Here is a 47,559-nt window from a genome sequence, read left to right on the forward strand (position 1 = left end):
CGCCGCAATACGCGTCTACGACTTTTTCTTTTCCTGTCAGCTGAGCCGCTTGTTTCACTTCGTCATACAGCTTGACCGTCTGCTCCGGGTTGAGCTGGAAGAAGGCGCGGGCGCTCAGTTCAAATGACACGTCACCGAGCACTTCTTGAATGGCATGGCTTCCGGCCAACGCTTTTGTTTTGTCACCGAAAATGACGGATGTGCGCGCGCCGTTGACGTTTTGAATAATCGATTTCACTTCCGGCAGACGGTTCTGAATGGCTTTGACGATTTCGTCTTTATTCGGCAGTGTCTCTTTCGCGGTGACAAGCACGACCTGCACTTCGCCTGTTTCAAAACCGACTCTCGTCACGATGGTGCGGACATCGCCTTTTTTGGTCCGTTCGTTATAAACGGATACGTTGTGTTTTTCCAAAATACGGCGGACGATACCCGTTGTTTTGTTTGTCGCCGGATGCTGGACAATGCATTCCTTAATCGGAACGATTTTATGGGAATCCAGTCCGTATAAGCCGGCAATGATGCTGCCGCTTTGCGAGCGTCCGACTTGGAACTGGCTTTTGTTCCGGTAATTCCAAGGGTTGTCCATTCCGATCGTATCTTTAATGTTCATTTCTTCGACATTGAATCTCGTATGACGTTCCAGAGACTGAATGACGATGTCGCGTTTTTCGCGAAGCTGCTGGGTGTATGCCAGATGCTGAAGCTGACAGCCGCCGCACTGGTCGTAGACCGGGCATGGCGGCGTGACGCGGTGTTCAGACGGCTTGCGGATTTTTTTGACGCGTGCTTCTGAAAATTTCGGCTGCACATTTGTCGCTTCGGCAACGACTTCTTCACCGGGCAGAGCGCCGGGAACGAAGACAACTTTTTTCTTAAAATAGCCGACTCCCTCTCCGTTAATGCCGAGACGTTTGATGGTCAGCGGAAATGTCTGTCCGATTTTCAATTCGGCAGGCGCCTTTTTTTGATGTTGATTCACGTTTTTTTCTCTCCGTTTCTATATAAAGCCTTTCTCATGGGAAAACGGCTGATTTGAAATATCACATCTTTTCAGTATAACATGCAGCCGGCGGTTCCTTCATGTTTTTCACTGGAAGTTTCCAAAAATCCTCATCATTCAATACTTCTCCACAAGTACAAGGACGCATAGCTTAAATACGGCGCCCATTCGCTGCTTACCTGGAGCATCACGTCTTTTGACGGTTTATCCTCAAGGGCGAAGCGGCGTTTGACGGCGTTTTGCAGGCCGATGTCCGCCAAAGGAAACAGATTCGGGCGGCCGAGGCCGAACATGAGGACGTTTTGGACGGTCCACGGGCCGATGCCTCTGATGGCGATCAGCTTTTTCATAATGTCTTCATCCGATAAATGGGTAAGTTCCGCCAGATTGAGCGCTCCTTCTGCAATCATCCGTGAAATGTCAATCGCATATTCCGCTTTTCTCATGCTGAACTGGAGCTCCCGCAAGTCCTGATACTCAAGCCCCGCGATCGTTTTCGGCTCGGGATAGCACCAGACGCCGTCTTTTTGTTCACCGAAGGCATGGACGAACCGTTCCGTTAAAGTAAAAGCGAAGGACAGGTTGAGCTGCTGGTGGATGATGCATTTCATGAGACAGTTGTAGACGTCATATTCCAAGACGAGCGGGGTTCCCGCATGCTCCTCAAAAAGCGCCGACAGATTTGTTTTTGAGAAATGATCAAGCACAGGCTGAAGCGGCTGCTCCCACTGAAAAATGTGTTTGATCCGTTCAATCATCTCCTCGCGGTCCGTTTCTCCGCTGACGAGGAAGACCGGGTCTGCGGCGGTGCCTTCCGCTTGAACCGTGATGACGGACAGTTTGCCGTCCCGTGTTCTGAGCGGCACTTTGATTGATCTTGCATGAAGATCGACCGCATTCAGCGGATCGAGCGACAGCCTTTCAAGGACTTTATCAAAATGATACGGCGGTGTGACCGAAACCGTTTCCTTCCACATATGCTCCACCCCTTTTTGTCCAAGTATATCATGAAGCGGCCGGGCGGCAATTCGTATACTTTTCTTCATAACGCCGCATGATATAATGGCAGGCGGAGGGTTGTTTATGATACATATAACCGCAATCACAACACATAATGAGATATTAGATAATATCCCCCTATCACGTACAGAACAACCGGACATCGCATGGTACTGGATTGATTTTTTCGGCGCTGAGATGCATGAAACCGAGCTGCTGCGTGATTATTTTCACTTTCATCCGCTTGCGATCGAGGATTGCTTTCAGCATATGCAGCGGCCGAAAATCGACCATTATGACGGCTACCGTTTTTATGTGCTCCACGCTCTGAACCCGGACACACTGGAAATGGAAGAGGTGGACATTTTTCAGTCCGACCGTTTCATCGTCAGCTTCCATTTGCACGAATCGCCCGGCGTCTCAAAGGTGAGAGAACGGTTTTTCGCTTCTCCGGGATTAGCCAAAAAAGGGCCCGGGCACATCACTTATATGATTATGGATCAGCTTGTCGATGAATATTTCCCCGTGCTGTACAAAATTGAAGACCGGCTGAATGAAATTGAAGACAGCAGAACACATAAATCTTACGGCACTTTAATGAATGAAGTGTTTGAATTGCGGACTGATCTTTTGAACCTGAGGCGGACGATCATTCCGATGCGCGATTTAATGTACCGGATTTTGAGCCTTGACCATGTAAAAGAAAGCCGTGAAACGAAAGCGTATTTCAGCGATATTTATGACCACCTGTTAAAACTGGCTGAGCTGATCGAGTCAAACCGTGATATGACGTCAGATTTGCGGGACAGCTATGTGACGCTGAATTCAAACCGGATGAACGCCATTATGATGACATTAACCATCGTCTCGACCATTTTTATCCCGCTGACGTTCATCGCAGGGGTTTACGGCATGAATTTCGATAACATGCCTGAGCTTCATTGGAAATACGGGTATTTTATCGTTTTGGGCGTAATGGCCGTTCTTGTGGCCGCCATGCTGTTTTGGTTCGCCCGCAAAGGCTGGTTTAATATTTTCAAGTAAGAACGGCTGCCGGCTGTTCTTTTTTTTGAGAAAACATGATAGTCTGGAAAAAAACGTAAAGAGGTGTGCACCGTTACCATCCTTTCTCACAAAATCATTTCTTCTGTCCTCCTGGCTTTCAGTGTCATGTCCATTGCACCGCTGTATAACGGCCGTACGGTGTCTGATTACATCTTTGAGTTACTCGGCTTTTCCTCTTGGCCGGAAGATGGAGCCCACATCTCCGTCATCCCCGGGGTCGTGCTTTACTTTGCGGCGTTAATCTGGTGTGCCGCCGCGTTCAGGCGGACGCTTCCCGCGGCGGGGCTGTTTCTGATCTTTCTCAGTATGGGGGCCGCTTCCGGTATCAGTCCTGCCACCGAATATGCCGCTTTTTCCTTAAAACAGTTCGCGCCCGAAAAAGAGGCTGTCGAATATGTGAAGCACCGCAGCGAATGCAGTCATCTGGTTGAGCGAAAAAGAGCGGGCATGAGCTGCACGCTTTATATCAATCATTACGGAAAAGGGGAACAAACCATTTCTGTCACCCCGGATTTATCAGAAAACATAAAGGACGTCACATTCAAATCAAAAACATTCACTGTAAAACCCCGTACAAAAACAATCATCAAAACCCGATTTACCGGATTTTATAAGGGGAAATCCGCTTCAGACTCCGGATGGTCTTCAGAACCTGAACTGAAAGTGGCAATCCTGTACACAGCAGATTAACCATTTTGCATGTATAATGGTGGAAAACTTTTCATTGGAGGGACTGTCAAATGAAGATCGCCATCGTCGGACTCGGCAATATGGGCCGCCCCATCGCCGAAAATATTATGAAAGCCGGATACAGTCTGACTGTATATAACCGGACGAAAGAAAAAGCGGCTGACCTGCTGGATAAAGGGGCAGAATATGCCGAAACGCCCCGACAGGCAGCTGAACATGCGGACATCGTGCTGTCCATGCTGTCAGACGATGACGCCGTAATAGATGTAACGTTCGGAGCTTGCGGCATTATTGCCGGGTTATCTGAAAACGGCATTCATATTTCAATGAGCACGATCAGTACGGTGCTGTCAGAACAGCTTTCCGCCGCACATTCGGGCAGAGGACAGTCCTTTATTGCCGCTCCCGTCCTCGGCCGCCCCGATGCCGCCGAGAAGGCCGAGCTTCGCATCATCACAGCCGGACCGGCGGAAGCGAAGAAAAAGGCCGAACCGCTGCTTAACATCCTGAGTCAGCAAGTATTTGACACTGGTGAAGAAACAAAAACGGCCAATGCCGCGAAAATCAGCGTCAATTTCTTGCTGGTGTCCATGCTTGAGGCGTTATCTGAATCGTTCTTAATGATGGAGAAGTACGGGTTAGAGCAAAAACAATTTTTAGAAATCGCCGGCGCGCTCTTTGGCTCTCCCGTCTATCAAAATTACGGCACGATCATGGCTGAGGAGAAATTTGAGCCGGCCGGTTTCAAAATGTCTTTAGGGCTGAAGGATACCAATCTGGCGCTCGCCGCCGCAGAACACGTTTCCGCAAAACTCCCTCTTGCCGAACTGGCCAAGAGCCATTTTGAAAGCGGGATCGCACAAGGCTTCGGGGATCTGGATTGGGCCGCTTTGATTAAATGCCTGAAATAACAAAACACCTCTCCATTACCAGGAGAGGTGTTTTCTACAGGCACGGCAGCTTCATTTCTTTCTCAAACATCAGGTCATCAATGCTTTTAAACGTGTAGCCTTCTTTTTTCAAATCGGTAATCGCATCGTCCAGAGCTTCTGAATTGTCCTTTGAAACGGTGTGGAGAAGGTAGATCGCGCCGGGATGCGCCTGCTTTATCATGTGATCATAGGCGTATTGTTTCCCTTTTTGCTCGTTAACCTTCCAGTCGACAAATGCGACGGACCAGAAAACGGTTTGGTAGCCGAGGCGCTTCGTTTCTTTGAGGACATATTCGCTGAATACGCCGCGCGGCGGACGGAGATACAGGTTGTCCCGCTTTCCAGTAATGTTGTACACAGCTTCCGTGACAGAATCGAGTTCGTCTTGAATCTGATCGCCCGTTTTTGTCGTCAGATCAGGATGATGAAAAGAATGATTGCCGATGATATGGCCTTCCTTTGACATCCGTTTAATCAAATCAGGCTGCTCTTTCACAAAATGACCCGTGACAAAAAAAGTGCCCGTGACGTGATGTTTTTTTAACACATCAAGCACTTTCGGGGTGTACCCATTTTCATATCCGTTATCAAACGTTAAATAGATGGTCTTTTCTTTCGTATTGCCCAAATAAAAGGCATCATATTTTTTGACCAGATTGTCCAGCTGTCTGCCGGCATCCGGCGGCTGATGATTGACGCTGCGTTTAAAGCCCCAGTTTATCCGTTCATTCGGCACGGCTTCTGCGCTGTTGATGCCTCCCGCAAGTAAAACGGCCATGCAGCAAATTGAACAAAACCATTTCATGACCAGCACTCCTTCTGCATTTTTCCTTATTTTGCAGTAGGCTCTGCCCTTTTATACAGCCGCATTATGGAAAAAGAAAAACCCCGGCATCCGCCGGGGTTTATTCCCAATCCTTTTTAAAGCGTTCGTATTTTGCTTCCAGATCATCAAGCATGCCGATGAGCCGGTCTATATCTTCAACGTCCGTTGATTCAGGGTCTAATGAATCAATGACATTCATAAACATATCGAGTCTGTTCTTCAGGTAATCGAGCTGCTGATCTTTGCTGTTTACTGCATTCCCCATACTTCCACTCCATTCATTTTTTATAATGGTAGCGTATTTTTTGCCGTTTTTCAATGGTTCCGCTACTTGCGATCTTGGCAGATCAGGTCTAAAATTAACAGTTGGCAGACGTTAGTATGCCCCATTTATAAAGGAGTTAGATAGTCATGACACAAAACACAACACTGCGTCCGATCACACCGGAGTACGATCCTTGGGAAGCGTACATGGATGTCGACCAGTATGGAGATATGAAACTGACGAACGTTGAATTCACAACGACGACTTTGTGCAATATGAGATGCGAGCACTGCGCCGTCGGGTACACGCTCCAGCCGAAAGACCCGAATGCGCTGCCGATCGACCTTTTATTAAAGCGGCTTGATGAAATTCCTCTGTTACGCTCTATCAGCATTACGGGCGGCGAACCGATGCTTTCGCTGAAATCGGTAAAGGAATACGTCGTCCCGCTTTTAAAATATGCCCATGAACGCGGCGTGCGCACACAGATCAATTCAAACCTGACGCTTGATATCGGGCGCTACGAACGGATTATTCCCTATTTGGACGTTCTTCACATTTCTCACAATTGGGGAACGGTCGAGGACTTTGCCGACATCGGATTTGCGATGATGGAGAAGAAACCGACATTTGAACAGCGGGCGCGCTATTTTGACAAAATGATTGAAAACAGCCGCACGCTGGTCGAAGCAGGCGTAATGGTTTCAGCGGAAACGATGCTGAACAAACGGACGCTGCCGCATATTGAACATATTCACCGGCAGATTACGGAAGAAATGAAATGCCAGCGGCACGAAGTCCATCCGATGTATCCGAGTGATTTCGCCAGCGCGCTTGAATCACTCAGCCTGAAGGACATGAGACAGGCCATTCATCATCTGCTCGACATTCGCGATGAAGAGACATGGATGCTGTTCGGTACGCTCCCGTTTTACGCATGCAGCCCTGATGAAGAAGACCAGAAGCTCCTCCTCCGCCTGCGGGAAGCGAAAAACGTTACGGTGCGAAACGACCCTGACGGCCGCTCCCGCCTGAATGTCAACATTTTTGACGGAAATATCATTGTCACGGATTTCGGCGATACACCGCCGCTCGGCAATATTAAAACAGACAGCCTTCCCGAAGCATATGACAAGTGGAGACAGACGAAGCTGAGCAAAGAGCTGAACTGCCGCTGCACAAACGTCCGGTGCCTCGGCCCGAACGTCCTTGTCAAAAACAGTTATTATCAGGACACAGATTTTTCATTACGAAAAGCCAGAGGTTAACAAAAGATGGAAACGACATTTACGGACATTTTGAAAAGCAAAGTGGTTGAGATCATCATCGTCGCTCTCGTGCTTTACGCCGGTGTTTTTCTGATCAACCGCTTTGTCCAGGTGTTATTTAAACGCACGGATTTCTTGGAGGAACGGAAAGGGAAAACGATTGAAAGCCTCGTCCGATCCATCACCCAGTATACGGCGACGATCGGTTTTATCTTTTACGTCATTTCTTTATTCGTTCATGATTTCGGCCGAATTTTAGCCGGGGCGGGTGTTGCCGGTATCGTCATCGGTTTCGGCGCCCAGTCGTTAATCAAGGACATATTGGCCGGTGTCTTTTTAATATACGAACGCCAGCTTCATAAAGGCGATTACGTGACGATTAACAATCTGTTCAACGGCACAGTCGAAGAAATCGGACTCCGTTCCCTCCAGATCCGTGAGTGGACCGGCAAGCTGCTTACCATATCTAACGGTGAGGTCAGACAGCTTCAAAACTATAACATTGATTTTATGCGGATTACCGAGTCCGTCGTGATCAGTTACAAGGAAGATCCCGAGCGGGTCTATGCCGTCTTAGAAAAAGCCTGCGACATGCTCAATGATGAGCTTCGCGATTCACTGAAGCGGGATGAATTTCTCAATGCGACGGAGCCGTTTCAAGTGCATGGAATCATGAGCCTGAACAAATTGACAAGAGGCATAGAATTTACCGTCAAAGGCATGGTTCAAGACACAGAATACTTCTCGGCGAGCCTTGCGGTGAGACGCGTTCTTGCCCGGGAGCTGTACAACAACAATGTGCAATTGCTCGAGGAAATGTATCACACACAAAAAAGCTGATTCCCGAACCGGAATCAGCTTTTTTGATTTATCTCGGCTGCGCTGTCATTTGAAAACCGAATGTGACGTGATCCTGCACCGGAATCCAAGCCCCGATTCCTTGCGAAGTCACATTTTTGACGACAAGTTTCCGCTTGCTGCCTTTCAGCACCAAATACACTTCACCGTATGTTACTTTTCCTTTTTCATTAACGGCCGGAGCGTAGGCATGCAGGTAGCCGAGCCGCTGCGGAGAAATTTTGTAGGTTTGATCGCGTTTTGTGCCTGCGCCGATAACCGTTTCAAACGCGAGCGGCAGTTTTGTTTTCTTCATCGCTTTTTGCATCATCATGCTTTTTACGTCTTCTGCGTTCGGCACCTTCGCTGTGAGCCCGCCTTTGATTTTGTATTGCTGTTCTTGGGCGTATGAGATAACCGCGGTTTGCTGCCCGCCCCGGTTATCCGCTCTGTTCGTATTGATTTTTTTATATTCCCAGTTGGCGACCGTTTCGTTCGACTGATAGCCGAGCGCCCATTTCCCGAGAAATATTGTCGCCCGGTATCCGATGGCAAGCGGTGAACCGGAAACCGAGGATTCATTCAGCATCTTTATCAGATGCGGATTTTCGATGTTGATCTCTGATGTATCTAACAATTCCTTCGCCAGTTTGCTCGGCTGAAGCATCGGCTGGTCCTGTGAAGCATTCGGATACGTATTTTCCTTTGAAATGCTTACGACAGAGTTGGGAACTTTAAACGGTTTTTTTGCACCGGCAGACGGCGTTGCGAAAAAACTAAAGGATAACAGCAGAATCAGTGTGGCATGAAACAGCTTTCTCATCATATCACTCTTTCTATAGCATTTTCCTTTAGTCTTTTCCTCCGCAATCGTTGTTATCCGCATTTTTTACAGGTTAAAGCAGGAAAAAACCGATCGCCATAATGACATAAGCGGCAAGGAGCGTAGCCCCTTCAAACCAGTTCGAATCACCGTCATTTGAAATCATTGTCATCAAAAGGACGGATGAGATCATCGCGACAAGCTCGGGCAATGTGAATACAAGCGGCATATTGACCGGAAAAAAGATGGAACAGATCACAAGAACCGGAGCCACAAACATGGCGATCTGCAAAGTCGAGCCTACCGCGATTTCAACGGCGACATCCATCTTGTCTTTGTACGCCATAATAATCGCCGACGCATGCTCTGCGGCATTTCCGACGATTGCGACGATAATCACTCCGATAAACAGCTCGCTCCAGCCGAACTGTTCAGCCACCGCATGAAACGTATGGACAAGGTTTTCAGATATGTAGGCGACGATAATGGTTGAAATAAATAAGACGGCTGTCGCTCTTTTCCCCGACCACTCAGGCTGCTCCTCTTCTTCCTTTGCCTCCGGCTGATTCGGCTGATAAACACCGCGGTGGGTGACGAGCTTGAAATAAAGAGCTGCCACGTACAAAAGGATCATGATGATGCTGATGCCGACACTCAAATCAAGCTTGTTTTTTTCCCCCATATCCATGGAAAACACTTCGGGAATGACAAAAGCAACGATAATGGCAAAAATCAGCAGGCCTGAATTATGCCGTGCATCATGAATATTGAATTCCTGCCGCTTGTATTTCAAACCGCCGATAAAAAACGACAGTCCCGCGACGAGCAAAAGATTGCCGAGCACCGAACCGGTCAGTGAAGCAAGCACGATGCCCGTTAGCCCTTCTTTTAAGGCGAAAAGCGATATAATCAGCTCTACCGCATTGCCGAACGTGGCATTCAGCAGACCGCCGATCCGCGGTCCCGCGATAATGGCAAGAGATTCAGTCGCTCTCCCCATATAACTTGCAAGCGCAATAATCGTCAAGCAATAAATAATAAACAAAACCGCTGACGGCCAGTGCATCAGGCCGCCGATGACTGAAAGCGGCACTCCCGCCGCAGCCGTAAAGAAAAAAATCCGATTCATATCTGCCTGGCTCCTTTTTTCGAATGAGTCTTTTTATATCCTTCTCAAAAACTCCCTCAATTACACTTCCGCGGCAGCCCGAATTGGCATTTTCAGGTTGCCGGACGCGACAAATCCGTGTACGATCAAGAAAGATACTGACGAAGGAGAAAATACGCGATGTCACGACTGTACTTCTTTATTTTGGTTCTGCTTGTTTCCATCTCCGGATTTTCCCAAGGCATGCTTCTGCCGGTGATCTCCGTCATTTTTGAAACGAACGGGGAATCAGCCGCTATAAACGGACTTCACGCAACCGGCCTTTATATCGGCGTGCTTCTGGCGTCGCCGTTTATGGAGGCCCCGCTGCGCAAGCTCGGATTCAAACCTCTGATGGTCATGGGCGGATTTCTTGTTATCATCAGCTTATTCAGTTTTATTTGGCTTCAATCCATATGGTTATGGTTTTTTCTTCGGCTGCTTATCGGAATCGGGGATCATATGCTGCATTTTTCAACCCAAACGTGGGTGACGTCAAAGTCAACGCCCCGAAACAGAGGAAGAAACATTTCGCTGTACGGACTGTCCTTCGGGCTCGGATTCGCTGTCGGCCCGTTCATGGTCCCTCTTGTGAAAACAAGTCCGTCCCTTCCGTTTATCGTATCCGGCTGTATCAGTCTTGCCGCCTGGCTGTTTGTATTTGTCTTACGTAACGAGTACCCGGCGCAAGGTCCGGATGAAACATCCGGGGATAACAGCGCAAAACGGTTTTACCGCGCCCTTCTTTTCGGCTGGGTCGCTTTTCTCCCGGCTTTCGGGTACGGTTTTTTAGAAACAGCGCTGAACGGAAGCTTTCCCGTGTACGCCCTGCGCTTAGGCATATCCGTTGATGCCGTCGCGCTGATATTGCCCGCTTTTGCCATCGGAAGTATTGTATTCCAGTTCCCTCTCGGTTTATTAAGCGATCGATTCGGGAGAAAACGTGTCCTGCTCGTCATCTTATTAACGGGTGCCCTTTGCTTTTTGACGGCCGGAATGTTTCCCTCGCCTTCTGTCATCGGCTGCTGCTTTTTTACGGCGGGAATGGCGGTCGGCAGTATGTTTTCCCTCGGCATCAGCTATATGAGCGACCTGCTGCCGTCCCATCTGCTGCCGGCGGGCAATCTGCTCTGCGGCATTTCCTTCAGCCTCGGCAGCATGATCGGCCCGGTGGCGGGCGGCTGGTATATGCAGCGGTTTGAAAACGCCAATTTGTTTTACTTTATTACGGTGATTCTGGTCTGTATTTGGCTTGCGCTCGTCTTCGGGAAAACAAAGCACAGTCCCGCATCCGAATCCCATTCTTTTCCGGCCTCATAAAAAAGCCGCCTGATCTAAGTCAGGCGGCTTCTTTCTAGTGGTATCCGTTCTGCCCGTTAGCGCTTCCGCTTGTTTTATTCTTCGGGCCGTTTTTGGAGTTTTGTTTATTATGGCTTCCGCCTTTTTTCGTATGCTTGGTCATAATCGATTCCCCTCCGTTTTTCAGCTTGAACGTCTCCGTTCCTCTATAGCTTGCTCCCGCGGTACGGATTTTCATCAGGAAGCTTTTTACGTTTATGTAAAAGCGCGTTGATTTCTCCTCCTAAAATCAGCAGTGTTCCCGTAAGGTAAAACCAGATCATAAGGATGATAATTCCCCCGATGCTCCCGTATGTGGCGCTGTAGTTGGCAAAAGTGCCGACGTAAAATGAGAACAGCATACTGACGATAATCCAGCCGGCTGCCGCAAATACGGCTCCCGGCAGTACAAAACGGAGGGAAAGCCTTTTATTCGGCGCGAAAATGTAAAGCGCGGTAAACACGATTAAAAGGATAAGCGGACTGATACCCCAGCGGACAACCGACCACACCTGCAAAAACAGGCCGGAGGCGCCGATGAAATCTGCGGCCAGCATTCCGATTTCTCTGCCGAACACCGGCAGAAGCAATGCGATTAAAATCGTAACCACCATCGCGATGGTTAAAAAAATTGAGGTCAGGCGAATGATGATAAATGAGCGGTTTTCCTCGACTTCGTAGGCATGGTTAAATGCTCTGACAATCGCGTTCATACCATTCGAAGCCGACCAGATGACGGCGATAATCCCGAATGACAAAAGCCCGCCGCTGCGCTTGTTCAGCGTTTGCTCCGTTATGGATTTCACCATAGACATGGCGCTGTCGGGCGCGTATTGATCGACCGCCCCGAGCACGTCTTCTGCCGATATGGGAAGATAGGCGGTGAGCGTCAGCATGAAAATCATTAACGGAAACAATGACAGCAGGAAAAAATACGCCAGCTCCGCCGATTTACTTTGTCCTTCATGGAGAGAAAACCTTGCAAACAGCTCCTTTATAAAACTCATGACATCCCACCTCAATGATCGTTTTTCGAAAAATGCTCCTTCGTTTCTTTTAACAGGTCAATGACCTGCGGTGTCGTCTGCTTCAGCTTAGTGATCTGGCCGTTTAAAAAACTCAGATCATCCGATACGGTATTGGCGATGGTCTTCACTTGATCAAGTTTTGCAGATGCCTGCTGTTTCAGCACTTCAGGATGTTTTCGGTAGAATGCCGCACGCTGCCTGCACGCGTCCATGTTCCGGAAACATGCCTCTCTTGTCGGCTTATGTAATAAGGACAGTGCTCCGCCGGCGGCAGCGCCGATCAGAATCGCTTTTGCCATGATGCGTGTCTGCTTCATCGGTCAATCCCCCTTATAAATGATGGTCTTTCTTTATTGTCTCCAGCAAATGACGGCACCCGGACTCGACCAAAGCGTACACCTCGCTGAAATTCCCGGTATAATACGGATCGGGCACGTCCGCAAGGTCCGACTCCGGTACATAATCAAGCAGCCTTGCAATACGCGGCGCCGCTTTTTTATAACCGGCCATGCTGCGCAGATGTCCGATATTTTCTGCATCCATCGCAATGACGTAATCAAAATCGGTCAGATCAGACTCACGCACCTGCCTCGCCGTGATGCCGCTTACGCTGATCCCTTTCTTCTTTAGGATCTCCTTTGTCCCTTCATGCGGCGGATTTCCCGCATGCCAGGCGCCGATTCCCGCTGAATCAATGTTAATCTGCCCGTTCAGCCCGTTTTTCTTCACCATATCAGAAAATACCGCCTCTGCCATAGGCGACCGGCAAATATTTCCCAGACAGACAAACAGCACATGTATCATATCGATAACCTCCCTATTCTTTCCCCGCATTTTGAGAATCAAAAACCTTATCATCATCTTAGCAACTTTTCTGCTGCTGTGGAAATAAGCTTTTATTCTAAATGAATTCTGTTAGAATAAAGGGTACGAAAACGGTCATGAAAGGATGCATGAATTTGCCGAGCCAACAAACAGAAACGTTAAACAAAATGATTGAAGACATTTCGCAAAAGCTCAACATGCTCAATGTCGGCGTCATCAGAGCGGAAGATTTCAGTGATGAAAAAATAGAAGATCTTACATACCTTCATCAAATGGTCATGAAAAAAGCATCATTCAGCCCGAGTGAAATGCAGGCCATTGCCGAGGAGCTCGCCTCTCTCAGAAAATAAACCCGTGTCAGACCTGCCGAAAAACGGCGGGTCTTTTTTTGATTTAAAAAAGTAAAAAATAAAAGTTCATCGGTTTGACACATATAAAAAGAAGGAGTATAGTAACTGTGAACTTGGTAGAACGATATACTAAATGAGCGGGCCGCTTATCTTTTTTTATTTAGTAGAACGATATACTCGTTGTGATATCAGCGTTATTCAAGTTTTGTATCTGCAACCGTTTTATCAAACCAGTTTTCAAAGAAAGGCAGTGGTTCAATAAAGGGGAATGGTTCTGCGCTTTTGTTAATTTAAAAATTAATTTAATTCTTTATTAACCGCATTAGGGGATGTCATCATGAAAAACATATACACCAAAATGGCAGCGGGTCTTTATATTAATTATTTCCTGCTGGGCATGATCAATATTATTATCGCATCCAATATGGAGGCATTATCAAAACAGCTTCATACATCCGCAGCCGGGGTCAGCTATTTGGTCTCCGCCATCGGGATCGGGAAGCTGATTTCGCTTCTGTTTGCCGGGAAGCTTTCGGATACATTCGGGAGACGGCCGTTTATCGTGTCGGGCGCCTTTCTGTATCTGATTTTCCTAATCGGAATTCCGCTTTCGACAAACTATACGGCCGCGTTTATCTTCGCCATTTTCGCAGGGATCGCCAATTCCTTCTTGGATTCCGGGACATATCCGGCGCTTATTGAAGGATTTCCGAAAAACGCAAGCTCTGCAACCGTGTTAATCAAAGCGTTTGTATCCATCGGCGCGACGGTGCTTCCGTTTTTCATCGCGTTTATTGCGGACAGGCATTTGTTTTACGGCTGGACGTTTTTCGTACCGGGCATTATTTTCTTCCTGAACGGCTTTTTCCTGTTAAAAGTTCCGTTTCCGAATCATAAGCAAAAAGAAGACGGCGGCCGGACGGAAGCCTCTCCGTCTGATGACGCGTTCACATCACAGCCGTCGATATGGCGCGAAGGTCTTGCGATCATTCTGTTAGGCTTTTCATCTACGGCGCTGTTTATGCTCGTTCAAGTATGGCTTCCTAAGTTCGGGCAAACCGTTTTGGGCATGCCTGAGGTGCAGGCTGTCAAATTGCTGAGCTATTACAGCATCGGTGCGCTTGTGTCCGTATTATTGCTGGCCGTGCTGTTAAACAGAGTGATTCAGCCGATTACGGTAATGGTGCTGTACCCTGTGATCGCGGCAATCGCGCTGCTTGCTCTGATTTTCATTCATCAGCCGGCCGTATCAGTCATCAGCTCCTTTGTCATCGGACTTTCAACTGCGGGTATTCTGCAATTGGCGATGACGGTTATGGCTGTTTTATTCCCTAAAAATAAAGGTACGATCACATCTTTTGTTAATATAGCATCAAGCTTATCTTTTATTGTCATTCCGCTTGTAACGGGAGCGATCTCCAAAGCGGCCGGCCTGACGCCTGTTTTTCTGCTTGATATCGGAATTGCGGCCGTCAGCGCCCTTCTCGCATTGTTTATCGGAATCCGCTTTAAGCAAGTGATGAAAGCCTGACTATTTTTTAAGGGAGAGGATTTATCATGCAATCTATCACGATCAGAAACACGGTCATCGGCGAAGGGCTTCCGAAGATCATTGTGCCGCTGATGGCGGCCGGAGAGAAAGAACTGCTCGAAGAAATTGAAGCCGTCAACAGGCTTCGCCCGGATATCATTGAGTGGCGGGCGGATGTGTACGAGCACGTTGACAGCCTGGACGCCGTAAAAGGCATGCTTGAAAAGCTGCGGAAAGCCGCAGGCGCAACACCGCTGCTTTTCACATTCAGAACTCATAAAGAAGGCGGAAATAAAGTTATTGATGACCGCTTTTACATTGAATTGCTTAAAACCGCCATCGAAACAAAACACATTGACCTTGCAGACGTTGAGTTGTTTACGGGAGAAGCGGAAGTCAAATCAATTGTGAAAACCGCTGAAGACAACGGCGTATATGTCGTCATGTCCAATCATGATTTTCATCAGACACCGAAAAAAGAAGAAATCATTTCTCGGCTGCGGAACATGCAGGCGTACGGCGCGCACATTCCGAAAATCGCGGTGATGCCGCAAAGCACTGAAGATGTTTTCGTCTTATTGGATGCCACTCACACGATGAAAACACAATACGCAGACCGGCCGATCATCACGATGTCAATGGCGGGAACAGGTCTGATCAGCCGCCTGGCCGGCGAAGTCTTCGGTTCAGCGTGCACGTTCGGAGCGGGCAAAGAAGCATCAGCGCCCGGACAGATTCCCGTTGAAGAATTGCGCAGCGTACTCAGCATTTTAAATAAACATATGTAATCAGCGTTTTTCTGCCCTCAAAGCGGGTTGAAAAACAAATGAATGGACTAACGGAGGAATACATCATGAAGAAAGATTTAGGACGGATTAACGGAAAAACTCAGCTTATCGGATTATTCGCAACACCGATCGGACACTCTTTATCTCCGGCGATGCACAACCTGGCGTTTAAAAAATTAGGATTGAACTACGCTTACCTCGCGTTTGAAGTCGGCAATGAACAGCTGGAAGATGTGGTAACGGGAATGCGCGCCTTAAACGTCAGAGGCTTCAATGTCTCGATGCCGAACAAGATGAACATTCTCCCTTACCTCGATGAACTCGCGGATTCAGCGAAATTCACCGGCGCGGTGAATACAGTCGTTAATGAAAACGGCAGACTGATCGGACACTCCACTGACGGTATGGGATACGTCCGCAACTTAAAAGAACACGGCATCGATATCACGGGCAAAAAAATGACGCTGATCGGTTCCGGCGGGGCTGCCACTCCGATAGCGATTCAATCCGCATTGGAAGGCCTCGGAGAAATCTCTATTTTCGCCCGCAATGACGCGTTTTTCGAAAAAGCGGAAGAAAACGTCCGCATCATCAATGAAGAAATGAAGGGATCTTCTTGCAAAGCGAAAGTCTTCCCGCTCGAAGATCAAGATGCGCTGCGTGCTGAAATCGCTTCAAGCGATATTTTCACAAACGGAACAGGTGTCGGCATGAAACCGCTTGAAGGCTTGAGCGTCATTGAAGATACATCCATGCTCCGTCCGGATTTGATTGTGACAGACGTCGTTTACAACCCCGTTACGTCGAAATTGCTTGAACAAGCTCAAGCGGCCGGCTGCAACACCATTAACGGCCTCGGCATGATGCTTTGGCAGGGCGCCATGGCGTTTGAATATTGGACAGGCCGTGAAATGCCGGTTCAGTATATTAAAGAGCAAATGTTTGAATAACCTATTGTGACAGAAGCGCCGAAGGACAATCCGTCTTCCGGCGCTTTATCATTTTCTCCCCCTCTCTCTTTCTTCTCATGCGCCAAAACGCTTATAATGGATGTAACGAATAAAAACCAAGTGAGGAATGCGACGTATGAAACAGCAAAAAAAACGCCGGGTGACATTGCAGCAGGTCGCTGAACATGCCGGCGTCTCAACATCCACCGCTTCATTAATCGTCCGCAATAATCCGCGAATTTCCGAAGCGACCCGTGAGAAAGTGCTGCAATCCATGCGGGAGCTGGGGTACGTATATGATCGGGTCGCCGCGAATTTACGATCACAGACGTCCACAACGGTAGGATTGATTATTACTGACATTTCCAATACGTTTTTCTCAGAGTTTCTGATCGGCGTTCAGAATACGCTTGAGGAAGTCGGATTAACGGTGCTGTTAGGCACGACATTTGATTCCGTCGCCAAGCAGGAGCAGCTGATCTCGACCATGCTGGAGCACAGGGTCGGCGGATTGATTTTGTGTCCGGTTTCAGGTACGGCTGAGGAAACCCTTTCCCGCCTTGAGCAGCTTGACATTCCGGTCGTGCTCGCCGTCAGGGAGATTGCCGATGCCGACTGTGATTTTGTCGGAGCAGATTATGAGGAAGGCACCTATAAGGCAGTGCGTCATTTCATTGAGAAAGGCCATCAGGAGATTGCGTTTCTGGGCGGCGTGAAGCACTCATCAACATGGACGAAGCGCATGAAAGGGTTTAAAAAAGCGCTCCGTGAAGCGGATCTGGAAGTAAAAAATGACTATGTCATTGACAGCGCGCCGACCCGCGAAGCAGGCTGTGAAGCCGTGACGGAGCTCCTCCGCCGGTCTGAGCGCCCGACCGCGATTTTCTGCTTCAGTGATTTGGTCGCGTTCGGCGTCATGCAAGGGATCAGAAAAGCCGGGCTCATTCCGGGCCAAGATATTGACATTGTCGGCTTTGATAACGTGCCGGAAGCTGAAATTTCTTATCCCCCGCTTACAACCGTTTCTTCCTTTCCGCGGCAGTCGGGAAAAGAAGCGGCTCAATTGCTGCATCATAAAATCACCAGTTCCCAGCACAAAAAACAACGCATTATTCTGGCGCCTGAGCTGGTTATCCGGGAATCTTCACAAAAAAAGCGGAACGCCTGATACGGCGCTCCGCTTTTATATTACGCAAGCAGTTTTAATGATTCGCGGTTGAATGCCGGTATGTCATCCGGTGTGCGGCTTGTGACCAGCTGGTTCTGGCAGACAACGACTTCTTCATCCACCACATTTGCGCCCGCGTTTTCCATGTCGATTCGGATTGATGTAAACCCTGTCGCTTTGCGCCCGTCCAATGCTTTCGCGTTGATGAGAAGCTGAGGTCCGTGGCAGATGGCGAACACCGGTTTTTTATCATCCATGAACGCTTTGGCAAATTGGACGAAACGGTCATCCGCACGCAGCATGTCAGGCGAGAATCCGCCCGGGATCAGCAATGCGTCAAAGTCTTTCGGATTCACATCATCGATGGACGCATCCACTTTCACTTCCGCTTCCCCTTGTTTGCCTTTGACTGTTTTTCCTTTTTCCTGTTCAATTACGGTTAATTCATGACCTGCATCTTTAAAAGCTTTCGCAGGTTCAGTATACTCGACATCCTCAAAATAATCCGTTAATACAACTGCAATTTTTTTACCCATAGTTACTACCTCCTGCTTGATGAAGTCTACATAAATCCATGTACCCCAGCCACACTAACATCAAACATAGGTAACGCGTTTGCCGCTCATCCGTTTTACATAGGTCATTATCCTCATTTTTCATCTTTTTACAAGAATCATCATGAAATCTATATGAACTTTCACAAAATATTCTTACAATGGTACTGCATGACAAAATTTGTTGAAAGGTGGAGAACAGGTGAGAATACAGAAAAGACGATGCAGCGTCAATATGACACTCCGTATTCTGCTGCCCCTAGTTATGATACTTAGTCTAATCCTCCCAACATCACCCATTAAAGCAGAAGAAAACAAATCCTCCAGTGTGAATCTCAGCATTTTAGCCACAACTGACGTTCACGCTAACATGATGGACTACGATTACTACAGCGACAAACCGACAACGGAATTCGGGCTGGCCCGAACGGCTCAGCTTATTGAGAAGCACAGGCGCGAAAACCCGAATACGCTGCTTGTCGATAACGGAGACCTGATTCAGGGGAATCCCCTCGGAGAATACGCCGTAAAATATGAGAAAAATGATATTATTTCAGGCGCAAAGACCCATCCGATCATTGAAGTGATGAACAGTCTGCATTATGACGCAGGAACACTCGGCAATCATGAATTTAATTATGGGCTTGAATTTCTGGACGGGACAATCAAAGGCGCTGATTATCCGATCGTTAACGCCAATGTGAAAACATTAAGCGGCGAAAACCGTTATACGCCTTATGTCATAAAAGACAAAACCGTCACGGATGAAAACGGCGGCAAGCATCAGATAAAAGTCGGCTACATCGGCTTTGTTCCTCCCCAAATCATGACGTGGGATAAGAAAAATCTCGAAGGCCGCGTTCAGGTCGAAGACATTGTGGAATCCGCAAAGAAAACCGTTCCGAAAATGAAAGCTGAAGGAGCCGATATCGTCATCGCCCTCGCCCACAGCGGCATCGAAAAAAAAGCGCAGTCTTCCGGAGCGGAAAACGCCGTTTTTGACCTGGCAACGAAAGTCAGCGGAATTGATGCGATCGTATCCGGCCATCAGCACGGGCTTTTCCCTGATGCCGAATACAAAGGCGCTGATCAATTTGACGTCGATAAAGGCACGATTAACGGCATCCCCGTTGTCATGTCAAGCAGCTGGGGCAAATATGCGGGCGTCATCGACCTCCGGCTTGAAAAAACAGACAGCGCGTGGCATGTGGAAGATGCAAAAGGCAGCATCGAGCCGATTGCCGGCAATGTGACGTCGGAAAACGAAACCGTCGTCAATACCGTCAAAAAAGCGCACGAAGGCACATTGAAATACATCAGAGAACCCGTCGGCCAGACAAAAGCCGATATCAACAGTTTCTTCGCCCAAGTCAAAGATGATCCGTCCATTCAAATCGTAACGGATGCGCAAAAATGGTACGCCGAAAATAAGATGAAGGATACGGAATACAAAGATCTGCCTATCCTCTCGGCGGGCGCCCCGTTTAAAGCCGGCGGGCGGAACGGCTCAAACTACTATACAAACATTTCCGCTGGCGACCTCGCCATCAAAAATATCGGCGATTTGTACCTGTATGACAACACGGTTCAGATCGTCAAGCTGAACGGAAGCGAAGTGAAGGACTGGCTCGAAATGTCCGCAGGGCAATTTAATCAGATCGATCAGGCAAAAGGCGGCAGCCAAGCGCTTTTAAATGACGCCTACCGCTCATACAATTTTGATGTCATTGACGGTGTCACCTATCAGGTCGATGTCACAAAACCGGCGAAATACAACGAAAACGGAACAGTCATTCATCCCGATGCAAGCCGGATCGTCAACCTTTCTTATCAAGGAAAGCCCGTCAGCGCCAAGCAGGAATTTCTGATCGTCACAAATAATTACCGCGCTTCAGGCGGCGGAGGATTCCCTCACTTAAGCAATGATAAAATCGTATACTCTTCTGCCGATGAGAACAGGCAGGTCTTAATGGATTACATCATCCAGCAGAAAACGATTAATCCGCAGGCTGATCATAACTGGTCCATCCTTCCGGTCAAAGGGGCAAACATGACATTTGAATCTTCCTTGGCCGCAAAGCCGTTTGCCGACCGCGCAGATGACGTCGCCTATATCGGTGAATCACAAAACGCGGGCTACGGACAGTACAAGCTCCAATTCAAAGATGATGAACCGGGCACAGATCCGCCGAAAGATGACGCATGGAAACTCACCGTTATGCATACAAACGACACGCACGCCCACCTTGATAACGCGGCGAGGCGGATGACGAAAATCAAAGAAATCAGAAGCGAAACCGACCGCAGCATTTTGCTGGATGCGGGAGACGTTTTCTCAGGCGATCTCTATTTCACAAAGTGGCAGGGGCTGGCTGATTTAAAATTGATGAACAGCATGGGTTACGACGCAATGACTTTCGGAAATCATGAGTTTGATAAAGGCCCGGGTGCTCTCGCCAGCTTCCTGAGCGGGAACGGAAGCGCGGCTGACCCGTCCGGAAAATACAATTTTCAAGCGCCTGACTTTCCGCTCGTCAGCTCAAATGTCGATGTGTCCAAAGAGTCAAAACTCAGACCATTCATGAAAAAAGCAGACACATTTACGGCAGGGAAAAAGAAAAAAGCAGGCATCTATCCATACATTCTGCTTGATGTAAACGGAGAAAAAGTCGCCGTATTCGGCTTAACGACAGAAGATACGTCCGTCACATCAAGCCCGGGATATAGCATTGTCTTTCATGATGCCTTCCAATCCGCACAAGATACAGTAAAAGAAATACAGAATAATGAACATGTCAATAAAATTATCGCCCTGACCCATATCGGGCATCAGCGTGATCTCGATCTTGCCAAAAAGGTAAAAGGCATCGACTTGATCGTCGGCGGACATACGCATACGCTTGTAGATAAAATGGAAGTTGTCAAAAACGAAGAGCCGACCATCGTCGCCCAGGCAAAAGAATATGGCGAATATTTAGGCCGTGTCGATGTCGCATTTGACAAAAACGGCATCGTCCTGCCGGAACAATCCTCTCTTCAGGCGCTGCCAGTGAACGAGCAGACGAAAGAAGACCCGGATCTGAAAAAAGAGCTTGATCCGTTTAAAAAAGAGCTCGTCTCCGTCAAAAATGAAAAAGTCGGCTCAACAAAGGTCGCACTTGACGGCCAGCGCGAGCATGTCCGCTCCAAAGAAACCAATCTCGGAAACTTCATCGCGGACGGTATGCTGCAAAAAGCGAAGGAAGCGGCCGGCGCCCAAATCGCGATCACAAACGGGGGCGGCATCCGCGCGGGCATTGATAAAGGAGACATCACACTCGGCGATGTGCTGAATGTGATGCCGTTCGGCAACACGCTTTACGTCGCGGATTTAACCGGAAAACAGATCAAACAAGCCTTGGAGCAAGGGTTAAGCGGAATTGAGGCTCAAGGCGGCGCCTTCCCTCAAGTTGCCGGTTTAACATACACGTTTACACTGAATAAAAAGCCGGGACACCGCGTTCTTCAAGCTGCGGCCGTACAGGATGACGGCAGCGTAAAGCCGATTTCTGATAAGAAGACATACAGAGTCGCCACCAGTAACTTTGTCGGTGAAGGCGGAGACGGATATTCCGTCTTTAACGAAGCGTCCCATAAAGAAGACCTTGGCTTTGTCGACTATGAGGTCTTCACCGAGCAGCTTGAAAAAGCGGGAAAAGCGGTGGAACCGAAAGTTGACGGCCGCGCGCAGGAAGTGTATCTGCCGACGAAACAAAAAAACGGTTCGTGGACGCTTGAAGATGACAGCGCATTTGCCGTTTATGCCAAAAACGCCAACACGCCGATCGTGTATTACGATAAGAATGACGGCGCCAAAAAGCCGATTGATCTCAGCGTGACCAAAAAACAAATCGGCCTGTTAAAGGACAGAACATCGGATTCTTCCCTTACGATCCTGCATGACAAGTTCAGCATGAAAATGCCGATGGCAAACGCTGCTTCAGCTGATACACGATTCGGCGTGACGCCGAAAGGAAAAGTAAGCGGGGCGCTTTCAAATGTATACGACTTTACAATGAAGCAGAAAAACAAAGACATCAAAACATTCAAAGCGCCGGTAAAGCTCACCCTGCGCATTGAGAATACGAAAAAGGCGAAACAGCCGGGCATTTACCATGTAGACCGGAAAAAGAACGTCTATACAAAAACAGACAACGGTTCGGTTTCACACGATCTCGTCACGGGCTATACAAATCATTTCAGTGAATACACCATATTAAACGCAAACACGAAGAGCGCGCCGCCGACAAGCGGAGACCACGGCTCCGGAAAGCAGCCAAGCGGACAAAAACCGTCATCCGGCCCTGCACAGGACGGAGTATCGCCGGGCGGCCTGCTTCCTGATACGGCCACAACGATGTATTCCATCCTTCTTGCCGGGTTTCTCATCAGCGCGCTCGGAACGGCACTGTATCTGCATCAAAGAAGAAAAGCAAAAAAAGTGAACGAAGCATAAAAAGACCGCTTTTATCGGGCGGTTCATCCAAAAGCTCTCCTGATCTGATTTCAGGGGAGCTTTTTCTCTCGGTCCCCCTCTGAGTCGACAGCCGTACGGCCGAGTGATAAAATATGAACGTTATTCGCGAAAGACATACATCCGCATCGTTTAACACTTCACGGCAGGGCCTCTCTTTCATACGGCGCCGCCTGTTTGGAGGACTTTTTTTGAAGATAACAGGACACAAACGAAACCGCATGTCTTACAAGAAAAAGCTGTTTTACGTGATAACAGCGCTCTGTTTTATCAGCTCGCTCATTTTCGTCACTCACAACGCTTCTTTTTATGAGCGGCCGATTGCCAAAGTGACGAAAACAACATTGGAACATCAGTCTGACGTACAGGACATGCATAAAAACAAAGATAAGATTTTCAATCAGACGATCACTGCCAGACTTGAAAACGGCAGTCAGAAAGGACAGCTCATTCATTTGTCCAATCAGTATTCATCATCCGGAGCGAATGATCAGAAATATTCGATTGGCGATGAAGTATTCGTTTCTATTGATAAAGGGAAACCATCAAACAAGGATATATCGGGAAGCATTATAGATAAAAAACGGGATAAGCAGCTTTTGCTGATCGCTTGGGTTTTCATCTTCACCTTGCTTATCGTCGGCAAAAAACAAGGCTTCTTTTCGATCGTCAGCCTGATGTTTAACGCCGTTTTACTGTCGTTTGCATTAGATTTGTACAGGAAGCATCCTAATATAGGGTTAATTTTCATCTGCGGTATCTGTATTCTCATCTTTACTGTCATCTCATTGCTGCTTGTCAGCGGTTTTCACGCGAAAACATATGCAGCCATTGCCGCGACGCTCGCAGGCACTTTCGTTTCCCTGCTGATTACGTATCTGGTGATGCTGGCAACCGGTGAGAAAGGTCTCAGATATGAGGAAATGCAGTATTTAACCCGCCCTTATCACACGGTGTTCATGGCCGGGGTATTTATCGGATCACTGGGAGCGGTCATGGATGTAGCCATTACCATGACGTCATCTGTCTTCAGATTATATGAAGAAAACAAGGGAATCTCATTACAAGCTCTCAGACGTTCCGGGATGGAGATCGGAAAAGACATCATGGGGGCGATGACCAACATTCTGTTTTTTGCTTATATAAGCGGCTCTATTCCGATGATGCTGTTGTATTTGAAAAATGATTCCCCGATAGGATTCACTCTTTCTATGAACATTTCCTTGGAAATAGCCAGAGCATTGGCCGGAGGGATCGGAATCGTATTAGCCATACCCGCCAGTCTGTATGCTTCTATCTTTTTTATTAAACGAAAGAAGGCAAGCTCATGAATGTCATCGTAATTCTCGCGGCGATTTTATTTCTATTGATGGTCATCATCGGCGGAAAAAAAGGAGCGAGGTCTTTTATTGCGCTATTTTTAAATTTCGGCGTTCTCTTTCTCACCATCATTTTAATGACAGACCCGCACATCAATCCGATTGTTTTAACATTGCTCTCTTCCGCCGTGATTTGCAGCATTACTCTTTTTTATATTAATGGAGGAAACGTCAAAACCGTAACCGCCTTTATTTCTGCAATGCTGACGATTGTACTGCTGCTGTTTTTTATTATGTCTGTAACAAAACATACTTCGATTCAGGGATTCGGTGAAGAAGAATTGGGTGATATCGGCATATTCACACTGTTTGTCGGGGTGGATTTTGTGAAGGTTACCGCAGCCATGATCATCATGGGCACGATAGGGGCGATTACCGATGTCGCGATTTCCATTACTTCACCCATGCGGGAAATTTACAGTCATAATCCGTCCATGAGCAGAAAAGATCTGTACACATTCGGATTAAGCATCGGGAGAGATATTTTAGGAACGAATACGAATACGTTATTCTTTGCTTTTTTCGGCAGCTATTTGGCTTTAATTATCTGGTTTAAAGACTTATCATACTCAGCTGAAAAAATAGTGAACTCAAAAGTATTCAGTGCGGAAGCCGTCACCATTCTTTGTGCCGGAATCGGGATCGGCATCATCATTCCCGTTACATCCTGGATCACCGCCTGTTTTTTAGCAAAACCGAATAAACGTTAAAAGCTGCCGGGACACGCCCGGCAGCCTTTTTTATCTTATACCCACTTTACAACGTCTTTTGAGGCAGATCTTGTTTTCGGGCGCGGTTCTCTGACACGGTAGCCGAATGCGGCCATAACAGAGATGTCGAAACTTCCGTTTTCCAGAAGCCCTTCTTCTTCAAGAATCCGGTGAATTTCTTTGTAGTTGAAGCCTTCTACAGGGCAGGAGTCGATTCCGATCTGCGCAGCGGCTGTCATCATATTGCCGAGAGCGATGTATGTCTGTTTGGATGCCCAGTCAAACAGCGCGCGATCTGATTCAATCAGATTGAAATCATTTTTCTGGAAATCTTCCGTTTTGCTGATATAGCCTTCATACATATCTTCCGGCATTTTTTTGACTTCCCGCAAGTGGTTTTTGACATAGTCGGCGTCAAAACGGATATCCTTTGCCGTCCGGGCAAGCAGAAGTACGAAATGGCTTGCGGTCGGCAGCTGCTTTTGCGCGCCCCATGTGAACTCGCGGAGTTTTTCACGAAGCTCCGGATTTTGAACGACGACAAATTTCCAAGGCTCCAAACCGAGTGAGCTTGGGGATAATCTTCCCGTTTCTAAAATGAATTCAAAATCGCTTTCTGAAATTTTTTTCTCAGGATCAAATTCCTTTGTGGCGTGTCTGAATTGATACGCTTCGATGATCTGCTGTTTTTTATCTGACATTCATGATCTCTCCTTTTCAATCGTTATGTACTATTGTAGCCATTATTTTTGAAAGTACCAGTACGCACATTTTTGTTGGATAGTATTCATTTTGATACTGACAAAAAAACGGGCTGCCGCGGCAGTCCGTTTTTATTTTTCTCTTCTCGCAAAGTCGACGAAACGGAATTTATCGAGCCTGTGCCGGCTTTCCGTGTACTGAAAGAGGCTGGTATCCTCCAAAAAGACGCGGTTTTTCACGACCGCCATATGACTGAATCCGCCGAGATCCAAATACTTCCGGTCCTCTTCCCCCGCCGGCTCCACGACAATTTCCTTTTGCGCGTAGCTGATGGACAGGCCGAGCTCTCCTTCAAGATACTCATAGATCGAATCTTCACAAATCGCCTTCGTCAATAGAGGCACATGTTTTTTCACAAAGTAATCCTTGTCCAAAATAATATGTTCTCCGTCAATTCGTCTTGATCTGACGACTTCCCACACCTTTTCATCCGCTTCTGTACCAAGCTCTTTTGCGGCTTCTGAGGGAGGCAGGATCAGCCCGAGACGGTGAACCGTCGTTCTCGTCTCTTTTCCGAGCGTTTCCGAAAGCTCTTTGAAGCTGATCAGGCCTGAGACGGGAAAACGCATTTTTTCTCTGTCTAATATGACGGAGCCTTTGCCTTTGATTTTCTGGATGTAGCCGTTTTGCGCGAGCATATTGAGCGCTTTGCGGACGGTTTCTCGTGATGTGCCGTATTGATCGCACAAATCATTTTCAGACGGAAGAACGTCTTCAGCCTGCCGCTGGCCGCTTTCGATCTGCCGCACCATATCTTTATAGATTGTGATGTATTTATTCACTTTCATTTGACCACCCAGATTAGTGTATCACGCTTTTGTCAGATGATAAACGATCGATTCATACGGACGGAGCGTCAATCGTTCCGGCCGCCCTTCCCTCGGTTCATCATTCGTCAGCAGCACCGTAAACCGCCAGCCGTCCGTGTCTTTAAGCGGAACCGTAAAGTCCGCTTCTTTCCCGTAGAAGTTGTTGATGCACAGCAGTTTTTCATCCTTGCCGTGTCTGACGTACGCCAGAACCGCCGGGTCGTCTTCAGCAAGCAGCTCAAACGTTCCTTCCGTCACGATGTCATATTCCTTTCTGAGCATGATGAGCTTCTGATAATGATAGAAAATTGAATCCGGGTCCCGCAAAGCCGCTTCCGCGTTAACGTCCCGATAATCATCCGCCGCCGGAATCCAAGGCGTTCCCGTCGTGAAACCGCCGTGCGGCCCGCTGTTCCACTGAATGGGGGTTCTTGCATTGTCTCTTGATTTCTCTTTTAAAATGGCGATAATGTCTTTTTCGGGCACGCCTTCTTCCTTCATCTTTTTGTAAATGTTCAATGATTCGACATCGCGGTATGAGCCGATGTCATCGAACTTCGGATTGCCCATGCCGATCTCTTCACCTTGATAAATGTAAGGCGTGCCCTGCATCATATGAATGGCCGCCGCCAGCATTTTGGCTGATTTCGTCCGGTATACGCCGTCGTCTCCGTATCTGGATACGGCCCGCGGCTGGTCATGGTTGCACCAGAATAATGCGTTCCAGCCTCCGCCTTTTTGCATCTCCGTCTGCCAAAACGCTAAAATCCGTTTCAGCTTCAGAAAATCAAACGGAGCGAGCGCCCATTTTTCACCATTCGGATAATCCACTTTTAAATGGTGAAAGTTAAAAGTCATATCGAGTTCTTTATTCTCAGGGTTTGTGTACCGGATGCAGTGGTCAGCCGTTGTCGAGGACATTTCACCGACCGTCATGCTGTCATATTTCGAAAACACTTCCCGGTTCATCTCATGGAGAAATTCGTGCACGCGCGGCCCGTCCGTATAATAAGGGCGCCCGTCACGCCCATCCTCGGCATCAGGAAACGATTGGTCTTTAGAAATGAGGTTGATCACATCCAGCCGGAAACCGTCGATCCCTTTCCGGAACCAAAAATGCATCATGTCGTAAACCTCTTTTCTCATCTCTTCATTTTCCCAGTTCAAATCGGCCTGCGACACATCAAATAAATGCAGATAGTGCTGGCCTGACGCCGGGTCGAGCTCCCAAGCGGAACCGCCGAATTTTGATTCCCAGTTGTTCGGCGCCCGGCCGTCTTCCTTTCCGTCTTTCCAAATGTAAAAATCCCGATACGGACTGTCGGGTGACGAGACCGCTTCTTTGAACCACCGATGCTCGACTGATGTATGGTTGACGACAAGATCCATAACGACCTTGATTCCTCTTTTGTGCGCTTCATCGAGAAGGCGTTCAAAATCCTCCATCGTTCCGTACTCTTCATAAACGGTGCAGTAATCGCGAATGTCATAACCGTTGTCATTCTGCGGCGAATCGTAAATCGGCGTAAGCCAAATGACATCAATCAAAAGCTTCTGCAAATAATCAAGCTTCTCGATAATACCGTTCAGATCACCGATCCCGTTTCCCGTCGTATCATTAAAGCTCTTCGGATAAATTTGATATACCGCTGCCTTTTTCCACCATGGTGTGCTGTCTGTTTTCATTTTTCTTCACCGCCTGTAATGTTTTGAATTGAAAGGGAAAAGGGACAGCCTGATAGAAGGCGCCCCGCAGGTTTTCTATTTTTGCCGTTTCAGCCGCGCATACCCGTATGTTCCCGCAAACGGGAGAATCAGCACGATCAGCATTCCGATCGCAAACGGACCCCAGTACCGGCTCATAATGGAGAAGATCCCCGGCACGCCGCCGACTCCGACCGAGCTTGCGAGAACGCCTTTGACGGAGATGAACATCCCCGCGATTCCCGAACTGATCATGGCGATCACAAACGGAAATTTGTAACGCAGATTCACGCCGAAAATCGCCGGCTCGGTAATGCCCAAATATGCGGAAATGCCGGCCGTCAGTGAAAGCCCCCGCTGTTTTTTATCTTTTGTAATCAGCATCATGGCCAAAGCCGCAGATCCTTGAGCGATATTTGACAATGCGAGCATCGGCCATAAAAATGTGCCGCCGAGCTTTGATCCGATTAATTGAAGATCGACCGCGAGAAACGTATGATGCATCCCCGTGATGACAAGCGCCGAATACAGCCCTCCGTACAGCAGGCCTCCGATGGCGGAGAATTGTCCGAAAACGGCAATCAATCCCGCCGTCAGCGCGTTACCGATCGCAAAGGTAATCGGACCGATGATGACAAAGGATAGAAAACCGATGACCAAAAGCGTCACCGGCGCGACGACCAACAGCTGAATGCCCTCCGGCGTCCGTTTCGTCAAAAAGAGCTCAAGCCTGGCAAGTAAATAAGACGCCAGCAGGATCGGGAGCACCTGACCTTGATATCCGACTTTCTGCACCTCAAGGCCGAACAGGTTCCACACCGGAATATCGCCGCTCTGCTCGGCAGCCCCGTAGCCCCATGCGTTTAACAGATCAGGATGCACCAGCATCAGCCCGAGCACGATACCCAAGAGCGGGCTTCCTCCGAACCGCTTCACTGCTGACCAGCCGATTAAAGCCGGCAGAAAAGCGAAGGCCGTCCCCGCGATCAGATTAATCATATTGGCGAGATCCGCCCATTGCGGATACACTTGGACAATCGATTTGGCGCTGTAGAAAATGCCTTCCGCCGTTAATATATTGTTCAGACCCATTAACAGCCCGGCCGTGACGATCGCCGGCAAGATCGGAATAAAGATGTCCGCAAGCGTTTTCACAGCACGCTGTAAAGGATTCATGTTTTGCGCCGCCGCCTTCTTCACGTCATCCTTGGACGCTTCACCCATCCCCGTTTCCTTCACTAATTCCGCATATACTTTGTTGACCGTCCCCTGCCCGATCACGACTTGAAACTGCCCGTTTACCGCAAAAGATCCTTTGACAATGTCTATTGCATCAAGCATTTTTTGGTTTACTTTGGTTTCATCTATTAATGCAAACCGCAAACGCGTCACACAATGAGTCGCCGCCTCAATATTTTCGATTCCGCCGACAGCTTCAGCGATCTGCCGCGCAGCCCGGTTAAACTCACCCATGCCATCCCCTCCGTAACCGTTTTCATTTTGTCTTGCAAACTTGTATATACATGTTTATGACTCTATTGTAATGATGTATATACATGTCGTCAATCTATTTTTATAGCGCTTTCATCACAAATATACTGCGAAAGACCCTGAAACAAAAAAAGCCCCGCCGGAACCGGGCCTTGACTTCTTGTTTATCGGGAACATGTCCGGGCGGAATTCACAACAGGAGCACAAAAAGCATACAGTACTGTACAACTAAGTTAAAGAGGTGTGAAGAGATGCCATCCACTGTTATCAACCTGTACTATTTGAAGATTAACAGTATTTCTGGCAACGGATCTATTACGATTGGGGAAGCGGCATACAACAGTCCCACCACAAATAACAAATCACAAGGACTGAACTCTTCATTCGGCGATACGTCACCTATAGAATCGATGATGGAGAACTTGTTAAATGATCCTGATGTCAACGACCAGACAGCCATCGGAACCGCAGATACCGCAAATATTACGCCGGTGCCGCCCATTATAGATTAAAGGGGTTTTTATGAATGCCTTACCAAATTAACGTCGTCAATATAAAAGTAAACGGAGCAACGCAAAACGGAAACGTCGATATCGGTCAGACCGTGCAAAACAGCCACACCGCCAACAGCAAATTTGTCGGCGCGAACTTTTCTTTAGGGGATTTTTCGCCGGCCGCCGGATGTTTGAATTCGGGCCATCTTGACCCTGACGTGAGCGATCAGGATCAGATCGCCAACCCGTCAATGCCGATCGCAAATCAAATATAGGGAGGTTCTGCCGAAGTGGATATCGAAAAAATGAGAAAGTGGCTTGAGATTACGAACGAGCACAAGCCCAGCGACTTTTGGACCAATGTCCTGAAACGGAAATCTCCCGAAGATTTTTTCTCCTTACAAAAAAACACCCTGACTTATGATATTTATCAGGATGAACAGCATACATTTGTCATTGTGGAAATGCCCGGCGTTTACGAAGAAGAATTGACATTGAGGCTGCTGTCAAGAACACGGCTGCATATCAGAGGAAACATCACACCCCTTTTTCCAAAGAACATGGGCGTCTGCCAAAACCGGTATTACGGGGAAATCGATGAGACGATTGAGCTTCCTGAACCGGCTGAGCCCCACCTGTTACAGGCGCAGTGCGTAAACGGCCTGCTCCACATTTCCTACCCGCGCCTTATGGAGCACATTCCTTTTCAGAAAAAAATCTAAAGAGCCGGCTTACGGGCGGCCCAGCCGTCTGTACACTTTCTCCTTATAATGAGAAGATGCGGGTTTTGAGAACATGGCTTTCTCCTCCGTCAGTTTGTCGAGTCTGACTTGTTTTTCCGTCCGTTTGTTCCGCAGGTGATCCCGCTCCTGTTCATTGCGGCACTTGGCGATCAAATAATCGAGCGTCATCAGCTCTTTCTTCAGCGCGCCCTCATCCTCGGCGATCCCGGCGTTTTTTAATATGCGGTAGCCCATTCTGAGCGACTCCGGAAGATGTGCGGCATCGTCTTTCGGCAGGGGCTTTCCCATTCCGTTGATGCCGGCGAACTCTCCATCCTTAATGGCGCGCTTGATTTTATCTTCAGCCACGATATGGGCGATATCCATCACTGTTCACCTCCTTTTTTCAATAGAACCGGGTATGATTAAAGGGAAACACAAAGCCCAGTTTGTGCCATTTATATGTTTTAAAGCTGTCATTCAACAGATCAACCCCCGTTGCGACAGCGTTTTTCGCCCTTTTTCCGATGAGCCTTTTCCACCTTTTCTATTTGCTGGTTTCATGGTATATTGATTACGTTCGTTTTTTCTATCGTTCCGTGTAAACCGTGATCGGAAAAAAGGAGTGTAACAATGAAAACATTTATAAAAGAAAGAGGACTTGCCTTCTTCTTGATAGCGGTCGTGTTATTGTGGGTGAAAACATATGTCGCTTATATTTTAAACTTTAACCTCGGCATAGACAACACGATCCAGAAAATATTGCTTTTTGTGAATCCGCTGAGCTCCAGCTTGTTCTTTCTTGGACTTGGGCTTCTTTTCAAGAAAAAATTACAGCAGACAGCCATTATTGTGATTCATTTTTTATTGTCTTTTTTGCTTTTTGCAAACATCGTCTATTATAGATTCTTTAATGATTTCATTACCATCCCGGTCATGATGCAGGCAAAGACAAACGGCGGCCAGCTCGGAGACAGCGCGTTCTCGTTAATGAGATGGACAGACGCCTTCTACTTCCTGGATACCGTCATTTTGATTATTTTGGCCCTTAAGATGAGAAAACCGGCTGAAAAACCGGCGAAGAAATCATTCAGAATCGTTTTGGCTTCCGCCGTGCTTATGTTCCTGATCAACCTCGCCGTCGCGGAATCCGACCGTCCCGAGCTTTTGACACGCTCATTTGACCGAAACTATCTGGTGAAATACTTGGGCACGTACAACTTTACGATTTACGATGCTGTGCAGAATGTGAAGTCAAACAGCCAGCGCGCGCTTGCCGATTCAAGCGATGTAACGGATGTGGAAAACTATATGAAGGCCAACTATGACGTGCCGAATAACGTCTACTTCGGAAAAGCCGAAGGAAAAAACGTCATCTACGTCTCATTAGAGTCTCTGCAATCCTTTATCATTGACTATAAAATTAACGGCAAGGAAGTGACGCCGTTTTTAAATAAGCTGGCGCACGATAATCAAACATTCTACTTTGATAACTTTTTCCACCAAACGGGACAAGGTAAAACATCTGATGCGGAATTTATGATGGAGAACTCTCTGTACCCGCTTTCGCAAGGTTCGGTTTTCGTCAATAAAGCGCAAAACACGCTGCAGTCCGTTCCTGCGATCTTAAAAGGCAAAAAGTACACGTCTGCCGCTTTCCACGGAAATACGCAGACTTTCTGGAACCGTAACGAAATGTACAAAGCGGAAGGCATCGATAAGTTTTTCGATTCCGCTTATTATGACATGAGCGAAGAAAACACGAAAAACTACGGCATGAAAGACAAACCGTATTTCAAAGAATCCATGCCGCTCTTAAAGAGCCTGCCGCAGCCGTTCTATACGAAGTTCATTACGCTGTCCAACCACTTCCCGTTCGGAATGGATAAAGAAGACACGGACTTCCCGGCGGGAGACTTTGGCGATTCAGTCGTCAATAACTACTTCCAGTCCGCGAACTATCTGGATGAATCAATTGAACAGTTCTTTCATGACCTGAAAAAAGACGGCCTGTACGATAAGTCGATTATCGTGATGTACGGAGACCACTACGGCATCTCCGAAAACCATAATAAAGCGATGGCGAAAGTGCTCGGCAAAGATGAGATCACTGAATACGACAATGCCCAGCTTCAGCGGGTGCCGCTCTTTATCCACGCTCCCGGCGTGAAAGGCGGCCGCAATCACAAATTTGCCGGTGAAGTCGATGTCGCGCCGACCGTTCTTCATCTGCTCGGCGTCGATACGAAAGATTATCTCATGTCAGGTTCAGATATCTTATCGAAAGAGCACAGAGAAGTCATTCCGTTCCGTAACGGAGACTTCATCTCACCGAACTATACGAAAGTGTCCGGCAAGTATTACGATACGAAAACCGGAAGACTTTTAGATGATTCAGAAGTCGACAAAAAAGAAGACTCTCTCGTCAAGACTGAGCTTGAAATGTCTGATAAGATCATCAACGGCGATCTGCTTCGTTTCTATCAGCCGAAAGGCTTTAAGAAAGTGGACCCTTCACAATTTGATTATACGAAGCGTGAAGATTCCTCAGCAGATGATCAAAAAGAATAAACAAAAGCCAGATCATATCAATGATCTGGCTTTTTTATGTTCAGCTCCCGGCGGCGGCCATAGAGCGCTTTTGCAGGCTGTCGGAAAGAACTGAATAAGCGACGACTTTCTTTTTCTGCTGTTTGACGACATCTACATGATCTTCGTAGCTGTATACAAACACCGTCACATCTTTTTTTCCTTTTCTCGTCTTAATGACAAGCGGATCGGCTCCGTTTTGCGGATGAAGATAACGCTCTTCATCCCCTGGGTATATATAATGCCGTTCGATAAACACGGCTTCGTTAAAATCATCAATCACCCGGCGTTTGTCTTCGCCTTCCAGACGTTTTCCGCCGAGGGAAACGGCAGCGGACGCGTCACTGAGCTTTGAATGGGTTTCAAACTTGCGGAGGATCCATTCCACCGCTCCGGTAGGAAGGCATGTCAGCACAATCTTAATCAGGCTTATGACAACAATTGAAACAACTGCAATCCATGTCACCTTACATCATCTCCATACTTGTTCTACCTGAATCTTAACATAGAAGAAAACGTTGTTTTTTGTACATTATGTGAAACTTGATATATGTTCAAAAAAAATCCGGATCACCTAGGTGATCCGGATTTTTCAAGTTTGCTTCTGGTCGTCACGGCGGACGGCTTCTCTCAGCTCTTCCGCGACAAATTCGACGTTCGGCCCGATAATGACCTGCGCCGTTTTATTCCCCGTTTTGATAACCCCTTTTGCTCCCGCTTTTTTAAGCGCCGCTTCATTAATGAGAGACGTATCCTGCACGGTCAGCCTGAGGCGGGTCGCACAGTGATCAATCGTTTCAAGGTTTTGCCTGCCGCCGAGCCCCTTGAGCATGGCATGTTCTTCGACGGAACCGGCCGTATCTTCACTAAGCACTTCTTCCTCTTCCTCATCATCTTCCCGTCCCGGCGTTTTCAAGTTTAACGTTTTGATGAGCATATAGAAGACGACAAAATAGATCACCGCATAACAAAGCCCGACAACGAGCAGCAAAAGCGGTTTTTCGGCAATGCCGTAGCTGAGGAGATAATCGATCGCCCCCGCCGAGAATGAAAAACCTGACCTGATTCCGAGAACATTCACGATAAATAAAGAGAACCCGGTTAATATAGCATGAACCCCGTACAAAAGCGGTGATAAAAACATAAATGCAAATTCAATCGGCTCTGTAATTCCGGTAATAAATGCCGTCAGCGCGAGACCGATCATCATTCCGGCCGTCGCTTTGCGCTTACTTGGCTTAGCCGCGGCAATCATTGCCAGACATGCGGCCGGAAGCCCGAACATCATAATCGGGAAGAATCCCGTCATATAAGTTCCCGCCGTCGGATCCTTCGCAAAGAAGCGGGCCAGATCTCCCGTTTTTCCGTGAAAATCGCCAAACTGGAACCAAAAAATATTATTCAGCACATGATGAAGACCGAACGGAATCAAAAGCCGGTTAAAAATCCCGTAAATCCCGGCGCCGATTCCGCCAAGCCCGATCATCCATTCTCCGAAAGACGTAATCACCGACTGAATCGGCGGCCACACAAATCCGAAGATCCCCGCCAAAATAATGGTAATCAGCGCCGTTACAATCGGAACGAGCCTGCGCCCGCTGAAAAACCCGAGATATTCGGGCAGCTTCGTATCCTTAAAGCGATTATACGTGTATCCCGCAATTAACCCCGCGATAATCCCTCCGAAAACGGCCATATTATTTGTCGAATTGATTGATTTTACAGCAGCGTCCAGCATGATATAAGAAATTGCTCCCGACAGAGCGGCGGCCCCGTTGCTGTCTTTCGAAATCCCGATCGCAATTCCGATCGCGAAAATCAGCGGCAGATGATCAAATACCGCGGTCCCCGCCGCGTAAATGAACGGAATATTTAATAAGTCCTCTCTGCCGATGGCCAAAATAATACCAACGGCGGGCAGAACGGCAATCGGAAGCATAAATGATTTTCCGAGTTTTTGCAAAAATTGAAGCATTTTACCCATCCCCCTTCTTTTTTCTTAAATATACCACATAAGTTATCTAGTGATCTATACCAATTTTCCTTCATTTATTCACATAAGGCTTGTTGGTTTTCTATTTATAAACCAGTTGTGGTAAGCTTGAATCAGATGATTAAAAATAGAAAGCGGGAATGACAATGATTGTAACGAACGATCAAGAATTAGAAGGCCTTAAAAAAATCGGCAGAATCGTCGCGCTGGCGCGTGAAGAAATGAAGAAAAAAGCCGAGCCCGGCATGAGCACGAAAGATCTTGACCTGATCGGAAAGGCTGTGCTTGACGAGCACGGAGCCGCTTCCGCTCCGGAGAAGGAATACGATTTCCCGGGCGTGACATGCATCAGCGTAAATGACGAAGTCGCTCACGGCATTCCGAGCGCCTCTAAAATCTTAAAAGCCGGAGATCTTGTAAATATCGATATTTCGGCGGAGTTCGGCGGTTTTTATTCCGATACGGGAATTTCATTTGTACTCGGAGAAGGCGATGAACGTCTGCAAAAGCTTTGTAATTGCGCAGCATCCGCATTTCAGAAAGGATTGGATCAGGCAAAAGCCGGCAAACGCCAGAACCAGATCGGCAGAGCCGTCTACCACGAAGCCCGCTCCAACGGATTTACCGTCATTAAAACGCTGACGGGCCACGGGATCGGCAGAAACCTCCACGAAGCGCCGAACCACATCATGAATTACTACGATCCGTTTGATAACGCGCTGTTTAAAAACGGAACCGTGATCGCGCTTGAGCCGTTTATTTCCACGAAAGCGGAAACGATTGTTGAAGCGGGAGACGGCTGGACGTTTAAAACGCCGGATAAAAGCCTTGTCGCCCAAGTGGAACACACCATCGTGATCACAAAAGATAAACCGATTATTTTAACTGCATTGTAATGTTTCATCTCCCTTCCAAACAGGTATACAACAACTAACCCGAAGGAGGGAGACGCATGAAAAAAGATAAAGAAAAAATCAAAATCGAAAACGAAATACACGCCATGCACGGCGTAACGAAACAGCAGATTTTAGAGGATTTCGAGGAATTTAAGGCGTACCTTCATCAGAAAATTTCCGCCGGAAAAAAACTGGGTCTGGATGACAGCAAAATCATCAAAAGCGCCGCCATCCTCGGGGACTATCTCGCCAAACACGAGGAGCCCCGCAATGCGGAAGAAAAACTCTTACAAGAACTGTGGGACATTGCGGATGACAATGAAAAACAGCATTTGGCCCAGCTTCTCGTCAAACTTGCCGGACACTGATACAGTGCCCGGCTTTTTTATGCTCCGTTATAAGAGTTGTGCTACACTGGACATATGTCTGTGAAAGGAGCCATTTTTCAACATGTGGTTTATTATCTTCGGGTTTATTTTCTTTATTGAAAGCATCATTCTCACCGTTTACGGAGTGAAGAAAAAGAAGGGGATGCTGATTTATTTCGGCGTCGTTTTCGGAATCATGACACTCGGAACGGTGCTGTTAAAATTAACCGGCCATTAAGCATGAAAAGACCGCCCTTTACATATATATGTAAGAAAGCTTTACATCTCTGAATCGAAAGTCTCAGTTTTTGCGTTATCCCTTTTCAGCGTCTTTTTATAGATGTTACAATGCCAAAAGTTTGGCAAAAACTGAAGAAACCTCCCCAGCGGGAGAACGGAGAAAGGAGTTTTCTGACATGCATTATGGCAGTAAAGGCTGGTATGTAGAAGAGTTAAAGAAAAAAGGAATTACCCACTATGAAGGAAGAAAGCTTCAAAGCTTCAAAAAGTACTTCCTTGCCAATCTGCTGGAAACAAAAAAACAAGCATAACGTAAATCAGCCGTGCTGTCAGTGCAGCACGGCTTTTTTTCTATACATTAGTGAGCCTGTCTCTTTTTTTAAGGAAGGACTCCCTCCAGCTTTCTGACAGCGCTTCTTCCCGCAGTATTTCTTCAATCGCTGACAGATTGCCGGAATCACGATATTTCACTTCATTCGCATACCAGACGGAAATGCTTTCTTTTCCTCTCGACAGACGCTTGAGGACGGGACGCGGATCGACATATCCTTCTTCAAGCACCCTGAAATAAAAGCCGGTAAATCCCGTCTGCTGTACACGGAGCACCATATCTTTGATGCCATATTTGAGCGCGAGTTTGACGCAGGGCTGGCGCGGCTGGCTTACTTGAACGACGGCTTCCCCCAGTTGAAAGACGTCTCCGATCCACACGTCTTGTTCGGCAAGTCCTTTGACCGTTACATTCTCCCCGAACGCGGCGGCGGGAAGTTTTCTTGCGAGCGTTGTTTCCCAATATGAATAATGCTCGGCGGGATACACGCACACCGCTTTATCGGGACCTCCGTGATGCTTCAGATCAGCCTGCCCGTCCCCGTCAAAATGGGTTTTATACAGCATGACGGGAGAATCTGCGGGCCGCTTTATGATGCCGGAATTGATTTGTCTGCCGGCAAATTCATGAATTGCGGGCTTTCCGAGATTGATAGATAAGACAGAATAGTCTTGCGTCACCTCGTTCACATCCTTTGCGAAATCTCATATCTTTCCTTTATCATAGTAAGAAAAAGGTGGTTTTTCCATGCTTCAATATCATATGATTGCAGACGGCCGGGTTCAGGGCGTAGGTTTTCGCTACTTCGTCCAGATGGAAGCCGACAGACATAAGGTAGCCGGCTGGGTAAAAAACCGTGATGACGGCCGGGTGGAAATCCTTGCCGAAGGTCCTGAAGAGTCGTTAAAACAATTTGCCGAAGCAGTCAGAAAAGGCAGCCCCTTCTCAAATGTCACAGGCGTAACCATCGAAGAATCACACCGTCTGAAAGGGTACCGCACTTTTACCATCAGTTACTGATAAGGCTTGTCCTGATAATAATAATTCGGCTTCACAATCGTATTGTCATATGATTTATGGAAAATGTGGGTGGAAGCCGGCGAGATCGGCGGAATCAGCCAGGTCCAGTCGCCCGTCAGCTTTCTGCCCGCGTCTTGTTCCTGTTCTTCAAAGCGTTTAAATTGATTCGCCGCCGTATGGTGATCGACAATGCTGACACCGTGTTTTTTGTATGAATAGAGCACTGCTTTATTCAGTTCCACCAGCACCTGATCTTTCCACAGGTCGGTATTCAGGCTGGCGGAAATCCCCATGACCGCAGCGGCTTTTTTGAGCATATCATACCGTTTTTCGTCAGCAAGGTTCCTTGCGCCGATTTCGGTTCCCATATACCATCCGTTAAAAGGCGCCGCGTTGTACGACAGCCCGCCGATTTCAAGCCTCATATCGGCGATAATCGGAACCCCGTACCATCTGAGATTTAAATCGGCAAACTCTTCAATATCCGGATGGGTGATCGGCACTTCTTTCACGAGCGTCTGAGGCAGGTCATACCAGACCGGCTGCCCGTCCCCTTTCATCCGGAAAAGCAGCGGCAGAATATCAAAATCGGTCCGCTTCCCGCGCCAGCCGAGTTTTTCGCAGACAGCCGTCAGCTCATATGATGCCGGATCACCGACTCTTCCTTTTTCAGTCTCATATCCCGCATAGCGGATGAGCTGGTGATTCCAGATCTCCACTTGTTTTTCCCCATTCTTCTCAGGAGGGAAAATCGTAATCGTCGGTTTAATTTTTCCGCCGTTCGTGGCGATTTCAATATGTTCAAATAATGCGTCGCGCACCTCTTCTTTCGTTTTCACACCGCGCCGGTCAATGACGTTCAGCGATTGCCAGAACAGACGCCCGATACAGCGGTTGCTGTTGCGCCACGCCATTTTCGCCCCGTGTTCAAGCTCTTCCGCCGTATGGACGTAACTCCCCGTCCGATCTATCTCATCTTTTATCGCGTGTAGTCGCTCGTTGATTTGCGATTCCATTCCGAGTTCCTGATAGCAGACATCAATAAAATCCTTCGCCTCATCCCAAAGTATTTCCGTATGTTTCAAAAAACTCTCTCCTTCAATTTACATCTGTTTCCCATTGTATCGTTTTTAGGTGTGAACACAATGGTTTTTTTGTATCATACTGGAAACTGCAAAGAAAAAACACCTGTGATGTTCGCAGGTGTTTTACAAAACGGAATGCAGTTTTTCAGCCAGTGTAAGCAAATCCTCACGGTAGTTTTTTCCCGTCATCGGAATTCCGTGACCCGTCAAAAGCGCTTCCGGCTCCAGTTCGGCCAATTTCTCAACGGATGCGGCCGCCGTCTGCGTATCCGCTGTAAAATAAGCGGGCGGCCCGTGAAGCTCTTGCTTTTGAATGACAACGTCCGCAAGCGATTCCTGTTCAACAGTGATCACGGCATCACCGGCAAGCAGAACGCGGTCTTTATCCCGGAATAATGAAATATGGCCGGGGGTGTGACCGGGCGTATGCACCCATTTCCATTCTTCAAGAAACGGAACGGTACCGTCTGAAGGCAGTGCCTGAACGGACGGAATGCGGATCGTATGGCGCGGAAACAGCGGTGACAGCTTTGCGACAAGCCCTTTTTTCGCATCGGGCCTGGCAGGCGGATAATCCGCTTTCCCCGTGACGTACGGGAGCTCCTTTTCATGAATGTAAACCGGCACATCCCAAAGCTCAAGCAGCTCTTCAATCGCACCGACATGATCAAAATGACCGTGTGTCAAAATGACCGCCTTCAGCTGATACCCCTCTTTGAATCGGCGTTTCATTTCTTCTGTTATCATCTCCGCCGATTGAGGCATTCCCGCGTCAACCAGAATGATTTCCCGCGGAGCTGAGGGATTTTCGATAAAGTAAACATTCGCAATCTGCACGGTCAGTCCGTAAACGCCGTCCGCCGCTTTAAAACCGGCGCCGCTTCTCACTGAAAAAAGCGGCATAAACGGATCACTCATCATGGCACCTCCTCTGATGCCTTTAGTGTGCGACGAACCGGGTGTTTTATGTTAAAAAATCGTGATTGCGCCGATGATGAGCGCAAAGGCCGTCATGACGATAACGGCAAGAACCGCCCATTTCATCGCAAATTTCTGGTGTTCATCAATGGTGACCCCGGCAAGCCCGACTAATAAATGCGTCGACGGCACGAGCGGGCTTAACATATGAATCGGCTGGCCGATAATCGAAGCGCGGGCGATTTCCACCTTATCTACACCGTACGCCACGGCGGTCTCGGATAAAATGGGCAGCACGCCGTAAAAATAGGCGTCATTAGGCATCAGAAACGTAAAGATACCGCTCGTTAAGGCAACAATCGCCGGAATAAAACCTCCCATCTGTTCCGGAATAAGCGATACGAGGGAAATGGCCATTTCATCAACCATCTTCGTCCCCGTTAAAATTCCGGTAAACACGCCTGCGGCAAAAATCATCGAACCGATCGCAAGCACATTGCTCGAATGGGCTGAAATACGCTCCCTTTGATCGTTAAGCTTCGGATAGTTGACAATCAGCGCGATACAAAACGCAATGATGAACAGCACGGTTAAATTCACTTTTCCTGACACTAAAAATCCCACTAAAGAAAGCGTTAACAGTAAATTGAACCACCACAGTTTCGGCCGCCTCCATTCATCTTCCGCAGCCGCAGCCGTTTCATTTGTATGGGACGGCTGCTTTAATTCGATCACCCCGAGCCGTTTCCTTTCCATCCTTCCGAGTACATAAGCGACCACAATCATACATACCATGCCGCTGGCAATGACAGGCAGCATCGGCCCCGTCAGCTCTGCCGGGTCAACGCCGAGCGCACTCGCCGCACGCGGCGTCGCGCCGCCCCATGGTATCGTGTTCATGATACCCATGCCGACACCGGCGATTCCCGCTAAAATAATCGGACGGATTCCGAGCATGATATACAAAGGCAGCATTGCGCTTGTCGTAATCATATACGTCGTCGAGCCGTCTCCGTCCAGTGCGACAAGCATGGTCAAAACGGCTGTTCCGACTACAATTTTGAGCGGGTCGCCTTTAACCAGCTTTAAAATACGCGACACCATCGGATCAAATAAACCGGTATCAATCATAATGCCGAAATAAAGAATCGCAAACATAATCATGACTGCAATCGGCGCCACCTGTTCAATCCCGGAAATCATCATCTCGCCGACCCGGTTAAAAGAAAACCCGGCAAACAGCGCAAACACGATCGGCGTTAATACGAGCGCCGTTAACACTGAAAGCCGTTTTGTCATAATCAGCACCATAAAAACAAGCATCATAAGAAAGCCTAAGATTGCTAACACAGTATGTCCCCCTTATTATGAATACGCTTACATTTTAAAGGCCCGATCCCCTTTATCCGCCTTTTTGCTATCTTATGAGAATTGGATATTGAAGTAAATATTTTGGATTTTAAAGATTTTTAATTTTTTATAACCTTTTCGTTCATTTTGTTCATTTATAAATAAAAAGCCTCCCGCAAATATGCGGAAGGCTTATTTTTCGCTGCTCATCATCTCTTTATAAAACTCGGTCTGCTCTTCTAAAAAGCGTTTTGCGCCGCTGCTGTTTTTATAAAAGCTCTCCCAATCCCGTTTTTTCAACATTTGCTTCCACTCCGCGGATGAGGTAATCTGTTTCAAAGCCTGATCCCAATAGGCGATCTCGCCTTCGGTCATGTCTTTCGGCCCCATGATGCCTCTCCAGTGCGCAAAGACAAACGGCACCCCCTGCTCTTTCCATGTCGGCACATCGCTGAAGCCGGAGAGCCTTTTGTCCGACGTAACGGCCGCCAATGTGATTTTCCCTTTCCGATAGGCGTCTCTCGCTTCTGAAATGGTCATTGAGGCGGCGTCTATCTCGTGGCTGATAAGAGCTTCAATGACTTCATTGCTGCTCCCGTATTGAAAAAAGCGGATATCAAACGGAGAAATTCCGGCCATTTCCGCCGCTCTCGCAAAGGAGAGCTGGTCATCATTTCCGAGGCCGGGCGCAAATCCGATTTTTATGCCGCCCGGATGTGCTTTAATATCGCCGAGCAGCCGCTTTCCGCTTTTTATCTTTGAATCCTTCGGAAGAGCGACGGTCTGCCACTCTTTTGCGATAATGGCCAAAGGCGTAAAATCAGCTGCCTTCAGCCGGCTTTGTCCCAAAATTTCATTGCTTAACAGCAGGCTTGAATTCATACTGATGACATCCGTTTTTCGTTCGTTTACATATTTCCAGCCGCTGTCTCCGCCTCCGCCGGGTTTATAGACGATCTTTACGGGCCGGCCTAATATTTGCTTCCGCTCTATTACCGATTGCAAAGCTTTTGCCGTTACGTCCCAGCCCCCTTGAGGCGCTGCCGAGACGACAATTTCAACCGGCCCTTCGGCTGAACGGATGCCCGCCATCTGCCGTCCGTCAAAAGAAACCAGCGCCGCCAGCATGACAAGAAGCACTCCCAACCGCTTCATTTCTCCCATCCCTTATTCATGTGCTAAATAATATTTCCGTTCCGGCCTGCCGATAATGCCGTACTCTAATTCAGCGAGCGCTTCTTCCTGAGAAACGAGAAACTCGGCGTAGCGCCGCGCCGTTGTTCTGGAGGCGCCCATTTTTTCGCCCAGTTCTTCAGCCGTCATCCCTTTTTGGGCTGCCCTGAGCGCGTTTTTGATTTTTTGAAGTGTAATCGAATTAATCCCGGTCGGCAGATCATTGAGCTGTTTTTGTTCTTTCTGACCGCTTCCGAAAAACATGTCGATAACGGACTGGCTCAGCTCCGGCTGTGAGTGCAGCCATTCTCTTTTTTCACGGTACTGCAAAAGCACTTCTGTAAATTTATGTGCCGACACCGGCTTTATGACATAGTGGGAAACGCCTGATCTGAGCGCTTCCTGCAGCAGTCTTGTTTCGGCAGAAGCCGTAATAATGATGATATCAACGGAAGGAAAACGGCCGCGGATAAGCGGGAGCAGATCTGTTCCCAGCTCATCCGGCATATAAATATCCAAAAGCAGCAGATCAGGCTGCCGTTTCTCAAGCAGCGATATGGTGTCTTTGGCATTGATTGCTTTACCGATGACATTGAATCCATCAAGATGTTCGATAAATTTTTCGTGAATTTGCGCTATTCGAAAGTCGTCCTCTGCAATCGCGATGTTAATCACACCGATTCCCCCTTTGGCGTTTCTTTCGGTATAAACACCGTAAATACGGCTCCGCCGCTCTTTTGCTGCGAAATCTCTATCGATCCCTGTAATTCACTGACGGCTTCTTTCAGATTGGCTAAGCCGTATCCTCTCCTTGTCCCCTTTGAAGAGTAGCCCTTTTCAAATATGGTTTCTGTTTTTTCCTGAGGCACGCCATCCCCTGAGTCCGCCACTTCGATGACGATATCCCTGCCGATATCAGTCATAAAAAAGGCGACCTCTTTTTTCTCTTTTTCGGCGACGGCTTCGAAAGCGTTATCAATAAGATTTCCGATGATCGTAATGAGCTGGGATGAACCCACATGCTCCGGCAGCGATTCTAAAAAGCTGTTTTCATCTATTGAAAGCTTCACTTTCTTCTCAGACGCCTTTCCCATTTTTCCTAATAGTATGGCCTGAACCCGCTGTGAATGAATGTTTTGAAAGAGGATTTCGTGCTGTTCATTCTGGATGGCGTACTCTTCTTTTATCAGTTCAATGGCTTCATTATATTCTCCCAGCTCTAACAGACCGAGTATCGCGTAAAGCTTATTCGAGAATTCATGCGTTTGCGCCCGGAGATCCTCCGAGTATTTTTTCATTTCAGTCAGCTTGTTAATCAGTTTCTTGAGCTCTGTTTTCTCCCGGAAGCTGATCACCGCTCCGTATACTTGTCCGGTCTGCTTCATTTCTTTCACGTTTAAGATAAATACTTTATTTCCGGCACGCACCTCCACGTTCGGCGGTAATTCTCCCCCTGCCAACACCGGCATGAGATTTGCGCCCGGCATGATTTCTTTTATATGCCTTCCGATCATCGGTTCCGGCAGATTCAGCATATCAGCCGCAGATAAATTCATCATGGTTACCGCGCCTTCTTTGTTTACGGCGATAATCCCTTCTTTAATCGCAAGGAGCATCGCATTGCGCTCCCTGTACAGCGCTGCAATTTCATGCGGTTCAAGGCCGAGTGTATCTTTACGGATGCTTTTTGCGAGCGCCGCCGCTCCCCCGATGCCGATAAGAAACACCAAACATGCAAAATAGCCTAAATGCCGCAGATGCGCTTTCATATCTTTTTCTATCTCATCTTGTAAAAACTCGACTGTCACCGTTCCGACGACTTCGTTATGATTTTTTTCCTCCAAAATAACCGGGGCGCTCCCCCGGACAGCCTTCATTCCGTCGGAAACCGGTGACCCGCCGAACATGATGGTTTTATTTTGCAGATTTTGATTTTCTTTCGGAATACTGCTTCGGGCCGAATGAAATGCAACATGCCCTTTTTGATCAGTGATGTAGACGGCGTGCGCGCCTGCCTGTTCTTTCATTTGTTCAATGACATCTAACTTTGTAAAAGCCTCTTGATCCGCAAGCCGGAACGCCTCTTTTACAGGAGGCATGTATGAAATGGTTTTTGCCGTTTGCACCGCCAGCTGTTCAGCCTGCTTCTGCCCTTCCTTTAATTGCTGAAAGGCAAATATAACCGTGAGCGTTCCGATGACAAGTATTAATAAAGCCGTAATTAATCCGGCGATTTTCATTTGCAGAGAGACATAAAACCGCTTCGCTTCCAACACAGCACCAGCCGTCCTTTCCTCCTAAAATCATACCATTTTTTAAATCTTTATTTCTCATTTTTGAGAATTTTCGTGATCTTTTTCTCTTGTCATTTCTGCAGTATGGTATAATTTCCCTCAAGAGAGATAAGAAGGATAACTTTTTATAATCGCTGCGCAAAAAAAGACTGACAGAAGCCAGTCTCGGGATGTTTAACAACGGACGTATATTCAGTTGAAAAAGTGTTTCTCTATGATGGCCGAGATACATTTGAATGACCGGAAATATCAATTAATTTTCCTTTGACGGCCAGGCGTCCTTCGGTTCTTACCGCCTTGTCGCATGTGATTAATGTAATCTCTTTATCTTTTGTCTCCTGAATTGCGTTTGCTTCTATTTCTGAAATCATGGTTTTTGATGTTACAGAATAAATATAGTCTTTTCTAAAGTCGGTCATCACGATTTGCGCGCCTTTTTTTATGTGTAAAAGAGGGCCGAACAATAGGTTCTCCTGCTTCAGATGGTGGCCTGCCAACGGGTAGTTTCCCTCGCCCATTTTCTGATCCGGACGCATAGTTGCCGCGCCGATCAGCAGGTTTTCATTGGTTGTGCCTTTTAAAATCGGAAGGTCTAAATCGATGCTGCTGATGGTTATCCGTCCGATTATCGGTTTTGGTTTGCGATTAAAACTTGACTGAACTGTTTCCCTGAAACCGGGCGGATGAATGGATTCAAAATCATAGTCCGCTTTTTTCATGTTATTTTTCCGCGCTTGTTCTGCGGTTAATTCCGATTCAATTTGACTTTTACTGAGGTACGCGATCAAACAGCCTTTCATGAGAGGAGAGGAAATGAGAAGCAGCCCGGACAAAATAAGAACGGCAATGATCATTTTTTTAACCATGAAGAAAATTCCTTTCTTGTACGTCATGCGGTGAGTATTTGGTGAGAAATGATTCTCTTTTAAAAAAAGCACCTGATCGATTCTTACATGATCAGGTGCGATAACGTCTATCTATTCCTTGCTTTCTTCTTTCTTGATACAACAGCCGCGGCTCCGCCGGCTAATAGCAGCAGAATACCGGCCGTGACCGGCATCATACCGTCCGTATCACCGGTTTTCGGCAGGTTTTTGCCTGTATCCGGGTGATTGGTTTTACCATTGGTATCAGGATGATGCCCGCCTTGATTCGTTTGATGATTCGGTGTGTCTTTCCCAGGTGCGGGATTTTTTAATTTCTTATTAGAAACGACGACCTCAACGGCTTTTAACTGTCCTTTTTCAATTGTGAATTCAATTGGTTTTTCGTTCAGCTGATAGCCGTCAGGCGCTTTTGTTTCGATAAATCGATACTGTCCGGGCGCTAATCCTTTCACCGTAAACCGGCCCTTTTGATCCGTCTTCCATACCGCCGGCCGTTCTTTGCTGCCGCCGGTGTTTACCGGATGTCCGGCAGAATCCGTGATCTTGAATTCAGCACCTTCCAGCACCTTATTTTTATCGTCATGATCCACTTTTGTCAGTGTGACATCACCCGGCGTCAGTGTATTCTCCGCACTGATTTCGACTGGTTTTATGTCGGTATTTGTGATCTTGAATGATATTGGCGTTTGATCCAAACTGTAAAGTTCGGGCGCTTTTGTTTCGATAAATTGATATTCGCCCGCTTTCAGTCCCCGTACAATAATTTGTCCGTGCTCATCTGTCGTCAGGCCCTCTGTCAGTACTTTGCCGTTTGCATCTGTCAGATTAAACTTCGCATCTTGCAGGACTTTCCGTTTGTCACCTTGATCCAATTTTGTGAGAACAACGCTGTTCTTGATGTTAACTGCAGTCAGGGCAGCCTGATTCGGTTTTCCGCTGTTCTCAGCCTTAATCGTAAACGGCACAGGGGTTGTTGACAGCAGATAACCATCCGGCGCTTTTGTTTCAACAAATTGATAGTTTCCGGGCGCCAAACCGCCGGCGTCAATTTTGCCGCCTTCTTTTGTCATCAGATCGTCTCTTACGGTTTTTCCATCACTGTCAATGATTTTAAATACTGCACCGTCTAAAACGTTTCCGTCTTGATCCTTCTTGATCAGCTGGACAGAGCCTTTATAGTTGACGGCCGTTCCTGCGTCAAACGGCTCCGGCTTTCCTTCCGCTGTTTCTGAGATGGTAAACTCTTTTTTCTCCGTATTTAACACATAACCGTCGGGTGCTTTCGTTTCAATGAAGGCGTAATGACCCGGTGTAAGACCGGATGTTTCTACTTTTCCGTCCTTATCTGAAACCAGATCTTCTTTAACCGTTTTTCCATCACGGTCGACGATTTTGAAGACTGCACCTTCAAGGTTTCGGCCTTCCGCATCTTCCTTCGTCAGCC

Annotated in this window: 50 protein-coding genes (1 of these 50 cut by a window edge); 23 read left to right on the plus strand and 27 right to left on the minus strand. The window is 47.6% G+C overall.

From position 1 onward, the window contains the following. On the minus strand, positions 1–982 hold the 5' portion of the coding sequence (gene rlmD, locus D5S11_RS15290) for a 23S rRNA (uracil(1939)-C(5))-methyltransferase RlmD (RefSeq protein WP_007408520.1). Its footprint begins 419 nt before the window's first position; 982 of the gene's 1,401 nt are visible here — the first part of the coding sequence; its start codon is at positions 980–982; its stop codon lies beyond the left edge, outside the window. Positions 983–1,116: 134 nt separating this feature from the next. After that, complete coding sequence (locus D5S11_RS15295) at positions 1,117–1,980, minus strand: DNA-3-methyladenine glycosylase family protein (protein ID WP_015417039.1); 864 nt, start codon at positions 1,978–1,980, stop codon at positions 1,117–1,119. 106 nt (positions 1,981–2,086) lie between these two features. On the opposite strand from D5S11_RS15295, the gene corA reads away from it, so the two are divergent. From corA to D5S11_RS15310, 3 genes are all read left to right on the plus strand, one after another. Beyond that, the gene (gene corA, locus D5S11_RS15300; protein ID WP_007408518.1) at positions 2,087–3,046 is read left to right on the plus strand and encodes a magnesium/cobalt transporter CorA; all 960 of its coding nucleotides are present in this window, start codon (positions 2,087–2,089) and stop codon (positions 3,044–3,046) included. A 63-nt stretch (positions 3,047–3,109) separates the two neighbouring features. Continuing rightward, complete coding sequence (locus D5S11_RS15305; RefSeq protein ID WP_007408517.1) at positions 3,110–3,757, plus strand: hypothetical protein; 648 nt, start codon at positions 3,110–3,112, stop codon at positions 3,755–3,757. Positions 3,758–3,807: 50 nt separating this feature from the next. Continuing rightward, positions 3,808–4,668: an NAD(P)-dependent oxidoreductase gene (locus D5S11_RS15310; RefSeq protein WP_007408516.1), complete on the plus strand. Its 861-nt coding sequence runs from the start codon at positions 3,808–3,810 to the stop codon at positions 4,666–4,668. Between the two features lie 34 nt (positions 4,669–4,702). On the opposite strand, the gene pdaA is transcribed toward D5S11_RS15310, so the two are convergent. After that, positions 4,703–5,494 carry a delta-lactam-biosynthetic de-N-acetylase gene (gene pdaA, locus D5S11_RS15315; RefSeq protein ID WP_007408515.1) on the minus strand — a complete coding sequence of 264 codons (792 nt, stop codon included), beginning with the start codon at positions 5,492–5,494 and terminating at the stop codon, positions 4,703–4,705. Between the two features lie 100 nt (positions 5,495–5,594). After that, positions 5,595–5,780: an SE1561 family protein gene (locus tag D5S11_RS15320; protein ID WP_003155558.1), complete on the minus strand. Its 186-nt coding sequence runs from the start codon at positions 5,778–5,780 to the stop codon at positions 5,595–5,597. A 146-nt stretch (positions 5,781–5,926) separates the two neighbouring features. Here D5S11_RS15320 and yfkAB point away from each other — a divergent pair, with 146 nt between their 5' ends. Both yfkAB and D5S11_RS15330 read left to right on the plus strand, forming a co-directional pair. After that, positions 5,927–7,048 (plus strand): radical SAM/CxCxxxxC motif protein YfkAB, encoded by a 1,122-nt coding sequence (yfkAB, locus tag D5S11_RS15325; RefSeq protein WP_015417036.1) that lies wholly within the window; start codon positions 5,927–5,929, stop codon positions 7,046–7,048. 6 nt (positions 7,049–7,054) lie between these two features. Further along, positions 7,055–7,888 carry a mechanosensitive ion channel family protein gene (locus D5S11_RS15330; protein WP_108725094.1) on the plus strand — a complete coding sequence of 278 codons (834 nt, stop codon included), beginning with the start codon at positions 7,055–7,057 and terminating at the stop codon, positions 7,886–7,888. 28 nt (positions 7,889–7,916) lie between these two features. On the opposite strand, the gene D5S11_RS15335 is transcribed toward D5S11_RS15330, so the two are convergent. Together D5S11_RS15335 and cax are read right to left on the minus strand one after the other, a co-directional pair. Next, entirely contained in the window at positions 7,917–8,711 is a 795-nt protein-coding gene (locus D5S11_RS15335; protein ID WP_094031586.1) for a YfkD famly protein, read from the minus strand. 70 nt (positions 8,712–8,781) lie between these two features. After that, a complete protein-coding gene (cax, locus tag D5S11_RS15340; protein WP_007408511.1) occupies positions 8,782–9,837 on the minus strand; it encodes a calcium/proton exchanger in 1,056 nt (351 codons plus the stop codon). A 159-nt stretch (positions 9,838–9,996) separates the two neighbouring features. Here cax and D5S11_RS15345 point away from each other — a divergent pair, with 159 nt between their 5' ends. Continuing rightward, a complete protein-coding gene (locus D5S11_RS15345) occupies positions 9,997–11,175 on the plus strand; it encodes an MFS transporter (RefSeq protein ID WP_108725095.1) in 1,179 nt (392 codons plus the stop codon). 34 nt (positions 11,176–11,209) lie between these two features. Here the strand turns inward: D5S11_RS15345 and D5S11_RS15350 are convergent, their stop codons facing one another. Genes D5S11_RS15350 through D5S11_RS15365 form a run of 4 tightly spaced genes read right to left on the minus strand, consistent with a single transcriptional unit; the run spans position 11,210 to position 13,025 of the window. Then, on the minus strand, positions 11,210–11,392 hold the full coding sequence (locus tag D5S11_RS15350; RefSeq protein ID WP_023356781.1) for a hypothetical protein: 183 nt from the start codon (positions 11,390–11,392) through the stop codon (positions 11,210–11,212). Further along, entirely contained in the window at positions 11,361–12,200 is an 840-nt protein-coding gene (locus tag D5S11_RS15355) for a YihY family inner membrane protein (RefSeq protein ID WP_108725096.1), read from the minus strand. The genes D5S11_RS15350 and D5S11_RS15355 overlap by 32 nt, the downstream gene beginning before the upstream one ends. 11 nt (positions 12,201–12,211) lie before the next feature. Next, positions 12,212–12,538: a hypothetical protein gene (locus tag D5S11_RS15360; protein ID WP_015239397.1), complete on the minus strand. Its 327-nt coding sequence runs from the start codon at positions 12,536–12,538 to the stop codon at positions 12,212–12,214. A gap of 13 nt (positions 12,539–12,551) precedes the next feature. After that, a complete protein-coding gene (locus D5S11_RS15365) occupies positions 12,552–13,025 on the minus strand; it encodes a low molecular weight protein-tyrosine-phosphatase (protein WP_007408507.1) in 474 nt (157 codons plus the stop codon). 155 nt (positions 13,026–13,180) lie between these two features. Here D5S11_RS15365 and D5S11_RS15370 point away from each other — a divergent pair, with 155 nt between their 5' ends. The 5 genes from D5S11_RS15370 (at position 13,181) to D5S11_RS15390 (ending at position 17,833) form a co-directional block, all read left to right on the plus strand. Then, on the plus strand, positions 13,181–13,396 hold the full coding sequence (locus D5S11_RS15370; RefSeq protein WP_003155571.1) for a DUF1128 domain-containing protein: 216 nt from the start codon (positions 13,181–13,183) through the stop codon (positions 13,394–13,396). 337 nt (positions 13,397–13,733) lie between these two features. Continuing rightward, entirely contained in the window at positions 13,734–14,927 is a 1,194-nt protein-coding gene (locus tag D5S11_RS15375; protein WP_007408506.1) for an MFS transporter, read from the plus strand. A 26-nt stretch (positions 14,928–14,953) separates the two neighbouring features. Next, positions 14,954–15,715, plus strand: a complete 762-nt coding sequence (gene aroD / locus D5S11_RS15380; RefSeq protein ID WP_024085013.1) for a type I 3-dehydroquinate dehydratase — start codon at positions 14,954–14,956, stop codon at positions 15,713–15,715. Between the two features lie 65 nt (positions 15,716–15,780). Further along, positions 15,781–16,665 (plus strand): shikimate dehydrogenase, encoded by an 885-nt coding sequence (locus tag D5S11_RS15385; RefSeq protein WP_108725097.1) that lies wholly within the window; start codon positions 15,781–15,783, stop codon positions 16,663–16,665. 136 nt (positions 16,666–16,801) lie between these two features. Then, on the plus strand, positions 16,802–17,833 hold the full coding sequence (locus D5S11_RS15390) for a LacI family DNA-binding transcriptional regulator (protein ID WP_108725098.1): 1,032 nt from the start codon (positions 16,802–16,804) through the stop codon (positions 17,831–17,833). A gap of 20 nt (positions 17,834–17,853) precedes the next feature. Here D5S11_RS15390 and D5S11_RS15395 read toward each other — a convergent pair whose 3' ends face one another. Beyond that, on the minus strand, positions 17,854–18,369 hold the full coding sequence (locus tag D5S11_RS15395) for a type 1 glutamine amidotransferase domain-containing protein (protein WP_003155578.1): 516 nt from the start codon (positions 18,367–18,369) through the stop codon (positions 17,854–17,856). A 220-nt stretch (positions 18,370–18,589) separates the two neighbouring features. Here D5S11_RS15395 and D5S11_RS15400 point away from each other — a divergent pair, with 220 nt between their 5' ends. The 3 genes from D5S11_RS15400 (at position 18,590) to D5S11_RS15410 (ending at position 24,989) form a co-directional block, all read left to right on the plus strand. Further along, entirely contained in the window at positions 18,590–22,882 is a 4,293-nt protein-coding gene (locus tag D5S11_RS15400) for a multifunctional 2',3'-cyclic-nucleotide 2'-phosphodiesterase/3'-nucleotidase/5'-nucleotidase (protein WP_108725099.1), read from the plus strand. 209 nt (positions 22,883–23,091) lie between these two features. Further along, positions 23,092–24,231, plus strand: a complete 1,140-nt coding sequence (locus D5S11_RS15405) for a YibE/F family protein (RefSeq protein ID WP_108725100.1) — start codon at positions 23,092–23,094, stop codon at positions 24,229–24,231. After that, positions 24,228–24,989 (plus strand): YibE/F family protein, encoded by a 762-nt coding sequence (locus tag D5S11_RS15410; protein ID WP_047935447.1) that lies wholly within the window; start codon positions 24,228–24,230, stop codon positions 24,987–24,989. Before D5S11_RS15405 ends, D5S11_RS15410 begins: the two co-directional genes overlap by 4 nt. A 35-nt stretch (positions 24,990–25,024) precedes the next feature. Here the strand turns inward: D5S11_RS15410 and D5S11_RS15415 are convergent, their stop codons facing one another. The 4 genes from D5S11_RS15415 to treP all read right to left on the minus strand — a co-directional run bounded on the left by D5S11_RS15415 (position 25,025) and on the right by treP (position 29,737). Continuing rightward, the gene (locus tag D5S11_RS15415; RefSeq protein WP_020955501.1) at positions 25,025–25,690 is read right to left on the minus strand and encodes an NAD(P)H-dependent oxidoreductase; all 666 of its coding nucleotides are present in this window, start codon (positions 25,688–25,690) and stop codon (positions 25,025–25,027) included. A 132-nt stretch (positions 25,691–25,822) separates the two neighbouring features. Further along, a complete protein-coding gene (gene treR / locus D5S11_RS15420) occupies positions 25,823–26,539 on the minus strand; it encodes a trehalose operon repressor (protein WP_007408499.1) in 717 nt (238 codons plus the stop codon). A gap of 21 nt (positions 26,540–26,560) precedes the next feature. Further along, a complete protein-coding gene (treC, locus tag D5S11_RS15425) occupies positions 26,561–28,246 on the minus strand; it encodes an alpha,alpha-phosphotrehalase (RefSeq protein WP_108725101.1) in 1,686 nt (561 codons plus the stop codon). Between the two features lie 75 nt (positions 28,247–28,321). After that, on the minus strand, positions 28,322–29,737 hold the full coding sequence (treP, locus tag D5S11_RS15430; protein ID WP_032872301.1) for a PTS system trehalose-specific EIIBC component: 1,416 nt from the start codon (positions 29,735–29,737) through the stop codon (positions 28,322–28,324). Positions 29,738–30,006: 269 nt separating this feature from the next. Here treP and D5S11_RS15435 point away from each other — a divergent pair, with 269 nt between their 5' ends. From D5S11_RS15435 to D5S11_RS15445, 3 genes are read left to right on the plus strand one after another with little or no spacing between them, the layout of a single operon-like run. Continuing rightward, positions 30,007–30,267 carry a spore germination protein gene (locus tag D5S11_RS15435; protein WP_007408496.1) on the plus strand — a complete coding sequence of 87 codons (261 nt, stop codon included), beginning with the start codon at positions 30,007–30,009 and terminating at the stop codon, positions 30,265–30,267. A 14-nt stretch (positions 30,268–30,281) separates the two neighbouring features. Next, the gene (locus tag D5S11_RS15440; RefSeq protein WP_003155595.1) at positions 30,282–30,524 is read left to right on the plus strand and encodes a spore germination protein; all 243 of its coding nucleotides are present in this window, start codon (positions 30,282–30,284) and stop codon (positions 30,522–30,524) included. Between the two features lie 15 nt (positions 30,525–30,539). Further along, on the plus strand, positions 30,540–30,971 hold the full coding sequence (locus D5S11_RS15445) for an Hsp20/alpha crystallin family protein (RefSeq protein ID WP_003155596.1): 432 nt from the start codon (positions 30,540–30,542) through the stop codon (positions 30,969–30,971). Between the two features lie 9 nt (positions 30,972–30,980). Here D5S11_RS15445 and D5S11_RS15450 read toward each other — a convergent pair whose 3' ends face one another. Beyond that, entirely contained in the window at positions 30,981–31,358 is a 378-nt protein-coding gene (locus D5S11_RS15450) for a DnaJ family domain-containing protein (RefSeq protein WP_003155597.1), read from the minus strand. A gap of 246 nt (positions 31,359–31,604) precedes the next feature. Between D5S11_RS15450 and ltaS the strand changes: the two genes are divergently transcribed. Further along, on the plus strand, positions 31,605–33,542 hold the full coding sequence (ltaS, locus tag D5S11_RS15455; RefSeq protein WP_062623279.1) for a lipoteichoic acid synthase: 1,938 nt from the start codon (positions 31,605–31,607) through the stop codon (positions 33,540–33,542). A gap of 40 nt (positions 33,543–33,582) precedes the next feature. Here the strand turns inward: ltaS and D5S11_RS15460 are convergent, their stop codons facing one another. Together D5S11_RS15460 and nagE are read right to left on the minus strand one after the other, a co-directional pair. Then, positions 33,583–34,026 carry a YfmQ family protein gene (locus D5S11_RS15460; protein WP_007408492.1) on the minus strand — a complete coding sequence of 148 codons (444 nt, stop codon included), beginning with the start codon at positions 34,024–34,026 and terminating at the stop codon, positions 33,583–33,585. A 126-nt stretch (positions 34,027–34,152) separates the two neighbouring features. Further along, positions 34,153–35,535, minus strand: a complete 1,383-nt coding sequence (nagE, locus tag D5S11_RS15465) for an N-acetylglucosamine-specific PTS transporter subunit IIBC (protein WP_015239387.1) — start codon at positions 35,533–35,535, stop codon at positions 34,153–34,155. Positions 35,536–35,699: 164 nt separating this feature from the next. Between nagE and map the strand changes: the two genes are divergently transcribed. From map to D5S11_RS15485, 4 genes are all read left to right on the plus strand, one after another. Then, positions 35,700–36,449, plus strand: a complete 750-nt coding sequence (gene map / locus D5S11_RS15470) for a type I methionyl aminopeptidase (RefSeq protein ID WP_007408490.1) — start codon at positions 35,700–35,702, stop codon at positions 36,447–36,449. Positions 36,450–36,505: 56 nt separating this feature from the next. Further along, on the plus strand, positions 36,506–36,817 hold the full coding sequence (locus tag D5S11_RS15475) for a DUF3243 domain-containing protein (protein ID WP_003155607.1): 312 nt from the start codon (positions 36,506–36,508) through the stop codon (positions 36,815–36,817). A gap of 82 nt (positions 36,818–36,899) precedes the next feature. Then, positions 36,900–37,055, plus strand: coding sequence for a hypothetical protein (locus D5S11_RS15480; RefSeq protein ID WP_003155608.1), 156 nt, complete (start codon positions 36,900–36,902; stop codon positions 37,053–37,055). A gap of 178 nt (positions 37,056–37,233) precedes the next feature. Beyond that, complete coding sequence (locus D5S11_RS15485; protein WP_003155609.1) at positions 37,234–37,368, plus strand: YflJ family protein; 135 nt, start codon at positions 37,234–37,236, stop codon at positions 37,366–37,368. A gap of 40 nt (positions 37,369–37,408) precedes the next feature. Here D5S11_RS15485 and D5S11_RS15490 read toward each other — a convergent pair whose 3' ends face one another. Then, positions 37,409–38,068 carry an MOSC domain-containing protein gene (locus D5S11_RS15490; RefSeq protein ID WP_015239385.1) on the minus strand — a complete coding sequence of 220 codons (660 nt, stop codon included), beginning with the start codon at positions 38,066–38,068 and terminating at the stop codon, positions 37,409–37,411. A 67-nt stretch (positions 38,069–38,135) separates the two neighbouring features. Between D5S11_RS15490 and D5S11_RS15495 the strand changes: the two genes are divergently transcribed. Continuing rightward, complete coding sequence (locus D5S11_RS15495) at positions 38,136–38,408, plus strand: acylphosphatase (protein WP_015239384.1); 273 nt, start codon at positions 38,136–38,138, stop codon at positions 38,406–38,408. On the opposite strand, the gene nosA is transcribed toward D5S11_RS15495, so the two are convergent. The 8 genes from nosA to D5S11_RS15535 form a co-directional block, all read right to left on the minus strand. Beyond that, the gene (nosA, locus tag D5S11_RS15500) at positions 38,402–39,493 is read right to left on the minus strand and encodes a nitric oxide synthase (RefSeq protein WP_020955496.1); all 1,092 of its coding nucleotides are present in this window, start codon (positions 39,491–39,493) and stop codon (positions 38,402–38,404) included. The genes D5S11_RS15495 and nosA overlap by 7 nt on opposite strands. Positions 39,494–39,616: 123 nt before the next feature. Further along, positions 39,617–40,411: an MBL fold metallo-hydrolase gene (locus D5S11_RS15505; protein ID WP_032867806.1), complete on the minus strand. Its 795-nt coding sequence runs from the start codon at positions 40,409–40,411 to the stop codon at positions 39,617–39,619. Positions 40,412–40,462: 51 nt separating this feature from the next. Beyond that, positions 40,463–41,761, minus strand: coding sequence for an Mg(2+)/citrate complex secondary transporter CitM (gene citM / locus D5S11_RS15510; RefSeq protein ID WP_007408485.1), 1,299 nt, complete (start codon positions 41,759–41,761; stop codon positions 40,463–40,465). Positions 41,762–41,953: 192 nt separating this feature from the next. After that, positions 41,954–42,916, minus strand: a complete 963-nt coding sequence (locus D5S11_RS15515; protein ID WP_032865212.1) for a tripartite tricarboxylate transporter substrate binding protein — start codon at positions 42,914–42,916, stop codon at positions 41,954–41,956. Between the two features lie 12 nt (positions 42,917–42,928). Next, on the minus strand, positions 42,929–43,609 hold the full coding sequence (locus tag D5S11_RS15520; RefSeq protein WP_007408483.1) for a response regulator: 681 nt from the start codon (positions 43,607–43,609) through the stop codon (positions 42,929–42,931). Continuing rightward, entirely contained in the window at positions 43,606–45,210 is a 1,605-nt protein-coding gene (locus D5S11_RS15525; RefSeq protein WP_108725102.1) for a sensor histidine kinase, read from the minus strand. The genes D5S11_RS15520 and D5S11_RS15525 overlap by 4 nt, the downstream gene beginning before the upstream one ends. A 230-nt stretch (positions 45,211–45,440) precedes the next feature. Beyond that, complete coding sequence (locus tag D5S11_RS20085; RefSeq protein ID WP_025284410.1) at positions 45,441–46,094, minus strand: class A sortase; 654 nt, start codon at positions 46,092–46,094, stop codon at positions 45,441–45,443. A gap of 107 nt (positions 46,095–46,201) precedes the next feature. Then, positions 46,202–47,559: MSCRAMM family protein (locus D5S11_RS15535; protein ID WP_128424635.1), on the minus strand; the 1,358-nt coding region annotated here is incomplete at its 5' end.

It is taken from the genome of Bacillus sp. L75, assembly GCF_003676355.1.
In the GTDB taxonomy this organism is placed as follows: Bacteria; Bacillota; Bacilli; order Bacillales; family Bacillaceae; genus Bacillus; species Bacillus velezensis.

Bases quoted from the DNA above. Each gene is read 5' to 3' on its own strand.
- D5S11_RS15295 (WP_015417039.1), bottom strand. From the start codon at position 1,980: ATGTGGAAGGAAACGGTTTCGGTCACACCGCCGTATCATTTTGATAAA.
- corA (WP_007408518.1), top strand. From the start codon at position 2,087: ATGATACATATAACCGCAATCACAACACATAATGAGATATTAGATAAT.
- D5S11_RS15310 (WP_007408516.1), top strand. From the start codon at position 3,808: ATGAAGATCGCCATCGTCGGACTCGGCAATATGGGCCGCCCCATCGCC.
- pdaA (WP_007408515.1), bottom strand. From the start codon at position 5,494: ATGAAATGGTTTTGTTCAATTTGCTGCATGGCCGTTTTACTTGCGGGA.
- D5S11_RS15320 (WP_003155558.1), bottom strand. From the start codon at position 5,780: ATGGGGAATGCAGTAAACAGCAAAGATCAGCAGCTCGATTACCTGAAG.
- yfkAB (WP_015417036.1), top strand. From the start codon at position 5,927: ATGACACAAAACACAACACTGCGTCCGATCACACCGGAGTACGATCCT.
- D5S11_RS15330 (WP_108725094.1), top strand. From the start codon at position 7,055: ATGGAAACGACATTTACGGACATTTTGAAAAGCAAAGTGGTTGAGATC.
- D5S11_RS15335 (WP_094031586.1), bottom strand. From the start codon at position 8,711: ATGATGAGAAAGCTGTTTCATGCCACACTGATTCTGCTGTTATCCTTT.
- cax (WP_007408511.1), bottom strand. From the start codon at position 9,837: ATGAATCGGATTTTTTTCTTTACGGCTGCGGCGGGAGTGCCGCTTTCA.
- D5S11_RS15345 (WP_108725095.1), top strand. From the start codon at position 9,997: ATGTCACGACTGTACTTCTTTATTTTGGTTCTGCTTGTTTCCATCTCC.
- D5S11_RS15350 (WP_023356781.1), bottom strand. From the start codon at position 11,392: ATGAAAATCCGTACCGCGGGAGCAAGCTATAGAGGAACGGAGACGTTC.
- D5S11_RS15355 (WP_108725096.1), bottom strand. From the start codon at position 12,200: ATGAGTTTTATAAAGGAGCTGTTTGCAAGGTTTTCTCTCCATGAAGGA.
- D5S11_RS15360 (WP_015239397.1), bottom strand. From the start codon at position 12,538: ATGAAGCAGACACGCATCATGGCAAAAGCGATTCTGATCGGCGCTGCC.
- D5S11_RS15365 (WP_007408507.1), bottom strand. From the start codon at position 13,025: ATGATACATGTGCTGTTTGTCTGTCTGGGAAATATTTGCCGGTCGCCT.
- D5S11_RS15375 (WP_007408506.1), top strand. From the start codon at position 13,734: ATGAAAAACATATACACCAAAATGGCAGCGGGTCTTTATATTAATTAT.
- aroD (WP_024085013.1), top strand. From the start codon at position 14,954: ATGCAATCTATCACGATCAGAAACACGGTCATCGGCGAAGGGCTTCCG.
- D5S11_RS15385 (WP_108725097.1), top strand. From the start codon at position 15,781: ATGAAGAAAGATTTAGGACGGATTAACGGAAAAACTCAGCTTATCGGA.
- D5S11_RS15390 (WP_108725098.1), top strand. From the start codon at position 16,802: ATGAAACAGCAAAAAAAACGCCGGGTGACATTGCAGCAGGTCGCTGAA.
- D5S11_RS15395 (WP_003155578.1), bottom strand. From the start codon at position 18,369: ATGGGTAAAAAAATTGCAGTTGTATTAACGGATTATTTTGAGGATGTC.
- D5S11_RS15410 (WP_047935447.1), top strand. From the start codon at position 24,228: ATGAATGTCATCGTAATTCTCGCGGCGATTTTATTTCTATTGATGGTC.
- D5S11_RS15415 (WP_020955501.1), bottom strand. From the start codon at position 25,690: ATGTCAGATAAAAAACAGCAGATCATCGAAGCGTATCAATTCAGACAC.
- treR (WP_007408499.1), bottom strand. From the start codon at position 26,539: ATGAAAGTGAATAAATACATCACAATCTATAAAGATATGGTGCGGCAG.
- treC (WP_108725101.1), bottom strand. From the start codon at position 28,246: ATGAAAACAGACAGCACACCATGGTGGAAAAAGGCAGCGGTATATCAA.
- treP (WP_032872301.1), bottom strand. From the start codon at position 29,737: ATGGGTGAGTTTAACCGGGCTGCGCGGCAGATCGCTGAAGCTGTCGGC.
- D5S11_RS15435 (WP_007408496.1), top strand. From the start codon at position 30,007: ATGCCATCCACTGTTATCAACCTGTACTATTTGAAGATTAACAGTATT.
- D5S11_RS15440 (WP_003155595.1), top strand. From the start codon at position 30,282: ATGCCTTACCAAATTAACGTCGTCAATATAAAAGTAAACGGAGCAACG.
- D5S11_RS15450 (WP_003155597.1), bottom strand. From the start codon at position 31,358: ATGGATATCGCCCATATCGTGGCTGAAGATAAAATCAAGCGCGCCATT.
- ltaS (WP_062623279.1), top strand. From the start codon at position 31,605: ATGAAAACATTTATAAAAGAAAGAGGACTTGCCTTCTTCTTGATAGCG.
- nagE (WP_015239387.1), bottom strand. From the start codon at position 35,535: ATGCTTCAATTTTTGCAAAAACTCGGAAAATCATTTATGCTTCCGATT.
- map (WP_007408490.1), top strand. From the start codon at position 35,700: ATGATTGTAACGAACGATCAAGAATTAGAAGGCCTTAAAAAAATCGGC.
- D5S11_RS15475 (WP_003155607.1), top strand. From the start codon at position 36,506: ATGAAAAAAGATAAAGAAAAAATCAAAATCGAAAACGAAATACACGCC.
- D5S11_RS15480 (WP_003155608.1), top strand. From the start codon at position 36,900: ATGTGGTTTATTATCTTCGGGTTTATTTTCTTTATTGAAAGCATCATT.
- D5S11_RS15485 (WP_003155609.1), top strand. From the start codon at position 37,234: ATGCATTATGGCAGTAAAGGCTGGTATGTAGAAGAGTTAAAGAAAAAA.
- D5S11_RS15495 (WP_015239384.1), top strand. From the start codon at position 38,136: ATGCTTCAATATCATATGATTGCAGACGGCCGGGTTCAGGGCGTAGGT.
- D5S11_RS15505 (WP_032867806.1), bottom strand. From the start codon at position 40,411: ATGAGTGATCCGTTTATGCCGCTTTTTTCAGTGAGAAGCGGCGCCGGT.
- D5S11_RS15515 (WP_032865212.1), bottom strand. From the start codon at position 42,916: ATGAAGCGGTTGGGAGTGCTTCTTGTCATGCTGGCGGCGCTGGTTTCT.
- D5S11_RS20085 (WP_025284410.1), bottom strand. From the start codon at position 46,094: ATGGTTAAAAAAATGATCATTGCCGTTCTTATTTTGTCCGGGCTGCTT.